This window comes from Thalassospira sp. (assembly GCF_002709775.1).
In the GTDB taxonomy this organism is placed as follows: Bacteria; Pseudomonadota; Alphaproteobacteria; order Rhodospirillales; family Thalassospiraceae; genus Thalassospira.
Map to the genome: position 1 here is coordinate 1 of NZ_PAQR01000035.1, position 46,481 is coordinate 46,481.

Below are 46,481 nucleotides of genomic sequence, written 5' to 3' on the forward strand. Positions count from 1 at the left end.
ACCGTGACCGCCGCCAAAAATCGACCACTCGCCGCCATGGTCACGTTCGCCAGGCGATGCATAAGTCGCAGCAAGCGGGGTGGCGATCATGGTGGTGGCGATCAGGGCGGCGGCAAGTTTAAGCGTGTTTTTGCGTTTCATGGACAACCTCATCAGGTTTGTGGGGGATCAATGTGTTGAGGTCCGTTATCACCTATGATTGTCGCGAAATGATCCCGGAAAACCGGTAAATTGGTCGCAAGATTTGCCAAATGGGCCCTTTGCGACAATCTGATACAAATTGCCATTTCAGCCGGGATGGCCAACGCGTTAAGTTACGTTGAACCAAGACTTTTGATTTCAGGACCGCATATGAGCGACCAGCCCCACATTCTTGTTGTCGATGACCACCGTGATATCCGTGACCTGCTGGGCCGGTATCTGCGCCAGCATGAATATCGCGTGACGCTGGCATCGGACGGGCGCGAGTTGCGCAAACTGATGAATGATGACATCGCACCGGATCTGATTGTGCTCGATCTGATGATGCCCGGAGAAGACGGGCTAAGCCTGTGTCGGTGGCTGCGCGAGAATTATGATGTACCTGTCGTGATGCTGACCGCCCTTGGCGAGGAAACCGATCGCATCATCGGTCTTGAAATGGGGGCGGATGATTATCTGGCCAAGCCGTTTAACCCGCGCGAATTGCTCGCCCGGATCAAGGCGGTGATGCGGCGCGCGCAAAGTCTTCCGGTCGGGCGTAAGGGGCCGCTTCCAGGCGGGCAGGTGCATTTTGATCGCTGGGTGCTTGATCGCACCCGTCATGAATTGCGTGACGCCAGTGATGTGGTCGTGCCGCTCAGTGCAGGCGAATATGGCCTTCTTTGTGCCTTTGTCGAGCATCCCAACATGGTGCTTAACCGTGATCAGTTGCTTGATCTGACGCGCGGGCGCGAAGCCGTCCCGTTTGATCGCAGCATCGATAACCAGGTCAGCCGCCTGCGCAAAAAGATCGAAATCGATGCCAAGAACCCGGCCCTGATCAAGACTGTCTGGGGCGGGGGCTATATGTTTACCTGTGAGGTGGCTGAAAAATGACCAAGCGCCGCCTGATCAAACGCCTGTGGCCCCAAAGCCTGACCGCACAGTTGGTTTGCCTGCTGCTGGGCGCGATCATCCTGACCCATATCGTTCTTGGCGTGATGCTGGCCGAGGAACGCCGGGATGCCGTTACCTCGGAGCGCCGCGTCTATTCGTTGATGCGGGTCGCGGCGATTTCCCGGATCATGAGCACAACGCCCCGCGAAACCTGGCGGGATGTTCTTCGTGTGGCGCAGTCGCCGCAAAGTCGTTTGCGGCTGGTGGATGAAACGGATGTTCCTGTTGCGGACGGGCGAGAATCCGATGGCCTGAGCCATCGTCTCAACGAAGCCCTTTCGATGAAAACAGGCACCCCGGCAAGGGTTGAAATCCTGTCAGAAGATGAATGCTGGACAGAGCGCAAATCGCTGCACCATGCCAAGGAAAATCTCTTGGGAGAAAGGTCGTCAGACGCGTCACGACATGACGACAAACGTGATGATGATGACCATGATGACGATGAACACCATGATCGTAAGGACCGTGATACGCCCTGGTCCTTGCGTTACCTGGAGCGTTTTGACTGCGATACCGCGCCGGTGATGCGTCTTGCCGTGCCGATCATTCCGGTCGGGCCTGACGGTGTGGAGAAAGCAGGCGTGCCCGTGGTCTGGCTGGAAGCAGTGATCGGTGGTGTCATGCCGCCACCCTGGTTTGTGCTCGATAGTTCCTTGCGTGTCTTGCTTTCAACACTGGTGATCGCAATCATTGCCTATTTCCTCGCACGCCGTATTTCGCGGTCATGGGATGTGTTGACCCGTGCGGCCGATCGCGTCGGGCGCGGCGATTATCCCGAACCGGTGCCCGAAACCGGGCCGACTGAAATCAGACGGGCCACCAAGGCCTTTAACCGCATGACTGCGCGCCTCAAACGCTTTGTCGAGGACCGCACACGCATGCTGGCCGCCATTTCCCATGATCTGCGCACGCCGATCACCTCGCTTCGCCTGCGCGCGGAATTTGTCGATGATCCGGAAAACCGTGCGCGCATCATCGAGACGCTCGATGAAATGGAACAGATGGTCGAAGCGGCGATGACCTTTGCGCGCGAAGAAACCGCCAATGAGGAAACCCGCAAGATCGACCTGACCGCCCTTGTTGAATCCGCGGTCGAGGATCTGGCAGAAACCGGTCGCCCGATCACATTCACCGGTGAAGTCGATACACGCGTCTATCCATGCCGGCCGCTGTCGATCAAGCGGGCCTTTGGCAATCTGGTATCCAACGCGCTGAACTTCGGCGATACGGTCGAAGTTGCGGTACGTGATGCCGATGATGGCGGTCTGTGGATCGAAATTGCCGACGATGGTCCGGGCATCCCGGTCGAGCAGCGCGAACAGGTGTTTGAGCCGTTCTTCAGGATTGAAGAGTCACGCAATCGTGATACCGGGGGTATTGGCCTGGGTATGGCCATTGCGCGGACTGCTATTCGGGCCCACGGCGGTGAAATCTATCTTGATGAGTCGCAGAAAGGCGGGCTTTTGGCGCGTATTTACTTGCCACCGGCACAGCCGCAATAGGGGTGTTTTGTGCAGGTCTTGGCGGGGGCGAAAACTCTCCTGACAAAGTGCGTCAGTTTTTTGACAGTTAGCACTTGCAATTTACGTGACCGGTGGTCATTTGTTGCGTGGAATTTCAAGAAATCAAAATCAACAATTGCTAAATTGTGATGCTGTTCTATTTAGGGTCTGGATTTGGACCCGCGGCGGTGCAACAATCAAGCATAGGAACGGACGGAGCGTACCCATGAGCAACAACCAGTCTTCTACGGGGGTGGTAACTGCACTTCCCGGGACAAATAACGCGCAGGCCGCGCGCGGCTTTGTGCGTTCTGTCAATGACTGGCTGATGGAATGCGCGCTTGATGATACCGACATCAGCGAGCTTCTGTCGGGCATGGCCAGCCGTCTGGTCGCATCGGGCATTCCGGTTGACCGCGTCATGGTCGCCTTCAAGACCCTGCATCCGCTATACGAAGGTGTCTCCTATATCTGGACCAAGGAAAATGGCCAGGTTGAACGGACAACCCATATGGGTGGTGACGAAAAGAACCGCGAGTGGGCCGAAAGCCCGATGAAATGGATGCTCGATAACGATGTCAGCTTCATGCGCCGCCACTTGATCGGGCCGAGCGCGGTTGTTGATTTCCCGATCCTTGAAAGTTTCCGTCAGAAACGCGGCACGGATTACTACGCGCTGATGACGCCGTTCGTGACCGATAGCGACAGCACGCTTAACAGCAACCGCATTTTCATGACCTATCTGACGCGTCGGCCAAGTGGGTTCTCGGACGAGGATCTGGCGATCCTTTCCGGCATTCAGCGCCGCTTTGCCGTGTCGTGCAAGATGCGCATCAACCATGAAGAAACCCGCACCATTCTTGAAACCTATCTGGGGACTGATGCCGGGCAGCGTGTGCGCAATGGTCAGATCAAACTTGGCGACAGCACCAAGACCCGTGCGGTTATCTGGTTCTCGGACATGCGAAATTCGACCTCGGTCGCGACACATGTCGGTGATGATGCGTTTCTTGGTGAAATGAACGATTTCTTTGGCGCCACCGCCAGTGCGGTGCTTAAGCATGGCGGGCAGGTTCTGCGCTATATCGGGGATGCAACACTTGCGATCTTCCCGATTGATGAAGATGACACCAATCTTGAAACCGCCTGTCACGCAGCCCTTTATGCCGCGGCCGAGGCACAGCTGAACATTGATGCGCTCAACGCCCGGCGCGAGGCCGAGGGAAAACTGCCGTTTGACTACGGCCTTGGTATGCATGTAGGGGATGTGATTTACGGCAATGTCGGCGTGTCCGAACGTGTCGACTTTACCGTAGTCGGGCAGGCGGCAAACGAAGCCGCCCGGATCGAACAGCTGACCAAACAGCTTGGCAAACGCGTTCTGGTCAGCTCGACCGTCGCGCAGTTCATTTCCTGTCCGACGGCGGAAATGGGCGCCTATGAGCTTCAGGGAACCGGGCTTAGTGTCAAACTGTTCGCGCCTGATTTCTCGGAAGCCTGCCACCGTATCGAGCTGATGCGCGCGGGCTAGCTCGATCTAAGCCAGATTGTCAAAATCCTTCACCACACCACTTGCGGCCTGGCCGACGCTGGTGAAGGTTTTTTGCGCATCCGCGACTGCCTTGGTCGCTGCTTCAATGATTTTGTCGTAGGGGTCCGGCTTGTTTTCTGCGAGCATTTTCTGCATGGCGACACCAGTCGTGGCTGTTGCCATCGACATGATATTGCGCATGTAGTCCGTTGAATCCTGCACGGCATAGGCCGCTGCCTGGGCGACCTTTTGATAGGCAACACCGTTCGCACCGGGAATGGCCCCGTTCAAAACCGCATGGTTGGTTGTGCCGACAGCCTGAACGATCTGCGGGTTAAGGGCGGTGCTAAGCGGGGGTGTGCCGGGTGGATTGTCCGGGGCTGCGGGATCACTGCCCGAAGGGCTGCCGTTCGCATCATCCTGACTGCTGGCGTCTTCACTTTTCTCGCTGGCGGACGCGTCCTTGCCTGATGCGTCACCTCCACCGGCCTCACCACTGGCAGACTTGGCATCGCCGCTGCCTTGTGCTTCATCCTGATCACTGCCTTCAGCTTCGGGATCTTCGTTTGTTTTGTTGTCTTCGTCTGCCATCGGAGACCTCGTTTATGACTGGTCGAAATATCAAATTGGATCAAGTGCCGGGTTTGGTGGTATGTGGTTGGGCGTTAGGTTGACTCGCCGCCACCTTTACCACCACCCATGCCGCCGCCCGAACTGTCGAGGATCATGCGGCACGCGCTGGACGTGACGGCATTGCCGATCTGCTGCAGGCCGCCTTGGGTCTGCATGGCGTTTTGCATTGACAGACTGATGGAATGGGCCATCGTCTGATACACAAGGCCCATGGCCTGTGCCGGCGCCTCACCCAGAACCTTGACGTTGTTCTGGGTCACCGCGTCGGTGATTTGTGAATTTACAGGGGTGTTGTCTGCCATTTCACGCCCTCACGTTTGTGACCATTGCCGGTCTTAAAGACCGACCGGGTCAGGTGCCTAGCGGCGGGTTGCTGCCAAAATTACGAGTAGTGTCAAAAGCGTATCACTGGTATCCGACCGTCCGAGCTTGGCGGTGGCCTGTGCGCCCGCCATCGTGTTGACGGAATAAAGCTGCATCACGCCCTGATTGGTTGCGGCCTGTGAACACATCGATGCCTGCTGCTGTGCCTGCACGGCGTTCTGGAAAAGGATCGATGTCGAATGGGCTGCACTTTGATAGATCGCGCCCATCGCGTTTGCCGGGGCGGAGCCGAGAACACTGACCGCACTCTGGGTGACAGAGTCGGTAATCTGACCGTTCACCGGGGTTGGAATTGCCATGTTATCCTCCGAAAAAGCGATCTTTCTGACCGCACATCTCTAGACGTCGCACGGACGCGATTGTGATCAAATTTGCCGGGCCATCAGCCCGCCTGGGCGGTGATCAGGGCAACAAGCTTTGATGTCGATGTGTTGACGACCTGTTGCATGTTGCCCTGTGTCAGGGTGGCGTTTTCCATCGCAAGGCCCGTGGCATGGGAATGCGACTGCAGGGCCATGGAAACCGCCTGGGCGGGGCTTTCGCCCAGCACCTTGACGTTGGTCTGGGTGACGGCATCGGTGACTTGTGGGTTGACGATATCACTCATCCTTTGACCTCACTGCTTGTCTCACCCTTGTTGGTGTCGGGCTCTGGCGGAAGTCTGGCCGGGCCAAAGAACCGTGGATCCATGTTTTTATACCAAGGTTCCGCTGTCTCGCCGTCGTCGCCAGATCCTTCGCCCCCTGTCTTGTTCTGACCTTGCTGGGATGCGCCCGCATTCAGGTCGGGTTGTTGTTCACGTCCGGTTTCTTGGCCGGCGAATTGGCCGGGCTGGCCATAGTAAAAAAATTTGGTTTGGCTTCCTGAACGGACAGGGTCGCCTTGGCGCATTCCATGGTGGTTGCGAGGCTTGCGACCGCCTGTTGCTGCTGTTCATTGACCATGTTGGCAAACAGGATGCCCTGTGCCTGGGCCTGTGACAGATAGGACTGCATCGCCCCCATCGCCGGGCCATTGGCAATGACCGATGTGTTGGTCTGGGTGACGCTGTCGGTGATCTGTTCGTCGACTTCGTTCGGATTGCTCATCGGGGTGATCCTTATTAACTACGGCGTTTCATCATTTGCAGAATGCTTTGGGTCATGGTCGTCATGCCGATCATGGCATTTTGCTTCTGGGCCGAGACCATGTTCGCCATCAGGATGTTCTGCGATTGCGCCTGTCCCAGCATGGATTGCAGAGCGGCATAGCCGGGGCCAGCGCCCATGGTGGCGACATTGGTCTGTGCGACACTGTCGGTGATCTGGTCGGAAACCTCGCACTGGTGCAGATCATCGCTGTGATCGGCGTGGCTGTGCTGGGATTTCTTGCCGTCTTGCGCAGGTGGTGCCGATGGCATGTCCGTCTCCTTGGTCTGAAGGGATGGGGCTGGCAAAATGGGTGCGTACCGAAATGACGCCGGGCGGTGAAAGTTGTGAAAGAAAAAGCCCGGCAAGCGCATGCATGCCGGGCGGGATTGGCGGCGAAACCATCTTGGATGTTAAGACACGGCCGTACCGGTCGTTGCCTTGAGAGCCGACAACAGCGAAAGCATATTGTCGGGAACGTCGCTGGCGGCGAGCTTCGAGGTCGCAACAGCCCCTGCCATGGTGTTGACAGAGTAGACCTGGATGACGCCCTGATTGGTGGCCGCCTGCGAGGAAATGCCCACCTGATGCTGAGCGCTGACAGCGTTCTCGTAGAGAATGCCATGCGAGTGCGCCAGCGACTGGTAAAGCGAGCCCATGGCCATTGCCGGCGCATCACCCATGACCTCGACATTGGCCTGGGTGACAGCGTCGGTAATCATACCATTGACCGGAGTGTTATCAGCCATTGTGTATCTCCTGATTGCCTAAAGAAGTACCGGTAGGAAAGCGATGCTCGCAACCGGCCCTTTCCGCATGTCCTGCGGTCAGACTTTTGACGGAGGGCTTTGGGGGTTGTGACGCGGGCCGGGCAAAAACTTGGATCTTGGGAACCGGTATCGCCAAACCAAAAACAGGCGGTCGCAAATCCACACGACCGCCTGATTGGAACTTGACCGCCAGACCAAAGGACATGTGTCTTGGGCGTGTCTGTAATTAGCCCGCCGTCGCCCGAAGCGTCGTGAGCAGCGAGAGCATATTGTCGGGAACGTCGCTTTTGGCGATCTTGGCGGTTCCGGCGGCACCAGCCATCGTATCGACGGAATAGATCTGGATGACGCCCTGATTGGTGGCCGCCTGCGAGGTGACGCCGACTTGCTGTTGTGCGCTGACGGCGTTTTCATAAAGAATGCCGGTCGAATGGGCGAGGGACTGGAAGATCGAGCCCATCGCCATTGCCGGCGCGTCACCGAGAACCTTCACGTTCGCCTGGGTAACGGCATCGGTGATCTGACCATTGAGCGGAGTGTTATCAGCCACTGTTTATCTCCTGATTGCTTGGGAAATTCGCAGAAGGAAAACGATGACCTTGGTCAGGCCGTCCGCCTTCCGCATCTAGTGCGTCCAAAGATTTGACGGGGAAGTCGGGCTTCTGTGATGACGCGCTGCGCGAAACTTGACGTGCGGAAAAACAAGCCTGCCGAATAGAAATCGGGCGGTCGCAGATGGATGCGACCGCCCGATTGGTAACTGGCCGTTCGGGCCAAAGATTTTTTGGGAATCAGCCCTTGGTTGCCTGAAGGGCGGTAAGAAGCGACAGCATGTTGTCGGGAACGTCGCTTTTGGCAATCTTGGAGGTCGCAACAGAGTCTGCCATCGTGTCGACCGAATAGATCTGGATGACGCCCTGATTGGTGGCGGCCTGCGAAGTGATGCCGATCTGCTGCTGTGCGCTGACAGCATTTTCATAAAGAATGCCGGTGGAATGTGCGAGGGACTGGAAGATCGAGCCCATTGCCATTGCCGGGGCGTCGCCCAGAACTTTCACGTTAGCCTGGGTGACAGCATCAGTGATCTGACCGTTTACCGGGGTCGGAATCGCCATTGTAAACTCTCCTTCGTTACGCTTTGCGGTGTGCTGCTTGCTGTTGTGTTTCTATCGTGCTTCTGTCGGGGTTTCGCCGTCCCGTTTTCAGTCTATCGACGCTGGGTGTTTGCTGTTGTGACGCGTCTTTTTGGTGCGGTGATTATTTTTTTCATCCCACATCGGGCTTATTGAATGCCCGATGCTCTCAGATGTTCGCGTGCGAGCTGAACCCGCTTGCGCACGGCGCAATTGCTAAGCCCAAGGGCGCTTGCTATCTCGTCATAGGTGCGGTCCTGAACACAGCGCATCAAAAGCGGTTTGCGCAGTTTTTCCTGCATCGCCAGAAGCGCTGTTTCAAGCTGATCAAGCTTTTCACCGGCAAGATAGGATTCCTCGGGACTTGGTGTCACCGGGGCGGTGATGGGGGAGGCCGGTGTATCTGCCGCACCATGGGTTTCTTCGCGGTACTCTGCCTTGCGGCGGTTCTGACGGTGCAAATCAATGCAGGCATTATGGACAATGCGTGACAGCCAGGCGCGATGGTTGCGGATTTCATCCATGGAATCTTCGAACTTGGTTGATGCCTTGACCATCGCTTCGGACAATGCGTCTTGCGCGTCATCCATATTGCCCGACATCAGTTTCAGGCATTGTTTCAAAAGCGTGTCCTGCTGATCGATCCACAGCGGCCAGAAATTTGGTGCGGCCGGACCCAGATCCGCATTTTCCTGCGGTTGGCTTTGCGGTGTGGTTTGTGCCGATGGCGCGTGACTGTCGACGGGTGTAGATGGTGTTTGCGGGGTAACGGGTGCTTGGGGAACCGGCTGTCGCAGGGCCGGGCTATCCGCGCCGGGCACAAGACCACGCAGGATATCAAGCGGGTCGGTTGGTGTGGTGCCTGGGGACCCAAGGGCACCGGCAATGATGTCTTCGGGGCTTGGGCCGCTGCGTGATGGTTCAAGACCGGGAAAGCCTGCCAGCGGATTGAAGTCAGAAGGATAACCGGGCGGTGGGCTATAGGGGGGGTGACCGGTATTGGCAGGTTGTTTGGCGGTGCAAGTCGACGCTTGCGATTGCGCATGTGTTGATGCGGCTGCCATTGATTGCATGATCGAGCGCGCATCAAGCGGTCCGTTTGTCGGACCGGCTGCAGTGCTTGGATCGCAATCCGGGTCATCCGGTACTTCTTGCTCTTCTTGCGCGTCGGTTTCGGCAAGCTTTGCCAGATAATCCTCGGCGATGCGTGCACGTTGTTCCGGTTTGAGCCGTGACCAGATCGAGGTCACCTTGTCATCGTCGCCCAACGCCAGAGAAAGGCTTTGTTCAAGACTTTTTGCAAAGCTGATCTCGGCTTCTGTCAGGGTTGCCTCATCCTGCGGACTGTTCTTTTCATTCTGCACTATGGACCCCTCCGGTTGATTGAATGCAACCATAGGCTGATTAAGTTTCGCGGTAATCATTATGACGCGGCCGCAAAGAAAGTGTGAATAAAAGTTTCAATACATCCTATAGTTGTAATTTCATGCGCAACGGCGCAGCCGTCGCGAAACGGGCTGAGAGTCGGGTTGGGACGCTTGATCGCGCTTTGATGCGCTTGTTGTTATCTTGGACGTTGCGGGTTTAATCCCGCTGTTTTGTTACATCAGCCCTTCTTGCCCGGTACGGATTTTGGCCCGTCCGGGGTGCTGCTTTCAGAAGGCTGGTCTTTATCGGCCGTGCGCGGTGGAAAGGCTTCGGCAAGGGCTGTTTCGACCTTTTCCGACAGGGCCTGCATACGCAAATCAATCTCTTGTGCGATGATTTTGCGGATCTCGTTTGCGATCTCGAACATGACCTGCTGACCGTCATGCGGGTTCGGATCGGATGCCATATGCGGTGCCCCTTGTTGTGGACCTGGTGCCGGTGGCGCGCTCGCCTGCCCGGCAGCGGGTGCGCCGATGGGCGGCTGCGGGGCCTGGGTGCCCGCTTTGACGTTTTCGGCGTGACCGGCAATGGTCTGTTTCTGATCAAGAACCTGCGCGCGGGCCCGTTCGGCGGCCTGTGACATGGCCTGTTGGGTTGCCAGATATTCCTGATTGAACGCCTTTCTGACTGCATCCTTGCGGCCGCTTGCCGTGGCGATATCGTTCTGTGCCTGTCCGGACATCAGGTGCCTCCCTTGCTGCTGCCAGCCCCTCCCGCATTGCCGGTTTTGCCCTTGGTGCTGCAGGTTGGCGACTTGGTCACGGGGGGCTTGGGTTGCGCGCTGGTCGTGCTGTTTGTGTCGTCACTGTCGCCAGTGGATCCGCTATCGGATTTTGCCGCAGGCGATGGTGTTGACGGTTTTGACGGTGTCGGGTTTGCTTCCAGCATGAAGGCGGGCTGAATGAAGCCGTATTTCTTCAGATCCTGTGGATCGGGGTCATTGGGCAGGCCGGTCAGGCTGGTTTCAAGCCGCCCGCGGCTATCGGAGATCATGCTTGCCGCACGGCAGGCCGAATGATCGGTTTGGCTGCTACACGTCAGGATCGCAGTCGGGGTGCTGGTGCGCGCCGCGGTCAAAAGCTGGGCGGTGACATCAAAGCTCGCCTCGGCCTCATAACGGACCAGAACAACCAGACCTGCACCCTTTTTGCCTTCGCTGGGCGGGGTGATCTGCACCCAGAACGGAATGCTGCTATTGGGACCGACCACGACACTGCCGGCCACAATCGGGCTGGGCAGGCTGCCGGTATATTCCAGATGGATTGGCACCGGCGCATGATTGCCAAGGATCAGACAGACTTTCGCCAGATCAGGTGTCGTTTCGCTGGTGACGGTGCCAACGTTTTGTTCCAGATGAAGGGCATGGGCCTCCCCGCCATAAATAGGCACTTCCGACATCAGCGGTGCGCCGCCATCACTTGTCGCACTATCAAACAACAGCGCGCGCAATTGCGAAGGGACCGAGGTCGGTACGGTGACGGACAGTTCCGACTGCGCATCGGGCAATGCCCCGACATGCAGGGACCATTTGCGAAGCGACGCCGGAATGTCCGTTGCCTGCATGCGTGCGGCAATCGCCGTTTGCGCGCTGGTCCGGGTCGGGGACAGCGGATAGTCCTGTTTCATCCTGATCGCCCAGTCCGGCGTGCCATCCGTGGTATCGGACTTGCCTTCAAGCGATGGCATCGCCGTTCTGAACATATCATCGGCGATCACCGGACCCTTCATGTCGGTCACGCTGCCGTCAGTATGGGTGGTGGTCACACCCCACTGCGCATTGGCATCTGCCGCACTTGCGGGCGACGGTTCGCCGTGATCCCCGGTGCTGTGCCAGGGCTCGGAGGTTTCAGACGCTGCAACATAGCTTGGCATCATGACCTGGGGCGCATGTGTCGAACCATTGCCATCCCCATCCAGCAGATAGCGCTGAATAATCTGGAATGCCGTTTCCATCGGTTGGGGTTGGGGGCTCTGACCCCCGCCTTGATCTGGCGGGAAACCCGGCAGGCCAAGGTCACGACACAGGGCTGCCATCATATCGATGGCGGCCTGCTCTGCACTGCCGGCGTCGGGATTTTCGCTTGGCTCTTTCAGATTGTTTTCGGCTTCTGCCGGACCGGCCTCGGACGGGGTTTGTCCGGGTGTTGCATTGCTGTCTGGATCGGTCACGGATTTGCCAGATGGTTTGGCTGGTTTGGGCGCGTCACTATCGGTCATGCCTGCACTCCCCAATGGTGCCTTGCAGCACTCAAAAGGGCTCTGCACAAAGCTGCCCCTGATCTGCAAGAAGTTTTACGTTCCTTGCAAAAAGACGAGGCGGCGAGCGCGATGTGAAAAGTTTTGCGCCCAAATGACCGGGAAATCGCTGGTATTGCGCCGTGCAACGTGACCTGAAACACAAAACCCCGCCGGGGCTGACCCGGCGGGGGTTTGTTAATCAAAATGGTGCTGGTGATAGGATTTGAACCTACGACCTACGCATTACGAATGCGCCGCTCTACCAGCTGAGCTACACCAGCACGATTCATTTTGTGGCGCGGAAAATACGGACAATCACCGCCCTTGGCAAGAGGTTTGTTGTTCTTTTTGCCAACAAATGCCGGACTTTCAGCCATGCCCTGAAATCAGGGCTCGGACGCACAATATCACATTGACCATGCTGTAATTATCCGGCTTAGATGTGCCCGATCAAAATTGTTCAAAATCGACCAAAATTCATGTGCGGGGGCAAATCATGTGTCGTTGGCTAAGCTATATCGGGGATCCGGTTTATCTGGAAAAGCTGGTCTTTGAACCGCGCCATTCGCTGGTCGAGCAAAGCCTGCATGCCGAACAGGCCAAAACACCGACCAATGGTGACGGCTTTGGCCTTGGCTGGTATGACGAACGCCCGACACCGGGGCTGTATCGCGAAATCCTGCCGGCCTGGAATGACCCGAACCTGCGCTCGCTCGCCCATCATATCCGCTCGGGCCTTTTCTTTGCCCATGTGCGTGCCTCCACCGGGACCCACACCAGCCGCACCAACTGCCACCCGTTTTCCCATGGCCAGTATCTGTTCATGCATAACGGCCAGATTGGCGATTACCCGCTGGTGCGCCGATCGCTTGAAATGATGATTGAGGATGAGTTTTACGAAGGCCGGCAGGGCTCCACCGACAGCGAGCTGATCTTTTGCCTGATGCTGACCTTGGGCCTGCGCGAAGACCCGCACCGAGCCATCCGCCGTACGATCGAGGTTGTCGAAAATGAAATGAAGCAGCGCGGCGCGACATCGCCGTTCCGTTTCACCGCCTGTCTGTCAAATGGCAAAAGCATCTGCGCCATCCGCCACGCCAGCGACGACAAGCCGCCATCACTTTACTGGCGTAAACGCGACGACCACGTGATCGTCGTTTCCGAACCGCTTGATGCCGAAAGCGACAGCTGGAAGGCGGTCGCGCCGAACCATACCCTGCATGTCGAAGGCGATCTGACCATCAGCGAAGAAGCGACACTCGCCTGCTGATTACGACACGACAACAATCTGACTACGTGCCTTGACCAGCGCGCGTTGCAGGGCATCCCCCGGCGCGGCATTCAGCAACACGGTCTGAAAATCGCTGGCGTGACCATCACGGCAGAGTGCTTTGCGGCCGACCTTCTTCTCGTCGATCATCAGGATGGCGTGATCGCAGCACGAGACGAGCGCGCGCCTTGCGCGGACTTCATCCATGTTGAAGTCAAGCAAATCCCCTTCGTCGCTCATGCCGCCAACACTGACAATCCCGAAATCGGCGCGCATGCTGCCGAAAAAGTCCGCACTGTCTGCGCCAATGATATCAAGATCGCGGGTGCGCACGGTGCCACCGGCAAGGCGGAGCGTGACATTGGGCGCATTTTGCAGCGCCATCACCACATGCAGATTGTTTGTGAGAACCGTTAAGTTGCGATGCGATGCCAGATGCTGGGCGGCGAGTTCGGCGGTGGTGCCGGTGCCAATCGCAATCGTGCAGCCCTCCGGGATCAGGTCGGCCACCTTGGCGGCGATCGCCATTTTGCCCGTGCGGTTCCAGTCTTCACGTTTTTCATAGGCCGAGTTATCCGGATCGGGTGCCGGGCCGGCAAGACCGTGACGGCGAAACACGCGGCCCTGTTCATGCAGGTCGCGCAGATCGGTGCGGATGGTCTGGACCGAGACATTAAATCGGCGTGCCAGTTCCTCGACCGCCATGAAGCCGGTCGATTTGACAAGGGCAACGATGCGGTCGCGTCGGCGATCAAGGGGCACTGGATCAGGGGTGTTGGACACGGCTTCTCTTTCGTTCGAAAGTAGTTATTTCGCTTGTAGTCGGAGTATAGACAAGCCGAAACACCGCTGCATAGCCCGGTTTTCATGTTGAAACATTTAATTCTTGGTGTTGTCACACAACTGAAATCGAAATCCCGATAGCTTCCGGATCGAAACATTTTCGAACGAAACCTCAAGGGATGCCGATCATGCGTAACGTTCTTCTTGCTGCGGTTGCCTCTGCCGCGATGATGCTGCCGGTTGTGGGTCAGGCTGCTGAAAAGCTGGTTCTTTATACCAGCCAGCCGAACAAGGATGCCCAGACCACTGTTGATGCCTTCATGGCTGCCAATCCGGATGTTGAAGTTGAGTGGGTCCGTGATGGCACCACCAAAATCATGGCCAAGTTGCGTGCCGAAATCGCTGCTGGCGACCCGCGCCCGGACGTTCTTCTGATTGCCGATACCGTAACGCTTGAAGGTCTCAAGCAGGAAGGTCAGCTGCAGGCTTACAAGTCTGGCGAAGCAAGTGCCTATGAAGACGGTCTTTATGACGGTGAAGGCTATTACTATTCAACCAAGCTGATCACGAGCGGCATCGTTTACAACACCGCCGTCAAGGCCCCGAAATCGTGGAAAGACCTTGCTGATCCGGCGGTGAAAAACCAAATCGCAATGCCAAGCCCGCTTTATTCCGGTGCGGCCCTTATTCACCTGTCCACCCTGACCGAGAACAAGGATCTTGGCTGGGATTACTATCAGGCCCTGGCTGCCAACGAAGCCCGTGCCAAGGGTGGCAATGGTGGTACCTTCAAGGCCGTTGCATCGGGTGAAAAGCCTTATGGCGTTGTTGTCGACTTCCTTGCAATTCGTGGCAAGGCCGATGGATCGCCGGTTGATTTCGTCTTCCCGGAAGAAGGTGTCACCTACGTGACCGAGCCGGTCGCGATCATGAAAGACGCCAAGAACGTTGATGCCGCGCACAAGTTCGTTGACTTCGTTCTGTCCGAAGCTGGTCAGGAACTGGTTCTTGATATGGGCTACATCCCGGCACGTAACGGCATGGATCTTCCGGCTGGTTTCCCGGCACGCAGCGACATCAAGCTGATGGACTTCAATCCGGCCATCGCGCTGGAACAGGCCGAAGCCAACAAAGAAAAATTCGCAGACATCTTCGGGGCTGAATAATGCAGGCTACAGGTCGCCTTCGCGGCGTTCTGCCTGGCATAATCGCCAAACCAAATGGCAACCGGTCTTCGGACCGGTTGCTCATCTGGTTGGTGGTGCCGGTATTTATTATTTCGATTTTGCCGATCCTGCGCCTTGGTTTTGAGGGCGTGATGGTTGGCGGTGTGCCTTCGTTTGATTATTTTCGTGACGTGCTGGGCAGTTCATCAACCTGGCGGGCCACGGCAAACAGTCTTTATACGGCGGGTCTGGGAACGATTATTTCCCTTCTGATTGGCGGTGCCTTTGCGTTTTTGGTGGCATTGACCGACATACGCGCCAAAGCCGCACTCGTGTTCTGTTTCATGATCCCGATGATGATCCCGCCACAGATCACAGCCCTTAGCTGGGTGCAATTGACCGGACCCAGCAGTGCGCTTTTAAACGCCATTGGCATGGCCCCGCCAATGGGATCCCCCCAACCGCTTTATTCCGCAGAAGGCATTGCCCTTTTGCTGGGTATTCAGCATGCCTCCATCGTGTTTCTGACGCTTCGCGCCAACTTGCGCATGTTGCCGCGTGAACAGATCGAAGCCGCCCGTCTGGCCGGTGCACGTGGTGGGCGGTTGTGGTGGCAGATCATTTTGCCGCTGACGAGCCCGGGCCTGATTGCCGGCACAGCCATGGCGTTTGTTACCGCCCTTGGCAATTTTGGCATTCCCGCGATGCTTGGAATCCCAGCTGGCTATCAGACCCTGCCGACATTGATTTATCAAAAGCTTGCCGGATTTGGTCCGTCGGTTCTGGGCGAGGTTTCCGTGCTTGCCATGCTGATCGGGGCAATTGCGATTTGCGGTGTGGCACTTCATCACCGCTTGCTGTCCAAACGTGACTATCGCCTGATGGGCATGGTTGGGCGGCCGCTTGATGTCAAACTCGGTGCGCGCCGAAGCGTGATTGAAACAGCGCTTTGGGCGGTTTTGGTTGCCATTCTCGTCATTCCGCTTCTGGCCCTGTTTACAACCGCACTGGTTCCGGCCTTTGGCGTCAAGCTGACCTCCGCCAACGCCACGTTCGAGGCATTCCGTGAGGTCATGTTCGTGCAGCCCTCCACCATTCGCGCATTCCAGAACAGCTTTGTGTTGTCTATCGGGGCGGCGGTGACGCTTGTTCTGATGTGCTTGCCGCTGGCTTATGTGATGGTCCGCCGTCCATCCAACCTGACCAAGCTGATCAACCTCCTGGTCGAGGTGCCCTATGCGCTTCCCGGCGTGGTTCTGGCGATTGCCTGCATCTTGTTGTTCATCCGCATTCCGCTGATTGATGTCAGCCTTTATGGGACGCTTGCGATCATTTTTGTCGCGTACTTGGCGCGTTTCCTTGTGATTGCGCTACGCCCGGTAATGAACAGCTTTACCCAACTTGACCCGGCCCTTGAAGAGGCCGCCCAGGCCTGTGGCGCCGGGCTTTCGCGGCGTTTGCGCGATATTTTGCTGCCGCTGGCAGCCCCCTCGGCGGCTGCAGGGGCGCTTCTGGTTTTCCTGACCGCCTTTAACGAGCTCACCGTTTCGGCCCTTTTGTGGTCGGCCGGGAACGAGACGTTGGGCGTTTTGATTTTCAATCTTGATGACAGTGGCGACACCGTTCTGGCCTCGGCCGTGGCGGTTCTGGTCGTTCTTGTGGTGATCGCGCTGATGAGCTGTTTTCAGCTTGCCGCGCGCCGTTTGCCCAAAGGAGTTGTACCGTGGCAGACATAAATCTTTCGCGCATTACCAAATGCTTTGGCGATTATCGGGCCGTCAATCAGGTCTCGCTTGATATTGCCGATGGTGAATTCGTTGCCCTTCTGGGCCCTTCGGGTTGCGGCAAGACGACGCTTTTGCGGTTGCTTGCCGGGTTCGAAGAACCCGATCACGGTCAGATTTCACTGGGCGGTCAGATCATGGCAAGCCCGGAAAACGGGATCATGATCAGCCCCGAAGACCGCAATCTCGGCATCGTGTTTCAGTCCTATGCCCTTTGGCCGCATATGTCGGTTGCGCGCAATGTCGGCTATCCGCTTGAGGTGCGCGGGCTAAACCGGGCTGATCAGGATCGCAAGATTGCCGAGGCCCTCGATATCGTCGCCCTTGGCCCCTATGCCGATCGCAGCCCGTCCGAGCTTTCCGGTGGGCAGCGTCAGCGTGTTGCCCTGGCACGCTGCCTTGTTATGGAGCCGCGTGCGGTGTTGCTTGATGAGCCGCTGGCGAACCTTGATGTACACCTGCGTGAAACCATGCAGCAGGCGTTTCTGGATTTCCATCGCCGCACCGGCGCGACGATGATTTACGTCACCCATGATCAGTCCGAAGCGATGGCGATGGCCGACCGGATTGCGGTGATGGATAAGGGCCATATTCGCCAGATGGCTGCCCCCGAAACGCTCTATCGTGAACCCGCCGATCTGATGGTGGCGGGCTTTGTCGGGGCAGGGGCGGTATTGCCGGTACAAGGTGTTACGGTCGGAAGTGACGGAAACTGCTCCGTCCAGCTGGGCGACAGCAACATTACCGCCCGCATCTGCCCGAAACTGGCCGATGGTATCACCAATGCCAATGCGGGCCTGTGTCTGCGGCCCGAAGACGTCTGGGTTGCTGATGAAGCGCCCTTGCGCGGTCAGGTCGACGATTGTGTCTATCTTGGTGGGCGGTTCCGCCTGTCGGTCCGGATTGGTGCGGATCATACGGTTCCGGTCTATGCCAACCGCCGCGCCCGGATTGGCGAGCAGGTCGGATTGAAAATATCGGACGGCTGGGTGTTTGACCGCATGGCAGGTGAGGCCGCCTGATGTCAGCCCGTATGCGTGTTCTTTCGGGACTTGGTGAAAAAGGCCCGGCCTGTTTGCGACTGGAATTCTTTAACCGGCGCTGGCTGCTTGATTGCGGTGTCGGTCCGGAAAGCGATCAGGGGTTTGATCCGGCGTGGCTCAATAAAGTTAACGCTGTTTTCATTACCCACGACCATATCGACCATATCGGTGCGGCGGGCGAAATCGTCGATGCCGGTTTGCCGATCTATTGCACCGAAGTCACCGCGCGCTCGCTTCCCAAGGGGGCGAATGTCGTGCCCTTGCCGCCGTTTGGGGAAATTCAGGTTGATGGCGTCACGGTCACGACCGGGCGCACCGGGCATTCCTTTGGCGGGGTGTGGCTCCATTTCGAACTGGGTGGCGGGGTGCTCTATTCCGGCGATTTTTGCCAGGAATCGGATTACTTCCTTTATGACGCGCCGCCGGATGCTGCGACCGTGTTGCTTGATGCGTCCTATGGCATGGAACAACTGACCCAGCAGGTCCGTATTGATGCCTTGCTCACCACCATGACCAAGCTTGATGGGCAAATCCTGTTTCCCGTCCCGCCAAGTGGCCGGGCGGCGGAAATGGCGCTTTTGTTTGAACGCCATGGCCTGACCGACTGGTCAATGGATGATCGATGCTATGGCCAGGTCAAGCAGGTGCTTGATGCCCATGGATCGGATTACGTCGCGGGCGATGCCATCCGCCAGTTGCGCGCGCTTAAGGAAAAGGCAAAGCATTTCAATCCCGATGCACGGTTGTTGTTATGTCATGCGCCATGCGCGACGTTTGGCAAGGCGCGTGAACTGATTGATCAATGGCAGGATGCCGGTCGGATGGGATCAAGCGCGCATGTGATCTTTACCGGCTTCATGCCGATCGAGGCCCGCAAGATGGTCGAAAAGGGCCATGCGCATTTCAGGCGCTGGAACGTCCATCCGTTGGCAAGCCACGTGATCGACCTTGCCAATCAGTGCCATGCCATGCAGGTCGTGCCGCTTTTCACCAGCCGGCCAGAGGATTTTGGACTTGTCGACGGGTTTGACGGGCGGCTACAGCTTGCGGATCGGTTCTATTTGTAATGCATGCGTTGTTTGAAAAGGGTGATGTCCGGTCATGATCTATGCCGCTGAAAAGTTCGATTTTCCCAGCCTGCCGTTTGTTTTCATCCGGCACGGGGAAACCGATGCCAACCGGGCGGGTATCATTGCCGGATCAAACGAGCCGCCACTGAATGATACCGGGCGGGCACAGGCGGTTGCGATTGCGCCGCTTATGGCGATGGCAAAATGGCGGGCGGTTTATGTCAGCCCGCAGGACCGGGCACGGACGACAGCAAATCTGGTGCTGCCCGACTATGATGCCAAGGTGCTGGATGGTCTGCGCGAACGTCATTGGGGCGATCTGGAAGGTCGCCCGATTGCAGAGCTTTGCCCGCGCTTTGACACCCCGCCAAACGGCGAAGGCTTCGATGCCATGTGCCAGCGCGTGTCCTTTGCCATGCAACAGGCCTTGGCCCAGGTTAGCGATGAGCTGACAGTGATCGTTGCCCATTCCGGGGTGGCGCGCTGCATTCTTTACATGACCGGGTTTGAGGCCGATGGCCCGCGCGTGCCCAACGCCACCCCGATCCTGTTTCGCCCGACCAGGGATGGTTGGGACTATGAAAATTTGACCGAGAATTTGATTAAGGAGATTTCTGCGTGACTGAACCCAAAGCCCGTGATGCGCGTGATGCTGCCAGGGACGCTGTGGTATTTGATATGGATGGCACGCTGGCGCATTTTGATGCCGATGCTTTGGGGCATCTGGTTCATGGTGTGGAAAAACAGTGGGATGCGTTCTTTGACGCCATGGACCACGCCAAGCCGATTGAAAATATCGAACGTCTGCTGCGCATTCTGCATGCCTCGGGCCATGCGATCCTGATCTGTTCAGGCCGCCCGGCGGGTTGGCAGCACCGATCAGAAGCCTGGCTGCGTGCCCATGATATCCCGTTTGATGGCATGTATCTGCGCCCGGAAGATGCCGATCACCGCACCGATGAAGAGGTCAAGGAAGACCTGCTGGCCAAGATCATCGAGGATGGTTTCAATCCGTGGCTGGTTGTCGATGACCGCAGGCGCGTTGTCGATAAATGGCGTGATATGGGCCTGACCTGTTTGCAGTGTGCGCCCGGTGAATTTTGATCGTGATTTTTGAGTGTGAATTTTAATCATCACACAAATAAAAAGATCGGCTTCGCGCCGGTCTTTTTTGTCTGATTAATCGAACAGGTGGCGATAATCGCCATACCCCTCGGCATCCAGATCCTCAATCGGGACGAAGCGGAGTGATGCGGAATTGATGCAGTAACGCAAACCGCCGCGATCCTGTGGGCCATCGGGGAAGACATGGCCCAGATGGCTGTCACCGTGTTTGGAACGGACTTCGATCCGGCGCATGCCGTGCGTGTTGTCTTCTTTGGCGACGATATGTTCGGACTGAACCGGCTTTACAAAGCTTGGCCAGCCGCAGCCGCTGTCGAACTTGTCGCGCGATGTAAAAAGCGGCTCGCCCGAGACAATATCAACATAAAGCCCGTCTTCCTTGTGATCCCAGAAATCATTGCGAAACGGCGGTTCGGTGCCGCTTTCCTGGGTCACATGATACTGTTCGGGCGACAGGTCGCGGATGGCATCGGGATCTTTGTGATACTTGCTCATATTTCGTCACTTCGCCTTTCTGGGCCTTTTGGGGCCTTTTTGATTTTCGGGCCGGTGGTTCTTTGTTCCCAAAGATGGTCGGATTATCGCACTTGTCCAGTAGCTTCACGTTGAAGTGAGTTTGGCATGTGTCGTTGATTACCCCTGACACCAGGGGCGTCGTTTGGTTTTGCCATCATAGGGGCGGGCAAGGCCGTTCGCGATCAGCTCAAGATCAAGCGGGCTGCCATCAATCCTGACCGACGCCACCACACGCCCGCCATATCGGCCCCATTCCGGTTCGCAGAATTGCACGGATGTCGCGGCCTTCAGGCGTTGGCGGGCATAGTCGCGGGCCCTTTGGGCGAGTTGCTTTTCGCTTTCGCATTTGCCGCGCACTTCGGGCGTATCGACCCCGCGTACGCGCACCGACATATTGGCGATTTCTTCGGGCAGGCCCGGAATGGCGACATAGATGGTGTCGCCGTCATAGGCATAATTGCCACGATATTCACGCAGCGGCCAGTCATAGCAGGCAGCAACCGCCGGAAGGCTTGCAAGCATTGTCACGGCTGCCGTGCATGCCATGAGGGCACGTTTGGCAAATCGGGATGTGGGGTGGTTCGACGTCATCATGGGGCTGTTTCTTAGAGTTTGAGGCGGGCAAGGATCTGGGCAGCGCGCTGTTCGACCGGGCCTTTGCGAATTTCGACGAGTTCATAGCCGCATTCATGATAGGTCCGGCACAGCACGACATATGTTCTGACGGCCTCGGAAAAGCTTTGTGTTCGCGCAGCATCGGTTTTGTAGATTTCCGACCAGGGCGGCAGGACAAATGCCACCCGGTGATAGCGATAAGTCTTGATCGCACGCATCAGATCAGGGTTTTCCGGAAGGCCGCTAAGCCGTCGATGGGCAAGCGTATCGGGCAGGCCGCGATCACAGAAAACCGTGCGCGGATGGTTTTGAATGCTGTCCTGCCAGGCGCGAATGGATCGGCGATACATCAGACCGGCATAGGCATCATTATCATCCCAAGGCAGGGCGGTGCCGCCACGTTCAATCTGTTCTTCGATGATGGCACGCGCCACCTCGGGGCTGGTGTCAAAGCCCCGGTCATCAAGATGATTGATCAATGTGGTCTTGCCCGTACCGGGACCGCCGGTCAGGACAACAAGGTTGGACGTTATTGGTGTTTGCATTCGTGTTCGTGTCTCCGCAAGCACGCCGTTCTGGTCGGGCTTTGCGGCAAGGGGATGGCAATATTGTTGTTGGTTTTGGGTATTGCGCCGTTAGCGCAAGACCGGCTTTTTACCGGCTTGGTCTGGCAAGTCAACGGCAAAGAAAAGGTGCGGGTGGGTAAGGGTGCCGGGCGCGTGTTTAAGCGCAGCCTTCGATCAAGGTGATCGCATCCGTTCCGGCATGAATGGCAATGACGGTGCCGTTTTCATCAATCTCGAACCGGATGCCGCGCGTTTGGGCGTCATCCTGCCACCAGGTAATGTATTTCCCGGTCGGGCCAAGATATTCGTGCTCTTCCTCGATCAATTTCTGACCGCTAAAGGCGGCATAAACGTCATCACGGGTCGAGCCGATTGAAAGACCGTTTGGCGTGCGCACCATGCTGGTGGCGACGTCATGTTCATCGCCATAAAGCGAAACACGTGCAAGGCTGCCATCAAGGATCATGTAACCCAGCCCGAACGGATCAAGCTCGCGCTGAAGATAGGTGCAGCTTTCATCAGCGCCGGCAATAAAGGCATCAAGCCGCGGGCCGATCACCTTGCGCAGCTCAGTATCGCTCATGCCAATCCGGGCCGGGCCATAGCCCTGTTCCGACAGGACGGCAAGGCGGGTGGTGATGGCATCGGTGATGGCAAGGTCAATGATCGCCGTGCTGCCGTCAAAGCGGATTTTGCCCGGTGTCACGGTCTGATGCAGATGAACCTGTGGCCAGCTGTTGCCGCCAACCCAGTCAATGGGAAACAGAAGGTTGGTTTCAGGTTGCAGGCATAATTGGTCGGCCTTGCTCAGCACATCCTTGTGCCGCGCTTTCACGACCAGCGGGATCTCCATGCAGATGGTCTGCGGGACATCTTCCATCCAGCTGACCGGGATGCCCGGATAATCGCATGTTTCGGGATCGGGGCGCAGTTCGCAATAGGGCGGGACGATATTGTCCATGACGAAATCAAGTCGCATCGGACCTTTGCCCGCCGTGAAGACAAGGGTTTCAAGCGCCTCTTCATCGGGCTCAAGCCATTCGAAATGATTGATCGCCCATGCGGTTGTCGCCCGCATGTCCATAACGGCAAAGGTCGTATGCCCGTCTGGCTCTGACAAATCGTTCAGGTTGTCATTGCTTTCAGTGCCAAGCGCACTGGTCGCCAGCAAGGGCGCACAAGCGACAATCAGGGTACTGAGATATCGAACGCCTATGGGCATGCTTTACCTTTGGTCACAACATGTCTTGTTTTGTCTCAGAAGCTTACGCCAGTTTTCGGGCGGCGCACAGCGCAAACAACAGTGCAAACAATTGCATTGTTAAAGCTCCAGACGCCTTAGCCTAACCCTGCGGTTTTTCGATGCGGGCAAGGATATGGTCCGAGACCAGCTGTGCCGATGGCGAAAGCCGATGGCCGCGCGCGGTAATCAGGCTATAGGGTTTGATTTCAATCGCGCTATCAAATGGCAGTTCGGTAATCAGCCCGCCACTGGTCAGAAGGGTTGTGACTTCCTCCGCCATCGGGGCGATGGCGTTGGTATCGGCCAAGGTCGCCAGCGTCACCAGCAGGGATGCCGAGTTCAAGCTTGAATGCGGCAAGGGCAGGTGACGCGAAATAAACACATCCTCGATCGTGCGGCGCATCAGGTTGCCCGGGGGTGGCAGGATCCATTCAAACTGTGCTAGCCGTGCCAGCGTGATTGGCTTGTTGCCCTCCAGCAGCGGATGGCCGGTGCGGACCATCAGGCGGATTTTCTCACTCCTGATTTCGCGGATGTTAAACAGGCGCGGGTCCATGTCCTCTGGCACGCGGCCAATGACAAAGTCATGGTCACCGGCCAGCAAATCCTTGATCAGCAAATGCGACGGCCCGACCCCGACATGGGCTTCAAGCAGGGAATTGACCGCCTGAACGCTGCGGATCGCGGGCACCACCAGATCAACTGCGGCCGCCGTCACCGCGCCGACAAAGACCGTGCCGCCACCATGTTTGATATCCTCGATCTCGCGTTCGGCTTCGCGGATTTCAATCAGCATGCTGCGCGCCCGCCTGGCAAGGGCCCGCCCGGCATTGGTCATTTCGATTCCGCGCGGACTTCGCACGCACAGCCGGGCTTCAAGAATCGATTCCATTTCAGATAGCAAACGCGATGCAGCCGGTTGTGATGTTTTCAACATTTCGGCCGCCAGGCTGATCTGACCGGTTTCTTCCATCGCGACAATCATGCGCAGGTGACTGAGTTTCAAGCCACGCTGAAACAGGTTCCCCGACCGGAAAAGCAGGGATTTCGCGGAGCTGAGCGGTTGTTGCGGTGATGTTTTGGCCATCTGGGGTCCTCCCGTATGGCGCGATTTTAGTATATCAATTTTGATATGCAAGTTTCGAAATTGTTTATTTGATTGTTATGTAACGCGTCGGAATAATGGCGCCGTGTCCTTTGGGAAAGGGGATGCACATCAATTGAAAACAAAGACACGACGTATGCGGGCCAAGAATGCCTGTCAAAGTCGGGCGTAAATAAAAATGGCTGGTATGCCGTGTCTTTTAGGGAGGATAGCTATGAAACGTCTCAGTGCCGTAATGGCAGGGGTCGCCTTTGGCGCGGCCGCAATGATGAGCCCGATGCTTTCGGGTGGTTACGCCCATGCCGCCGACAAAGGCTATGTCGGGATCGCAATGCCGACCAAATCTTCGTCGCGTTGGATTTCCGATGGTAATTCCATGGTCGAGCAGTTTGAAGCGGCCGGTTACAAGACCGACCTTCAATATGCCGAAGATGATATTCCAAACCAGCTGTCCCAGATCGAGAACATGATCGTCAAAGGCGTTGATGTTCTTGTGATCGCAGCGATTGACGGCACCACGCTTTCGAATGCGCTGGAAAACGCAGCCGCAGCAGGCATCAAGGTATTTGCCTATGATCGCCTGATCGTCGAAAGCCCGAATGTCGATTACTATTCCACCTTCGATAACTTCAAGGTTGGCGTGCAGCAGGCAACCTCGCTGGTTGATGGCCTGATTGCATCGGGCGAACCGCCCTATAACGTTGAACTGTTCGGCGGGTCGCCGGACGATAACAACGCCTATTTCTTCTATAATGGCGCGATGTCGATCCTGCAGCCGCTGATCGATGAAGGCACCATCGTGATCAAGTCCGGCCAGATGGGCATGGACACCGTCGGTACGCTTCGTTGGGACGGTGCCGTTGCACAGGCGCGTATGGATAACCTTCTTTCGGCACATTACACCGACGAAGAAGTTGATGGCGTCCTTTCGCCGTATGATGGTCTGTCGATTGGTATCCTGTCCTCGCTTAAGGGCGTTGGCTATGGTTCCGGCGATACCAAAATGCCGATCGTAACCGGTCAGGATGCGGAACTGCCGTCGGTCAAGTCGATCCTTGCTGACGAACAGTATTCCACCATCTTCAAGGACACCCGCGAGCTGGCCCGTGTCACCGTTTCGATGGTTGACAGCGTTCTTGCAGGCGAAAAGCCGACCATTAACGACACCAGCACCTATAACAACGGTGTCAAAGTTGTTCCTTCCTATCTGCTTGAGCCGATCATGGTCGACAAATCCAACTGGGAAGAAATCCTGGTCGGATCCGGCTATTACAGCAAAGAAGACGTGCAGTAAGCACAACGGCGTAGACGGCCCCGGCGCATTTGCCGGGGTCGCGTTTCCGAGGGACTTTCGGAAAACAAAGACCAAAGCAGATCAAGGCGCGGCTGGCTTGCCAGCGGCAGTGGGAGGACCGGATGGATACCATCCTGGAAATGAAGAACATCACCAAGACCTTTCCGGGTGTGAAAGCGTTGGATGATGTCAGCCTGAAAGTGGAACGTGGTGAAATCCACGCCCTTTGCGGCGAAAACGGTGCCGGAAAATCCACGCTGATGAAGGTGTTAAGCGGGGTGTACCCGCATGGAACCTATGACGGTGACATCCTTTATGATGGCGGGGTACAGGAATTCAAGGATATCCGCGACAGTGAAGATCGCGGGATTATCATCATTCATCAGGAGCTGGCCCTCGTGCCGCTTCTCTCGATTGCCGAGAACATCTTTCTGGGTAACGAAGTTAGTGAAAACGGGGTTGTGAACTGGCCTGCGACCTTTGCGCGCACCGGTGAGTTACTTCAAAAAGTCGGTTTGAAAGAAAACCCGGCGACCCTTGTCACCAATATCGGGGTTGGCAAGCAGCAACTTGTCGAAATTGCCAAGGCGCTTTCAAAAAAGGTGAAGCTGCTGATCCTTGATGAGCCGACGGCAAGTCTTCAGGAAAATGACAGTCAAAAGCTTTTGGACCTGTTGCTGGAATTCAAGGCGCAGGGCATTACCTCGATCCTGATTTCGCACAAACTTAATGAGATCAACCGGGTTGCGGACCGCATCACCGTCATTCGCGATGGCAAGGCGATTTCGACCCTGGATGCACGCGGTGGCACGATCACCGAGGACGACATCGTCAAGGATATGGTCGGGCGTGACATGGCGCATCGTTATCCGGATCGGACGCCAAATATCAGCTCCGAAAAGCTGATGGAGGTCCGCAACTGGTCGGCGACCCATCCGCTGCATCCCGAACGCAAGGTCGTTGATAACGTCAATATCGACGTTGCGGCCGGTGAAGTTGTCGGCATTGCCGGGCTGATGGGGGCGGGGCGTACCGAACTTGCCATGAGCATCTTTGGTCAGTCCTACGGCACCGATATTTCTGGCGAGGTGTTGCTGCGTGGCAAGCCGATTGATGTGTCGACCGTGGAAAAGGCGATTGCATCGGGTTTGGCCTATGTCACCGAAGACCGCAAGGAAATGGGTCTGATCCTTGAAGAAAGTATCACGACCAACATCACGCTCGCCAATCTGCCCGGGGTGTCTGAAAACGGTGTTCTGAACGAAGGGGCAGAGCGATCTGTCGCCGAGGAATACCGTGGCAAGATCAACATCCGCACCCCCAATGTCGCGCAAAAGGTCATGAACCTTTCCGGTGGCAATCAGCAGAAAGTCGTTCTGTCGAAATGGCTGTTTGCCGCCCCCGAAGTGCTCATTCTCGATGAGCCGACGCGCGGCATCGATGTCGGGGCGAAATACGAGATTTATACGATTATCAACCAACTGGCAGCCGACGGTAAGGGGGTCATCATGATCTCGTCGGAAATGCCGGAGCTTCTGGGCATGTGCGATCGCATCTACGTCATGAACGAGGGTGAGATCAAAGGGCAGCTTGCGGCAAAGGACGCAAGCCAGGAAGCAATCATGCGCATGATCCTGAAGGCGTGAGAAACGGACAATGACGGATACTGATACCAAATCAATCGGCTACTATCTGCGCACCCATATCCGGGAATACGGCATGGTTGTTGCGCTGGTTGCCATTCTGGCCTTCTTCCAGGTCCTGACCGACGGCATCATGCTCAAGCCGGTCAACCTGACCAACCTGTTCCTGCAAAACAGCTATATCATCATTATGGCAGTCGGCATGTTGCTGGTGATTGTTGGCGGAAATATCGACCTGTCGGTCGGCTCGGTCGTTGGCTTTATCGGCGCACTTGCCGCGGTGATGATCGTCAATTGGGATTTGCCGACCGCCCTTGTCATTCCGGTCTGCCTGATTGCCGGTGCAATCATTGGTGCAGCACAAGGGTACTGGGTGGCGTATTGGCGCATTCCATCCTTTATCGTGACGCTGGCGGGCATGCTGGTCTTCAAGGGCCTGACGCTGGCCCTTCTGGGCGGGGCATCGGTCGGGCCGTTCCCGGACGGCTTCCAGGCGATGTCTTCGGGCTTTATCCCGGATTTCTTTGGCGGCTTGATCGAGGGGCGCTTTAACCTGTTTTCCATGTCGCTTGGTGTGGCTTTGGCCGCGATCCTTCCGATCCTGGGCTTACGCGCACGTGCCAAACAGGCGAAGTTTGCCGCGGTCGAAGAACCGATGGCGGTGTTTGTGACCAAGCATGCGGTGGCCGGTCTTGCGATCCTGTTTGTCACCTATCTGCTGTCGACCTATCGCGGCTTGCCAAACATTCTGGTGATCATGGCGCTTTTGATCGCGATCTTTACCTTTATCACCAACTCAACGACGCTCGGTCGTCGCATCTATGCGCTGGGTGGCAATGAAAAGGCCGCCAAACTTTCGGGCATCAATACCAAGCGCCTGACCTTCTTTACCTTTGCCAATATGGGCATGCTTGCAGCCCTTGCCGGGCTGGTCTTTGCCGCGCGTTTGAATACGGCAACGCCCAAGGCCGGTCTTGCGTTCGAGCTTGATGTGATTGCCGCTGTCTTCATCGGTGGCGCATCGATGTCTGGCGGGGTTGGCAAGGTGATCGGTGCTGTGGTTGGCGCACTGATCATGGGTGTCATGAATAACGGGATGTCGATTATCGGTGTCGGTATTGACTGGCAGCAGGTGATCAAGGGCCTTGTGCTTTTGGCTGCCGTGATCTTCGACGTCTACAACAAAAACAAGGCGTAACAACATGTTGACGCGGAACGATACGCACCGGACTGAAAACATCCGGTTTGACCTTACTGGGTTTTCCGGGCTGGTTGCCGGTGCGTGTCGTTCAAAGTCCTGTGTGCGGCAGTCCCAAACGCACATAACCGGATCCGTCACGATAATAAGTCAAAAAGGAAAACGGGCATGACGAAGTTCAAACCGGCACCCTGGCCGCGGACATTGCGGTCACAAGAAGGTTGGTTCGGCGGAACCAGCAAGGACAATATCTATCACCGCAGCTGGATGAAGAACCAGGGATTGCCATCGGATCTGTTTGACGGACGTCCGGTGATTGGCATTTGTAATACCTGGTCGGAACTCACGCCCTGTAACGCCCATCTGCGCGATCTGGCCGAACGGGTCAAACACGGCATTTACGAGGCCGGTGGTCTGCCGCTTGAATTCCCGGTTTTCTCGACCGGTGAAAGTACGCTTCGCCCGACCGCGATGATGTTCCGCAACCTTGCCGCCATGGATGTCGAGGAAATGCTGCGCGGGACACCGCTTGATGGCGTTGTCCTGATGGTCGGTTGCGACAAAACCACGCCGTCGCTCCTTATGGGGGCTGCCAGCGTTGATATTCCGGCTATCGTCGTCACCGGCGGCCCGATGCTCAATGGCAAGTGGCGCGGCGAGGATATCGGATCAGGTACCTCGCTCTGGCAACTGGCCGAGGCCCGCAAGGCCGGCAAGATCAGCACCGAGGATTTCCTCGAAGCCGAAATCGCCATGTCGCGCTCGCCCGGATCGTGCAACACCATGGGCACAGCATCGACCATGGCCAGCATGGCAGAAGCCCTTGGTATGGCGCTTTCGGGTAATGCCGCCATTCCGGCGGTGGATAGCCGCCGTCGCGTCATGGCGCATGTCACGGGGCGTCGTATTGTTCAGATGGTCAAGGATGACCTCAAACCGTCTGATGTCATGACCAAGGAAGCCTTTGAAAACGCCATTCGTGTCAATGGTGCCATTGGTGGCTCAACCAATGCAGTGATCCATCTTCTGGCGATTGCCGGGCGTGTTGGCATCGATTTGTCGCTTGATGACTGGGACCGCTTGGGCCGTGATATCCCGACGATCGTCAACCTCCAGCCATCTGGTGATTATTTGATGGAGGAATTCTTCTATTCCGGTGGTCTGCCTGTGGTGATCAAGGCTTTGGGTGAGGCTGGCAAGCTTCATAACGATGCCCTGACCGTATCGGGTGAGACGATGTGGGATCAGGTCAAGGATGTCCGGAACTGGAACGAGGACGTCATTCGCCCGTTCGATAAGGCCCTGACCGCCAGCGGCGGCATTGCCGTGGTCAAGGGCAACCTTGCGCCCAATGGTGCGGTGCTCAAGCCCTCTGCAGCTACTCCGGAACTCCTGACCCATCGTGGCCGGGCGGTGGTGTTTGAAGACATCGATGATTACAAGGCCAAGATCTATGACGAGAATCTTGATATCGATGAAACCTGCATCATGGTTCTGAAAAACTGCGGCCCGAAAGGCTATCCGGGTATGGCCGAAGTTGGCAATATGGGCCTGCCGCCCAAGGTGCTGCGCAAAGGGATCACAGATATGGTCCGTATTTCAGATGCCCGCATGAGTGGTACGGCATACGGCACCGTCGTCCTGCATACCTCGCCCGAGGCCGCCGCAGGCGGGCCACTGGCCGTGGTGCAAAATGGCGACATGATCGAACTTGACGTGCCCAACCGCCGCCTGCATCTCGATATCAGCGACGAAGAACTCGCCCAGCGTCTGGCAGATTGGAAAACCACCGTTCCGGTCCCCGCCAGCGGCTATGCATCTCTCTATTACAAGTCCGTTATCGGTGCTGATCGCGGGGCCGATTTCGACTTCCTCGTCGGCCATCGTGGCAAGGAAATCCCGAAGGATAGCCACTAGGGCACAGCGCAACAGCCCGAAAACAAACAAAAACCGGCTGGTGCAGATGTGCCAGCCGGTTTCTTCGTTCTTGGAGGTTTGAGATTATCCGGTGATCTTCCGGATCGCTGCCTGCATATCCTGATAGGCAGTCACAACCGCATCCGCACCAAGCGATTTGGCTCGTGTATCATCGACTTCCATGGCAACGGCAATTGCATGGATACCGGCTGCGCGGGCGGCATTCACATCATTGGCGTGATCGCCGACCATGATGGCGGTGTCGGTTGATTTATCAAAGCCAAGTTGGTTCAGGACAAAGTCAAGGAAGCGACCATCGGGTTTCTTGACCTCAAAGCTGTTGCCGCCAGCGATGACGCTAAACAGATCCGCGACCCCGAGTTTGGCGAGGATTGCCTTGCAGGGGGCTTCGGGTTTGTTGGACGCCAGCGCAATCGTCCAGCCGTCAGATTTCAGTTCGCGCAAGACGGTTTCAGCATTTTCAAACAGGCGGGTATAGGCATAGTCGGTATCGACGTAGCGGGTGTTGAAGTCGACATTAAGCTCATCAAGCATCGCATCGGTTGGTGTTTCACCGCGCGCAGCAAAGGCGCGCTTGGTCAGCATCCAGGTGCCATCGCCCAGCATTGCCTCGATATCATGGCGTACGAGCGGCGCGTGCCCGTTGGCAGCCAGTAAATCATTCATCGCAAACAGGATGTCATCGACCCCGTCAATCAGGGTGCCATCAAGGTCGAACAGGATGAATTTTGCCATCGGGTGGGGCTCCTTTGGAATGAATGGGTGGCAACGTTGGTGGCGGTTGGGTGGTTTATAGGAACTTAACGGAAACCGTGCCATTAACAATCGGTAACATCTGCTAACAGCCGGTAACAAAACGTGATTCTTTATGGGCTTTTGCTTGAAAAGAATATGTTCTAAGACTTGCTGCGAATTGGATTATTTGCATCACACATTGATGTGATGACGCTTTCAAAGGGGATGCTGCGCAATCGCAGCCAACAGGGTAATAGATGTCGCTTGAGCTAAGTGTTGTTGTTTTGGCCGCCGGGATGGGCACGCGCATGAAAAGCGCACTGCCCAAAGTCATGCACAAAGTGGCGGGCAAACCGATGGTGGGGCATGTCATTGATACCGCAGCTCACCTGAATGCGACAAAGGCCATGGTCGTTGTCGGTCCGGATATGCCCGACCTGATCAAGACCGTGGCCCCGCATCCGACCTTTGAACAAACTGATCGTCTTGGCACAGCCCATGCTGTTCTTGCCGCGCGTGATGGCCTGTCGGGGCTACGCGGCAATGTGTTGGTGCTTTATGCCGACAGTCCGCTTTTCACCGCCGAAACGCTGGCCCGCCTTGTTGCCGCACGTGAAGAAAATGACCATGCCGTCGCGGTTCTGGGCTTCCGCCCGGAAGACCCGACCGGGTATGGCCGTTTGGTCACAGATCAGAACGGCAACTTGACCGCGATTGTCGAGGACAAGGAATGTGATGATGCGCAGCGTCAGATCAATTTCTGCAATTCCGGGGTGATGTGCTTTAAGGCCGAAGACATGATCGCAACACTTGAGGCGATTGATAACGCCAATGCCAAGGGTGAGTATTACCTGACCGATGCGGTGGAAGTCGCACAGAAAAATGGCCAAAGCTGTGTCGCGGTCGAGGTCGATGAGGCAGAGACGCTTGGTGTCAATTCCCGCACACAGCTGGCTGTTGCCGAAGCCATCGTTCAAAACCGCCTGCGCGAAGCAGCCATGGCAGAGGGCGCGACGCTGGTTGATCCGGCATCGGTGTTTTTGAGTTCCGATACCAAGCTTGGCCGTGATGTGATTGTGGAGCCGAATGTGGTCTTTGGGCCGGGTGTTACGGTCGGCGACAATGTCGTGATCAAGGCGTTTAGCCATCTTGAAAGTTGCGTGGTTGGTGAAGGTGCCGATATTGGTCCTTATGCCCGTTTGCGTCCGGGGGCTGAAATTGGTGCCGGTGCGCGGGTTGGCAACTTTGTCGAGATCAAAAAGGCCGTCGTCGAAAACGGGGCCAAGGTCAACCATCTGAGCTATATCGGCGATGCTCGTGTCGGAGCCAAGGCCAATATCGGGGCCGGCACGATCACGTGCAATTATGACGGTTTCCGTAAACAGCATACCGACATCGGGGCAGGGGCCTTTATCGGTTCGAACTCGTCGCTGGTGGCACCCGTCGAAATTGGCGATGGCGCGATTGTCGGGGCGGGCAGCACCGTGACTGGCAAGGTCGAAGCTGATGCACTGACCCTGACCCGGGCCGAACGGATCGAGAAAAAGGGCTGGGCTGCCAAGTTTCGCGAAAAGATGCGCGAACTGACCGGCAAGAAATAGCCTGAAACAAAGATTATCAAATTGCCGCCCGCATTCGGGTGGCCGGAACGACACGCGATATAAAGCAGGAAGAAAACCAATATGTGCGGCATTATCGGGATTATCGGCAAAGACAGCGTCAGCGATCGCATTCTTGAAGGCCTTAAGCGTCTCGAATATCGCGGTTATGACAGTGCCGGGATTGCGACCCTGGTCAATGGCGATATCGAGCGCCGCCGCGCAGAAGGTAAACTGATCAATCTTGCCAATCGTTTGGCGGACCAGCCGCTTGCTGGTGATGTTGGTATTGGCCACACCCGCTGGGCGACCCATGGGGTTCCGACCGAAAACAACGCCCATCCGCATACCGATGGCAAGGTTGCCGTGGTTCATAACGGCATCATCGAAAACTTCCAGGAAATCAAGGCCGAGCTTACTGCCAAGGGGCGGGTATTTGCCACCGATACCGATACCGAGGTGGTCGTGCATCTGGTGTCCGATTTCCTTGATCAGGGCAAAAGCCCACGTGATGCTGTTGCGGCCACCCTGCATCGCATCGAAGGTGCCTTTGCGCTGGTGATCATGATTGCCGGTCAGCATGACGTCATCTTTGGCGCCCGTCGTGGTACGCCGCTTGCCGTTGGTCTGGGCGAGGGCGAGATGTATCTTGGCTCGGATGCCATGGCGCTGTCGCACCTGACCAACAAGCTGATTTACCTTGAAGAAGGCGACTGGGTTGAAATGACCCGCGATAGCGTTCAGGTCCGCGATGAAAATGACGAAGACGTCACCCGCGAAACCAAGCTGTCGGCTGTTTCGGGCGCCATGATGGGCAAGGGCAACTACAATCACTTCATGCAGAAGGAAATCTTCGAGCAGCCAGCGGTGATTGGCGATACCCTGCATGCCTTCATCAATCCGGCGACCCAGACGATCAAACTGCCGGATATGCCGTTTTCCTTTGCCGATGCATCGCGCCTGACGATTGTCGCTTGCGGCACGTCCTACTACGCCGGTCTGGTGGCAAAGCACTGGGTGGAACGCTATGCCGGGCTCGGTGTCGATGTCGATGTCGCATCCGAATTCCGCTATCGCTGCCCGCCGCTGCCAAAGGGCGGTGTTGCCCTGTTCATCTCGCAGTCGGGCGAGACGCTCGATACCCTGGCTGCCCTTCGCTACGCCAAATCCAAGGGCCAGAAGATCGTTTCCATCGTCAACGTGCCAGAAAGCACGATTGCGCGCGAAAGTGACGTGGTGCTTCTGACCTATGCCGGGCCGGAAATCGGGGTGGCGTCGACCAAGGCGTTCACGACGCAGCTAACAGTTCTGGCCTGCCTTGCGGTAACCATCGGTCGTGAAAACGGCACCCTTGCAAAGGACGAGGAAGCCGCAATCGTAACTGCACTCACCGAAGTGCCGAAACATGCTGCCGAAGTGCTTCATCATGACGATGCGCTCAAGCAGCTCGCCCTTGATGTCGCCGATGCGCGCGATGTGCTTTATCTCGGTCGTGGTCTTGGCTATCCGATCGCGATGGAAGGGGCGCTCAAGCTCAAGGAAATTTCCTATATCCACGCCGAAGGGTATGCAGCGGGTGAAATGAAGCACGGCCCGATTGCGCTGATTGATCAGTCTGTGCCGATCATTGTCATTGCGCCATCGGACGAGCTGTTTGAAAAAACTGCCTCAAACATGCAGGAAGCGGCGGCACGTGGTGGCCGGGTGATCTTTATCTCGGATGCGCCGGGGCTTGCCAAGCTTGGCGATATGGCCTCTGCCACTGTTGAGCTGCCGAAGGTCGCCGACTTCGTCGCACCGATCCTTTACACCATCCCGGTACAGATGCTGGCCTATCATGTTGCGGTTCATAAAGGTACGGATGTCGATCAGCCACGTAACCTTGCGAAATCAGTAACTGTCGAATAATCGCCGCGATTATTCAAAATTATCAAAAAATGGCCGGATGCAGATGCATCCGGCCTTTTTGTTTGCGGATTACGGATTTTGGGCGTGAATAACGCGTCCAAATAACACTTCTTTGCAATAAGTTAACCGAAGGTTCGACAGTATTGATCGGGCAATGTAACCTTGATGCAGGCAACGTTGTTCCACGCCATCAACTTTTCGATGAGAGCAGAATGAAAGTTATCGTGACGGGCGGTGCAGGGTTTATCGGATCTGCTGTTTGTCGGCTTATGACCGGTTTGAAGGGCTATGAGGTCCTTAATATCGACAAGCTGACATATGCTGGCGATCTGAGAACGCTGGCGTCGATTTCGTCGCAGGACAATTACCATTTTGCCCATCAGGATATCTGCAACCGGGATGCCATCATTGAGCTTTTTGATGCGTTTCAGCCCGATGCGGTGATGCATCTGGCTGCCGAAAGCCATGTTGATCGTTCTATCGACGGGCCGGGTGATTTCATTCAGACCAATGTGGTCGGCACCTTTACCTTGCTTGAAGTTGCACGCGGCTATTTCGATAAGCTGCCTGCGGACAGGAAATCAAAGTTCCGCTTTCATCACATTTCGACTGATGAGGTCTATGGATCGCTTGGCAGCGAAGGGCTGTTTACCGAAGAAACGGCTTATGCGCCGACCTCACCGTATTCCGCAAGCAAGGCGAGTTCCGATCATCTGGTACTGGCGTGGTATCACACCTATGGGCTGCCTGTTGTGATCAGCAATTGCTCGAACAATTACGGGCCGTTCCAGTTCCCGGAAAAGCTTATTCCGCTGATGTGTCTTAACCTGCTGCATGGCAAGCAGCTTCCCGTTTACGGCGAGGGGCTTAATACCCGCGATTGGCTGCATGTCGAAGACCATGCCGAGGCCTTGGTGAAAATCCTGACGGAAGGCCGGTTGGGCGAGAAATACAATGTCGGCGGCTGTAACGAGCTGACCAATATCGAGGTTGTCAAACGGATCTTTGATACGGTGCACGACATTGTGCCAGGTGTCCCGTTTGAAAGTTTCGATGATGCGGTGACCTATGTGAAAGACCGCCCGGGGCATGATTGGCGATATGCCATTGATCCAACCAAAATGCAGACCGAACTGGGATGGCGGCCGAAATATGATTTCGAAACCGGCCTGAAGCAGACCGTCGAATGGTATGTGAATAACCGCGCATGGTGGGAGCCGATCTTGAAAACCAAATATGCAGGCGAACGTCTGGGCAGTGCCAAGGGGCAAGCTGATGCCTAAAATCCTGGTGTTTGGAAAAACCGGTCAGCTGGCCAGTTGCCTTGCCATGTGCGGGGATGAGTTTCCAAATGCCGAGCTGGTTTTTGTCGGCAGGGATGAATGTGACCTTGAGGACGCCCGCCAGATAGAGCCGGTTATCAATCGCGTGCAACCCGATATCGTGATCAACGCCGCGGCATACACCGCAGTTGATCTGGCCGAGGAACAGCGTGATATCGCATTCAAGGTCAATCGTGATGCTGTGCGCGCGATGGCAGAGGCGTCTGCCAAACGATCCGTCCCGCTGATCCATGTTTCAACGGATTATGTGTTCGATGGCCAGGCATCAAAGCCCTATAGCGAGCAAGACCCGGTCTCGCCGTTGGGTGTGTATGGCGAGAGCAAATATGCGGGCGAAGTTGCCGTCAGAGAAGCCAACGAAAAGCATCTGATTATTCGAACGTCCTGGGTCTTCAGCCCGTTCGGGAAAAATTTCGTCAAGACGATGCTCAACCTGATGGCAGGACGAGACGAAATTCGTGTCGTGAATGACCAGACGGGATGTCCGACCAGTGCCGATGATCTGGCGCGGGCAATCCTCAAGCTCTGCGAAATGGCCGTTGCAACGGATTTCAAGAAGTTTGGCACCTATCATCTGTCGTCCGATCAGCCGCAAACATGGTTTGAATTCGCCAAGCGTATCCAAAAGGTCGCATCACAGGTCTGGGGTGCGGATTGGAAAGGCACGAACTGTCGCATTACACCAGTACCGTCTTCGGAATATCCGACGGTCGCGGAGCGTCCCAAATATTCCGTTATGTCCAGCCAGCGTTTTATCGACGCATTCGCGATACAGTTGCCAACCGTCGAAGAAAGCTTGAGCGCGGTTATTGAGAATCTTCCAAGGGAGAAGTCAGATGCGTAAGGGGATCATACTGGCAGGCAGTACCGGATCGCGTTTGCATCCATCGACACTGGTTGTCTCCAAGCAGCTCCAGCCTGTCTATGACAAGCCGATGATCTACTATCCGCTGACGACGCTGATGCTGGCAGGTATCAAGGATATTCTGATTATCAGCACACCTCGGGATGTGCCGCTGTTCAAGGATCTACTTGGTGATGGCTCGAAGTGGGGCATCAATCTTGAATATGCGGTGCAGCCGGAACCGCGCGGCCTTGCCGATGCATTTATTGTCGGTGCGGACTTTATCGGCAACGACCCGTGCTGTCTGATTTTGGGCGATAACATCTATTTCGGTCATAACCTGACCGATCTGTTGCGAAGTGCTATGGATCAATCCGAGGGCGCAACCGTCTTTGCCTATTACGTTCAGGATCCCGAACGATACGGTGTGGTCGAGTTTGACCGCGATGGTGTCGCACTTGATATCGAGGAAAAGCCGGAGCACCCAAAATCGAACTTCGCGGTGACCGGATTGTATTTCTATGACGCAGACGTGGTCGATATCGCCAAATCAATCAAACCATCAAAGCGCGGCGAGCTTGAGATTACCGATGTGAACAAGGCCTATCTCGAACGTGGCACGCTTAAGGTCGAAAGAATGGGCCGTGGTTATGCCTGGCTTGATACCGGAACACACGCCGCGATGCTGGATGCCGCGAATTTCGTGCGCACGGTGGAAAGTCGCCAAAGCCTGAAAATTGCCTGCCCGGAGGAAATCGCGCTTCGAAAAGGCCTGATTTCGGTCACGCAGTTTGAAACCCTGATGAACGAATTTGGGGCAAGTTCCTACAAGGCGTATCTGCAGACGGTTCTTCGGACCTACGATCTTTTGTGATCGGAATTAAAACACCGGATTTTCGCAATAGCTTGCAAAGCTCATCGCGGTAGCGTCTTTTTCTGAAACAATGACCTCGGCTTCGCTGAAGGGCCAATCAATGGCGAGCTCCGGGTCGTTCCACTTGATTGCGCGTTCGCTTTCCGGTGCGTAGGGGGCCGATACCTTGTAATTGACTTCGGTGTCAGGCTCCAACGTGACAAAGCCGTGTGCGAAGCCGGCAGGCACAAACATCTGGTTCCATTCTTCTGCGCTGACCTCGGCCGCGACCCATTTCCCGAAGGTTTTGGAACCTTTTCGGATATCAACGGCGATATCAAGAATGCGTCCCTTAGGAACCCTGATCAGTTTGTGCTGGGCATAGGGCGGGCACTGGAAGTGCAATCCCCGCAGCACACCGACCGCTTGTGAGAGCGAGTGATTGTCCTGCACAAATTGATGATCAATCCCCGCCTTGGCAAAGGCTTCCATATTGTAGGTTTCCGAGAAAAAGCCCCGTTCATCGCCAAACTTCTTTGGGAAGATCATTTTGATGTCCGGGATTTCCAGGGATTCAATTTGCATCGGTGCCGCCTTGCGCAGGTTGAGCGATTTCACTTGGCTAATGGATAGCAGATGAAACAGCTTATTGCATTTGCGTATTTGCAGTGCGTCGGCGTTACATCGCACCGCTGCGTTCGAATGGCGGGTGATCGGCGAGATATTGCGACAGGCGGTTCATGAAGGGGGTGAATTCGGCGCCGAGGAAATGATAAAGCGCGCCGACCTTGACGGCTTCGAGCTGGACCGGTTCCTGGCCCTTGGCAAATGCACCGTTTGCGATGGCAAGGCGGATGGTTTCGTCTTCGGCAAGGAAGCGGTCGAAGGTGCCCATATTGTAGTGGGATATGACGTCATCGACATCGCGATGGCCGCTTTTGGTCTCGTCCGGGGTATTAGCAAGATATTGTTCCTGCCACGCCAGTCCGATCACGTAACCGGTTGGTCCGTCGGAATGAAGCTTGCTTCCCGGTGCCGCCCAGAGGCTGTTTGAAATCTCAAGTAACGGGACTTCGGACTGAACGAAGGCACGGGAATAATATTGCGCGGCAACCGGAAAACGAAACATCTCGCCATCCACTTGCCCTTCGTTAAACGCGATAAAGCCGCGTTGGCCCGGCATGGTTTCAACCCGGATCGGGCAGCCGAGCTTTTCATAAATATCGGTCATCACTTTTGTGACGACCGTTGCCAGACGGTCATTGCTGACACTGCCCAGTTGTTTCGGGCAGTCGCTTGCTTGCTGGGCATGGACAAGGCCGGGCAGAAAACCTGCCAGCACGCAAAATAACAGGTGCAGTCGTCGTCTGAAAATCATCGTCTTGCGTAAAGCTTTACAGCGCCAAATCAGATACTTGTCTTGATTTTAGATTGGAACGGCAAGGTCCGTCCTCAAGAGTATAACAACCGATATTTGTATTTTTTGCAGGTTTCTTGCACCTGTCATGGCCCGGGAACCTTGATCGCGTCCGTGCGTTAAAAAAATTCACACCGGTTTTTATTGTGAAGTCATTGCCCTACCGCGGCCGGGTGCCCGGCTATACAGCGGGCTAAGTTGTGTCGGGTTTGTCGCATCCCCACATCAGGCAATGATCGCAGAGCAAAAGCCACCAGCCCCCCCCGCACACCGCGCAAGCCTATGACGGTGATTTAGATGTTTTGCTCATAAGTACTATTAAAATAACGCCATAGTGCGATCATTTTTTTTTGAGCAGACTGAATAACAATCAAAAAATGTCGTCAAACCGCAAGACGCACATTCCAACACCCGATAGATCGACGGGTAAATGGCACGCCAACAATACGGTCCCGTCGGTGAACCGAACTTAGAGAGAGCGCCATGAAACTAACCATCAACAATGAGACTTACGACGTCGATGCAGACGGCGACACACCCCTGCTTTGGGTCATTCGTGACAATCTGGGAATGACCGGGACCAAATATGGCTGCGGACTTGCGCAGTGTGGTGCGTGCTCGGTCATGGTCGACGGTGTTGTCACCCGTTCCTGTGTCACGCCGATTGATGCGGTCGAAGGTCAGGAAATTACCACCATCGAAGCCATCGAAAATGATCCGGTTGGCAAGCGCGTCGTCGAAAAATGGGTTGAGCATCAGGTTCCCCAGTGCGGCTATTGCCAGTCCGGTCAGGTAATGGCGGCAACCGCGTTGCTGAAAGAGATTGAAAACCCGACCGAAGACGACGTCGAAGCAGCAATGGTCAATCTGTGCCGTTGCGGCACCTACAACGCCATCCATGCCGCGGTCAAAGACCTTGCGGAAGGAGGTGCGTCGTGAAGAACCTGAAGCTTTCCCCGTCCCAACAGGACCAGTTCCCGACAGGCGAGCCGGTCAATATTTCCCGTCGCCGGTTCCTGCTTGGTGCCGCCGGGGCAACAACGGGCGCGCTTGTTCTTGGTTTCGGCCTGCCCGTCGGCAAGGCGCGCGCGCAAAGCGGTGGTGAAGTCACACCGGGAACCCGTGTTCCGGCATTCCTTGAGATCCGCCCGGACAATACCGTGCGTTTGCAAAGTCCGTTCGTTGAAGGCGGGCAGGGCGTCTTTACCGCCATGGCACAGATCGTTGGCGAAGAACTGGATGCCGATCCCAAAAGCTTTGTTGTCGAAAGTGCACCGGCCGGTCCGGATTATCTGGTGATCAACAACCAGATGCGTATTACCGGCGGCAGCATGTCGGTCCGCACAAGCTATGACACCATGCGCAAGCTTGGTGCATCTGCACGTAACATGTTGCTGCAGGCCGCGGCAATCCGCTTTGATGTGCCGCTCGCACAACTCACCACCGAGCCCGGTTATGTTGTAAACAGCTCAACCGGTCAGAAAGTACCGTTCGGCGATCTGGCCGAAGATGCGCTTGATCTGCCGGTGCCGGATTCTGAGGGCATCAAGCTGCGCGATCCGTCGACCTTCCGCTGGATCGGCAAGCCGGTTGATCGCCTTGATATCCATGACAAGGCGACCGGCAAGGCGATCTTTTCCATCGATTGCGCGGTCGAGGGTATGGTGCATGCCGCCGTTCAGCACGCCCCGCGTCTGGGCCTTGGCGTTGGCAACATCCTGAACGAAACCGATGTCAGTGCGATGAAAGGCGTCATGTCGATCCATCGTTTGCCGGGCGCCGTTGCGGTTGTTGCCGAACGTTGGTGGAATGCCAAGGTCGCGGCAGAGGCCCTTCAGGTTGAGTGGGTCAAACGCGATGAGGATGGCTCGAACATCCGTCATATGCCGGATGATTTTTCGACCGTGGCGTTTTCCGATCACCTTGCCAATCAAACCGGTAACGGCAAAGCGGGCGAAGAAGAAGGCGACGTTGGGTCGGCCATTTCGAATGCCGCAACCACCGTTGAGGCAACCTATCGCAGCCAGTTTGTCCATCACGGGCAGCTTGAGCCGCCTTCGGCATTAGCACGGTTTAACGATGACGGCACCCTTGATGTCTGGATGCCAAACCAGGCACCTGAACAGTTCCAGTCCCAGATCGCCGGAATGACCGGGCTTGAAGCATCGCAGATCAACGTCCACTCACCGATGCTGGGCGGGTTCTTTGGCCGTCACTTCCTGTATCCGGAAGCCAACCCTTATCCGCAGGCCGTTCAACTGGCCAAGGAAGTCGGTCGTCCGGTGAAACTGATCTGGAGCCGCGAGGAAGAATTCCTGCGTGATCCGCTGCGTCCGATGGCCGTGGTCAAGTTCCGTGGCGGGCTTGATGCCGATGGCATGCCGGTTGGCCTTGAAGCCATCAGCGCCACCGAAGGCCCGACCGAAGGCATTTATGGTCACAACCCGGACTCAATCGATCCACTGGCGCTTGAAGGTCTGACGGGCAAGAAATACGCGATTGCCAACCGCCGGATCGCCCAGATCTATGTCAAGACGCCAGCCATGCTGGCCTATTGGCGGTCTGTCGGCCATTCGATGAATGATTTCTTCTATGAGACATTCTTTGATGAGCTGGCCGATCAGGGCGGTCATGACCCGTATGAACTGCGCATGCAGCTTCTTCAGAGCGATGAGCGTTTGAGTAACCTTTTGCGCGCTGTCGGTGATTTGTCTGGTGGCTGGAAACGAGGTCCGTTCACGGCCGAAGACGGCAGCCAACGTGCACGTGGTGTCGGTATGGCATCCCCGTTTGGCAGTGAGTCTGCTGCCATTGCCGAGGTGTCCATGCAAAACGGCGACGTGGTTGTCCATGACGTTTGGGAAGCCATCGATCCGGGCAGCATCGTCAACCCGGCCATTATCGAGGCACAGGTCAAATCGGCCGTCGCGCTTGGCGTATCGCAGATCCTGATGGAAGAAGCCATTTACGAAAATGGCGAGCCGACCGCACGGAACTATGACCTTTATCCGATTCTGCGGCCCGATCAGATGCCGAACGTTCATGTCCGCATCGTTGAAAGCGGTGCGAAGATGGGCGGTATTGGTGAACCCGGCTTGCCGCCGGTTCTGCCGGCGATTGCCAATGCGGTTTCGACCCTTACCGGGCAGCGCGTCCGCAGCATGCCGCTGAGTAACCTGCGCTTCGAAAGCTAGGACCCCGGATGCAGACAGGGCGATGACCACGCGCGTTAGTCCGCGTGTGGTCATCGATCCCGCATTTGAAATCTGCATCCGGCAATAGCCTTAAAATCACTTGCGAACAGAAAACGGGGATTCCGTTGAAAAAGTTGTTTCTGACTGTCTTGGGCGTCGTTGTTGTTGGCGCGGCCGGTACTGCCTGGATCGCGACACATACGCCGTCTTCGCCCTTTGATAATGTAACCGCATCTGCGCCATCAGAAGACCTGATCGCGCGCGGTGAATATGTTGCTCGCCTTGGTGACTGCGTTGCCTGTCATACCACCCCGGACGGCAAGGCTTTTGCCGGCGGGCTTGAAATGGGCACGCCACTTGGCTCGATCTTTACCACCAATATTACCCCGGATCCGGAAACCGGTATTGGCAACTACAGCCTTGCCGATTTCGACCGCGCACTTCGCCATGGCGTTGCAGCCGATGGTCATCGTCTGTATCCGGCGATGCCGTATCCGTCTTATGACAAAATGACGGATGGCGATATCGAAGCGCTTTATGCCTATTTCATGGAAGGCGTCGAACCGGTTTCGCAGGCCAACAAGCCGACCGAAATCGAAGAACCGCTTAACATGCGCTGGCCGCTCGCACTTTGGAATGTCGTCTTCACCGAAGGCGAGGTTTATCAGGCCAAGGCATCCGAAGATGGTATGTGGAACCGGGGTGCCTATCTGGTTCAGGGGCCGGGGCATTGTGGCAGTTGCCATACCCCACGTGGTCCGGCGATGAACGAAGTCGCCCTTGATGAAAGCAGTCCGGAATATCTGTCCGGTGCGCTTCTGGATGGCTGGTACGCGCCAAGTCTTCGTAATGATCCGAATATCGGCCTTGGCCGTTGGAGCGAAGAAGACGTTTACGCCTATCTCAAGAATGGCCGTAACGAACATGGTGTCGTGTTCGGGTCGATGGTCGAGGCGTTTAATAACTCGACCCAGTTCATGAGCGATGATGATCTGATGTCGATTGCCCATTACCTGAAATCATTGCCGGCGGACCCGGATTATGATGGTCCGGTCTGGGCATATGATGAAGCAACCGCAGATGATCTGTCGCGCGATGTTGCTGACAAGGTGCCGGGTGCGCGGACCTATGCTGCGAATTGTGCGTTCTGTCATGGCCGTGATGGTCTGGGTCAGAATGAATGGATCCCGCCGCTTGCCGGTGTGTCTTCCATGCTGGCACCGGAGGCTGAGTCTGCGATTAATGTGACGCTGAACGGCTCCCCACGCGTGATTGCGAATGGTGTGCCGGATTCTTATCGCATGCCGCCATATCGTGAACATCTGTCCGATGCCCAGATGGCCGAGGTGTTGACTTATGCCCGATCGGCATGGGGCAACCACGGTGATGCTGTCAGTGAGGAAGAAGTGGCTGCTCTTCGTAGTCATACTGATCCGGCCAGCATCGATGTGATCATCTTGCAGATGCGCTGATTGGATCGTGCCATGCAAAACGCGATCAGCATCATTGTCATGAAGGAAGCCTGATATGAGCCATCAACTCTCTGAGATGCTGGATGTCTGGTGGGAAGGCCGTGATCAGACGGAATGGGTTCTGGGTACCGTGTACCGGACCGAAGGTTCTGCCTATCGCAAGGCCGGGGCGATGATGCTGATCGACGGGCATGGTCGTCAGCAAGGGTTGCTAAGCGGTGGCTGCCTTGAAGCAGACATCGTGCGCAATGCCCGCAAGGCCATGGTCACCGACAAGGTCGTCATGCTCGAATATGACGGCAATGATGAAGACGATGTCTTCTTCAAGCTTGGCGTTGGCTGTGGCGGCAAGGTCTACATCATGTTGCAGCCCTTGAGTGCCGAGAATGATCTTGGCCTTGGCGATTTGCGCAGTGCCCTGAAAGACCGTCAGACCGGTTATTTCCGCCAGAAAATCGGTGCGGGCGAGGCCCGGTTTGACCGCGACCCCCGGGTTCTGCCAGGCCAACAGACGGCCATCATCAAGCCCGATGAGTTCGGCGATGACTGGTTGGTAACGCCGATCCGGCCGGAACCGCATATCCTGATTGTCGGGGGCGGCATGGATGCCCGCCCGGTGGTCAATATCGCGCGTGAAATGGGCTGGCAGGTCAGCCTGGCCGATCCGCGACCGGCAAATGCCCGGGCAGACCACTTCCCCAATGTCAGCGCGATTGTGCGTGATATTGCGTCCCTTGGGACCTATGCCGATCAGCATCGCGTTGATGCCGTGGTGTTGATGGCGCACAGTGTGTCGATTGACGGGGATGCCTTGCGTGCCCTTGACGGACTTGGGTCCTCGAGCATCCGGCATGTGTCGGCATTGGGGCCGCGTCATCGTTTTGCCAATGTGCTCGATCATGCGGGCCTTAAGGAGCATGAATTGCCATTCCCGGTTTCCAGTCCTGCCGGGCTTGATATTGGCGGACAGCTGCCCGAAAGCATTGCGCTTTCGATCCTGTCGGGCATTCACCGGGTGCTTTACAAGGAAACCACCCTTCATATTGCCAAGGTCGCAGAATGACAAAGTTAGCAGGTCTTCTTCTTGCCGCTGGCGCCAGCGAACGGTTTGGCGGTCGAAAGCAACTGGCAGAAATATCGGGCAAATCATTTGTCCGGCGCGCAACGGACCTGTTGGCAGGCACGTGCGAAGCCGCACCTTTTGTCGTTCTGGGCGCGTATCAGCACGATATTGTTGGCGAGGTTGCCGGTCGTGCTCACATCGTTCCTAACCCGGACTGGGCGCGTGGCATGGGCAGCTCGATTGCGGCTGGCATGCGCGCGATCATGGAACAGGCTTCCTATTGCGACGGTGTGCTGATTGCGGTTTGCGATCAGATCCGCCTTGACGCCGACGACTATCAGAAACTGATCGATGCCTTTGACGGGACGGTCATCGTCGCAACCCGGTATCCCGGTGGTTTGGGTGTGCCTGCAATCTTCCCCAGAAGCTGCTGGGAAGAGCTTTCAGAGCTTGATGGTCCCAAGGGCGCAAAAGAGATGATCAATCGCAAGGGCCAGCACGTTAAAGCGGTGGACTTGCCCGGTGCGCTGATTGATGTCGATACCAAGGATGATTTTGCTGCTGCAATCGCATGAGTGATTTGATCATTCAGCCTGTGGCGAGCGGAATGGGTCGGTTTTGGCAACCAGTTCGGAAAACTTCGTCATGAAGGGGGCGTATTCGGCGCCGAGATAGTGATAAAGCGGCAGGACGGAAACGGTTTCCTCGATCACCGGGGCCGGGGTGCTGCCCAGGATGCCCTTTGCGATCATGTCATCGATATTTGTATCTGCCGCCAGGAAGCGCGTGATGCGGCCATTGGCATAGGCCTCATACAGTTCGGTGTTAAACATCATCGGCTTGTTCGCAACACCGGTTTTGTCCGTGTTAGTTTTGGCGAATTTTTCCTGCCAGGCCACACCAAGGGTAAAGGCAATCGGTGTTTGCGGATCATCGTCGTTCGGGTTGCGCCACAGCCGGTTTGAGATTTCGCGCAAGGGTACGGATGAGCGGACAAAGGCGCGCGCATAGTTCTTTTCAGCGGGAATCGCACGCAGCAATTCACCATCCACCAAGCCTTCATTGAAATGCAACGGGCCGCGACGCCCGGGCAGTTTGACCGCCTGAAGCGGGCAGCCCAGATCGGCATAGACCTTTTGCAGGATCACAATCGCCTTTTGCGACATCGGTTCGTTTTCGACATAGGCGATCTTCTGAGGGCAGAGATAATCCTGCGCGTGCACAGAGTTTGCCGTCACAGCAGCGCACAGCACGAACAGGAAATACCCGCACATTTTCAGGTGCAGCTTCGCGTGGTGATGCACGAATGTTTTGCGCGAGGCGGGTGTCTGGAACGCCATGATAAGTATCTGCAAGTTCTTGCGACGTTGTTTGGAATTGATTGAATTATTTGTGTTTCATACAGCTTAGCGGTGAAAGGAAAAGTTTCCTAGCCCTTTGAAAACGGGCTTTCGTAGTACATGCCTCGCACATCATTGGCTGACGCCATCGCGATCGAAATCAGTGTCGTTTTGTTTGGTTTATTGTGGTCGGGGGCTTGTATGCGGTTCATTAAAATGTTTTGATCCGCTCGCACCGAAAAGGAGCCGGATTTCTTGCTGCGCTGCACAGACGCAAATTGGCAAAAATCGTGACATTTCTGCGTCTTTTTTGATCTCCCTATTGACTTTGGACAGGCACTCCAATAAATGCTGTTAGCACTCGCCGGGGGTGAGTGCTAATACGGGCTCATCCCGGTTAGTCTTAGTTATTAACGAGCCTTAGCTTAAACACGGAGTTGTCTAAAATGAAGTTCCGTCCGCTGCATGATCG

At 56.2% G+C, this 46,481-nt stretch carries 46 protein-coding genes and 1 tRNA gene; 24 read left to right on the forward strand and 23 right to left on the reverse strand.

All coding sequences use genetic code 11. From position 1 onward, the window contains the following. The first annotated feature begins 351 nt into the window (after positions 1 to 351). The 3 genes from CMO10_RS13165 (at position 352) to CMO10_RS13175 (ending at position 4,170) form a co-directional block, all read left to right on the forward strand. Positions 352 to 1,077, forward strand: coding sequence for a response regulator (locus CMO10_RS13165; protein ID WP_297022925.1), 726 nt, complete (start codon positions 352 to 354; stop codon positions 1,075 to 1,077). After that, positions 1,074 to 2,639 (forward strand): ATP-binding protein, encoded by a 1,566-nt coding sequence (locus tag CMO10_RS13170; protein ID WP_297022928.1) that lies wholly within the window; start codon positions 1,074 to 1,076, stop codon positions 2,637 to 2,639. Before CMO10_RS13165 ends, CMO10_RS13170 begins: the two co-directional genes overlap by 4 nt. A gap of 226 nt (positions 2,640 to 2,865) precedes the next feature. Then, entirely contained in the window at positions 2,866 to 4,170 is a 1,305-nt protein-coding gene (locus tag CMO10_RS13175) for an adenylate/guanylate cyclase domain-containing protein (RefSeq protein ID WP_297022931.1), read from the forward strand. A gap of 6 nt (positions 4,171 to 4,176) precedes the next feature. On the opposite strand, the gene CMO10_RS13180 is transcribed toward CMO10_RS13175, so the two are convergent. The 13 genes from CMO10_RS13180 to CMO10_RS13240 all read right to left on the reverse strand — a co-directional run bounded on the left by CMO10_RS13180 (position 4,177) and on the right by CMO10_RS13240 (position 12,164). Further along, complete coding sequence (locus CMO10_RS13180) at positions 4,177 to 4,761, reverse strand: hypothetical protein (RefSeq protein WP_297022934.1); 585 nt, start codon at positions 4,759 to 4,761, stop codon at positions 4,177 to 4,179. A 74-nt stretch (positions 4,762 to 4,835) separates the two neighbouring features. Then, entirely contained in the window at positions 4,836 to 5,105 is a 270-nt protein-coding gene (locus CMO10_RS13185; RefSeq protein ID WP_297022937.1) for a RebB family R body protein, read from the reverse strand. A 57-nt stretch (positions 5,106 to 5,162) separates the two neighbouring features. Beyond that, positions 5,163 to 5,486 carry a RebB family R body protein gene (locus tag CMO10_RS13190; protein ID WP_044827376.1) on the reverse strand — a complete coding sequence of 108 codons (324 nt, stop codon included), beginning with the start codon at positions 5,484 to 5,486 and terminating at the stop codon, positions 5,163 to 5,165. Between the two features lie 83 nt (positions 5,487 to 5,569). Further along, complete coding sequence (locus tag CMO10_RS13195; RefSeq protein WP_044827377.1) at positions 5,570 to 5,794, reverse strand: RebB family R body protein; 225 nt, start codon at positions 5,792 to 5,794, stop codon at positions 5,570 to 5,572. A gap of 172 nt (positions 5,795 to 5,966) precedes the next feature. Continuing rightward, positions 5,967 to 6,275 carry a RebB family R body protein gene (locus CMO10_RS13200; protein WP_297022940.1) on the reverse strand — a complete coding sequence of 103 codons (309 nt, stop codon included), beginning with the start codon at positions 6,273 to 6,275 and terminating at the stop codon, positions 5,967 to 5,969. 14 nt (positions 6,276 to 6,289) lie between these two features. After that, the gene (locus tag CMO10_RS13205) at positions 6,290 to 6,586 is read right to left on the reverse strand and encodes a RebB family R body protein (RefSeq protein ID WP_044827379.1); all 297 of its coding nucleotides are present in this window, start codon (positions 6,584 to 6,586) and stop codon (positions 6,290 to 6,292) included. A 141-nt stretch (positions 6,587 to 6,727) separates the two neighbouring features. Beyond that, positions 6,728 to 7,063, reverse strand: a complete 336-nt coding sequence (locus CMO10_RS13210) for a RebB family R body protein (protein ID WP_044827380.1) — start codon at positions 7,061 to 7,063, stop codon at positions 6,728 to 6,730. Between the two features lie 247 nt (positions 7,064 to 7,310). After that, entirely contained in the window at positions 7,311 to 7,634 is a 324-nt protein-coding gene (locus CMO10_RS13215; protein ID WP_044827381.1) for a RebB family R body protein, read from the reverse strand. Positions 7,635 to 7,875: 241 nt separating this feature from the next. Further along, positions 7,876 to 8,199 carry a RebB family R body protein gene (locus CMO10_RS13220; protein WP_008890488.1) on the reverse strand — a complete coding sequence of 108 codons (324 nt, stop codon included), beginning with the start codon at positions 8,197 to 8,199 and terminating at the stop codon, positions 7,876 to 7,878. A gap of 167 nt (positions 8,200 to 8,366) precedes the next feature. Beyond that, the gene (locus tag CMO10_RS13225; RefSeq protein WP_297022946.1) at positions 8,367 to 9,581 is read right to left on the reverse strand and encodes an RNA polymerase sigma factor; all 1,215 of its coding nucleotides are present in this window, start codon (positions 9,579 to 9,581) and stop codon (positions 8,367 to 8,369) included. A gap of 242 nt (positions 9,582 to 9,823) precedes the next feature. After that, positions 9,824 to 10,327: a hypothetical protein gene (locus tag CMO10_RS13230; RefSeq protein WP_297022948.1), complete on the reverse strand. Its 504-nt coding sequence runs from the start codon at positions 10,325 to 10,327 to the stop codon at positions 9,824 to 9,826. Further along, complete coding sequence (locus tag CMO10_RS13235) at positions 10,327 to 11,862, reverse strand: hypothetical protein (RefSeq protein ID WP_297022950.1); 1,536 nt, start codon at positions 11,860 to 11,862, stop codon at positions 10,327 to 10,329. The genes CMO10_RS13230 and CMO10_RS13235 overlap by 1 nt, the downstream gene beginning before the upstream one ends. 226 nt (positions 11,863 to 12,088) lie before the next feature. Next, positions 12,089 to 12,164 (reverse strand) — tRNA-Thr (locus CMO10_RS13240). A gap of 215 nt (positions 12,165 to 12,379) precedes the next feature. On the opposite strand from CMO10_RS13240, the gene CMO10_RS13245 reads away from it, so the two are divergent. Then, positions 12,380 to 13,153: a class II glutamine amidotransferase gene (locus CMO10_RS13245; protein WP_297022952.1), complete on the forward strand. Its 774-nt coding sequence runs from the start codon at positions 12,380 to 12,382 to the stop codon at positions 13,151 to 13,153. Here CMO10_RS13245 and CMO10_RS13250 read toward each other — a convergent pair whose 3' ends face one another. Then, positions 13,154 to 13,936 carry a DeoR/GlpR family DNA-binding transcription regulator gene (locus tag CMO10_RS13250; protein ID WP_297022954.1) on the reverse strand — a complete coding sequence of 261 codons (783 nt, stop codon included), beginning with the start codon at positions 13,934 to 13,936 and terminating at the stop codon, positions 13,154 to 13,156. It lies immediately after the preceding gene. 188 nt (positions 13,937 to 14,124) lie between these two features. On the opposite strand from CMO10_RS13250, the gene CMO10_RS13255 reads away from it, so the two are divergent. The 6 genes from CMO10_RS13255 to CMO10_RS13280 are packed head-to-tail and all read left to right on the forward strand — an operon-like array spanning position 14,125 to position 20,103. Then, positions 14,125 to 15,102, forward strand: coding sequence for an ABC transporter substrate-binding protein (locus tag CMO10_RS13255; protein WP_297022955.1), 978 nt, complete (start codon positions 14,125 to 14,127; stop codon positions 15,100 to 15,102). After that, on the forward strand, positions 15,102 to 16,838 hold the full coding sequence (locus CMO10_RS13260; RefSeq protein ID WP_297022956.1) for an ABC transporter permease: 1,737 nt from the start codon (positions 15,102 to 15,104) through the stop codon (positions 16,836 to 16,838). Before CMO10_RS13255 ends, CMO10_RS13260 begins: the two co-directional genes overlap by 1 nt. Beyond that, on the forward strand, positions 16,826 to 17,908 hold the full coding sequence (locus tag CMO10_RS13265) for an ABC transporter ATP-binding protein (RefSeq protein WP_297022958.1): 1,083 nt from the start codon (positions 16,826 to 16,828) through the stop codon (positions 17,906 to 17,908). Before CMO10_RS13260 ends, CMO10_RS13265 begins: the two co-directional genes overlap by 13 nt. Next, positions 17,908 to 18,996, forward strand: coding sequence for an MBL fold metallo-hydrolase (locus CMO10_RS13270; RefSeq protein ID WP_297022960.1), 1,089 nt, complete (start codon positions 17,908 to 17,910; stop codon positions 18,994 to 18,996). The genes CMO10_RS13265 and CMO10_RS13270 overlap by 1 nt, the downstream gene beginning before the upstream one ends. A gap of 34 nt (positions 18,997 to 19,030) precedes the next feature. Beyond that, positions 19,031 to 19,621, forward strand: coding sequence for a histidine phosphatase family protein (locus CMO10_RS13275; RefSeq protein ID WP_297022963.1), 591 nt, complete (start codon positions 19,031 to 19,033; stop codon positions 19,619 to 19,621). Further along, on the forward strand, positions 19,618 to 20,103 hold the full coding sequence (locus CMO10_RS13280; RefSeq protein WP_297022966.1) for a phosphatase domain-containing protein: 486 nt from the start codon (positions 19,618 to 19,620) through the stop codon (positions 20,101 to 20,103). The genes CMO10_RS13275 and CMO10_RS13280 overlap by 4 nt, the downstream gene beginning before the upstream one ends. A 75-nt stretch (positions 20,104 to 20,178) precedes the next feature. Here the strand turns inward: CMO10_RS13280 and msrB are convergent, their stop codons facing one another. The 5 genes from msrB to CMO10_RS13305 form a co-directional block, all read right to left on the reverse strand. Then, positions 20,179 to 20,619 carry a peptide-methionine (R)-S-oxide reductase MsrB gene (gene msrB / locus CMO10_RS13285; protein ID WP_297022969.1) on the reverse strand — a complete coding sequence of 147 codons (441 nt, stop codon included), beginning with the start codon at positions 20,617 to 20,619 and terminating at the stop codon, positions 20,179 to 20,181. A gap of 138 nt (positions 20,620 to 20,757) precedes the next feature. Beyond that, positions 20,758 to 21,162: a thermonuclease family protein gene (locus CMO10_RS13290; protein WP_297022971.1), complete on the reverse strand. Its 405-nt coding sequence runs from the start codon at positions 21,160 to 21,162 to the stop codon at positions 20,758 to 20,760. Positions 21,163 to 21,245: 83 nt separating this feature from the next. After that, complete coding sequence (locus CMO10_RS13295; RefSeq protein ID WP_297022973.1) at positions 21,246 to 21,800, reverse strand: AAA family ATPase; 555 nt, start codon at positions 21,798 to 21,800, stop codon at positions 21,246 to 21,248. Between the two features lie 178 nt (positions 21,801 to 21,978). Then, positions 21,979 to 23,043 (reverse strand): hypothetical protein, encoded by a 1,065-nt coding sequence (locus tag CMO10_RS13300; protein ID WP_297022976.1) that lies wholly within the window; start codon positions 23,041 to 23,043, stop codon positions 21,979 to 21,981. A gap of 121 nt (positions 23,044 to 23,164) precedes the next feature. Then, a complete protein-coding gene (locus tag CMO10_RS13305; RefSeq protein ID WP_297022979.1) occupies positions 23,165 to 24,151 on the reverse strand; it encodes a LysR family transcriptional regulator in 987 nt (328 codons plus the stop codon). A 232-nt stretch (positions 24,152 to 24,383) separates the two neighbouring features. Between CMO10_RS13305 and chvE the strand changes: the two genes are divergently transcribed. The 4 genes from chvE (at position 24,384) to araD (ending at position 30,221) form a co-directional block, all read left to right on the forward strand. Beyond that, positions 24,384 to 25,463 (forward strand): multiple monosaccharide ABC transporter substrate-binding protein, encoded by a 1,080-nt coding sequence (gene chvE / locus CMO10_RS13310; protein WP_044827394.1) that lies wholly within the window; start codon positions 24,384 to 24,386, stop codon positions 25,461 to 25,463. A gap of 122 nt (positions 25,464 to 25,585) precedes the next feature. Continuing rightward, positions 25,586 to 27,109, forward strand: coding sequence for a multiple monosaccharide ABC transporter ATP-binding protein (gene mmsA, locus CMO10_RS13315; RefSeq protein ID WP_297022982.1), 1,524 nt, complete (start codon positions 25,586 to 25,588; stop codon positions 27,107 to 27,109). A gap of 10 nt (positions 27,110 to 27,119) precedes the next feature. After that, positions 27,120 to 28,304 (forward strand): multiple monosaccharide ABC transporter permease, encoded by a 1,185-nt coding sequence (gene mmsB, locus CMO10_RS13320; RefSeq protein ID WP_297022983.1) that lies wholly within the window; start codon positions 27,120 to 27,122, stop codon positions 28,302 to 28,304. A 168-nt stretch (positions 28,305 to 28,472) separates the two neighbouring features. Beyond that, a complete protein-coding gene (gene araD / locus CMO10_RS13325) occupies positions 28,473 to 30,221 on the forward strand; it encodes an L-arabinonate dehydratase (protein ID WP_297022985.1) in 1,749 nt (582 codons plus the stop codon). Positions 30,222 to 30,305: 84 nt separating this feature from the next. Here araD and CMO10_RS13330 read toward each other — a convergent pair whose 3' ends face one another. After that, positions 30,306 to 30,977, reverse strand: coding sequence for an HAD family hydrolase (locus CMO10_RS13330; protein WP_297022987.1), 672 nt, complete (start codon positions 30,975 to 30,977; stop codon positions 30,306 to 30,308). A 257-nt stretch (positions 30,978 to 31,234) separates the two neighbouring features. On the opposite strand from CMO10_RS13330, the gene glmU reads away from it, so the two are divergent. From glmU to rfbA, 5 genes are all read left to right on the forward strand, one after another. Continuing rightward, on the forward strand, positions 31,235 to 32,578 hold the full coding sequence (gene glmU, locus CMO10_RS13335) for a bifunctional UDP-N-acetylglucosamine diphosphorylase/glucosamine-1-phosphate N-acetyltransferase GlmU (protein ID WP_297022989.1): 1,344 nt from the start codon (positions 31,235 to 31,237) through the stop codon (positions 32,576 to 32,578). Positions 32,579 to 32,659: 81 nt separating this feature from the next. After that, positions 32,660 to 34,483, forward strand: coding sequence for a glutamine--fructose-6-phosphate transaminase (isomerizing) (glmS, locus tag CMO10_RS13340; RefSeq protein WP_297022992.1), 1,824 nt, complete (start codon positions 32,660 to 32,662; stop codon positions 34,481 to 34,483). Positions 34,484 to 34,695: 212 nt separating this feature from the next. Further along, positions 34,696 to 35,766: a dTDP-glucose 4,6-dehydratase gene (gene rfbB, locus CMO10_RS13345; protein ID WP_297022995.1), complete on the forward strand. Its 1,071-nt coding sequence runs from the start codon at positions 34,696 to 34,698 to the stop codon at positions 35,764 to 35,766. After that, complete coding sequence (gene rfbD / locus CMO10_RS13350; protein WP_297022997.1) at positions 35,759 to 36,670, forward strand: dTDP-4-dehydrorhamnose reductase; 912 nt, start codon at positions 35,759 to 35,761, stop codon at positions 36,668 to 36,670. Before rfbB ends, rfbD begins: the two co-directional genes overlap by 8 nt. Next, positions 36,663 to 37,544, forward strand: a complete 882-nt coding sequence (gene rfbA, locus CMO10_RS13355) for a glucose-1-phosphate thymidylyltransferase RfbA (RefSeq protein ID WP_297023000.1) — start codon at positions 36,663 to 36,665, stop codon at positions 37,542 to 37,544. Before rfbD ends, rfbA begins: the two co-directional genes overlap by 8 nt. 6 nt (positions 37,545 to 37,550) lie before the next feature. On the opposite strand, the gene rfbC is transcribed toward rfbA, so the two are convergent. Together rfbC and CMO10_RS13365 are read right to left on the reverse strand one after the other, a co-directional pair. Further along, positions 37,551 to 38,108 carry a dTDP-4-dehydrorhamnose 3,5-epimerase gene (gene rfbC / locus CMO10_RS13360; RefSeq protein ID WP_297023002.1) on the reverse strand — a complete coding sequence of 186 codons (558 nt, stop codon included), beginning with the start codon at positions 38,106 to 38,108 and terminating at the stop codon, positions 37,551 to 37,553. Positions 38,109 to 38,202: 94 nt separating this feature from the next. After that, positions 38,203 to 38,865, reverse strand: a complete 663-nt coding sequence (locus tag CMO10_RS13365) for a hypothetical protein (protein ID WP_297023005.1) — start codon at positions 38,863 to 38,865, stop codon at positions 38,203 to 38,205. A 558-nt stretch (positions 38,866 to 39,423) separates the two neighbouring features. Here CMO10_RS13365 and CMO10_RS13370 point away from each other — a divergent pair. From CMO10_RS13370 to CMO10_RS13390, 5 genes are all read left to right on the forward strand, one after another. After that, positions 39,424 to 39,879, forward strand: coding sequence for a (2Fe-2S)-binding protein (locus CMO10_RS13370; RefSeq protein ID WP_297023007.1), 456 nt, complete (start codon positions 39,424 to 39,426; stop codon positions 39,877 to 39,879). Next, the gene (locus CMO10_RS13375; protein ID WP_297023008.1) at positions 39,876 to 42,134 is read left to right on the forward strand and encodes a xanthine dehydrogenase family protein molybdopterin-binding subunit; all 2,259 of its coding nucleotides are present in this window, start codon (positions 39,876 to 39,878) and stop codon (positions 42,132 to 42,134) included. Before CMO10_RS13370 ends, CMO10_RS13375 begins: the two co-directional genes overlap by 4 nt. Positions 42,135 to 42,259: 125 nt before the next feature. Continuing rightward, positions 42,260 to 43,606 (forward strand): c-type cytochrome, encoded by a 1,347-nt coding sequence (locus CMO10_RS13380; RefSeq protein WP_297023011.1) that lies wholly within the window; start codon positions 42,260 to 42,262, stop codon positions 43,604 to 43,606. 55 nt (positions 43,607 to 43,661) lie between these two features. Next, positions 43,662 to 44,669 carry an XdhC family protein gene (locus CMO10_RS13385; protein WP_297023013.1) on the forward strand — a complete coding sequence of 336 codons (1,008 nt, stop codon included), beginning with the start codon at positions 43,662 to 43,664 and terminating at the stop codon, positions 44,667 to 44,669. After that, positions 44,666 to 45,244, forward strand: a complete 579-nt coding sequence (locus tag CMO10_RS13390) for a nucleotidyltransferase family protein (protein WP_297023015.1) — start codon at positions 44,666 to 44,668, stop codon at positions 45,242 to 45,244. The genes CMO10_RS13385 and CMO10_RS13390 overlap by 4 nt, the downstream gene beginning before the upstream one ends. A 9-nt stretch (positions 45,245 to 45,253) precedes the next feature. On the opposite strand, the gene CMO10_RS13395 is transcribed toward CMO10_RS13390, so the two are convergent. After that, positions 45,254 to 46,009: a hypothetical protein gene (locus CMO10_RS13395; protein WP_297023018.1), complete on the reverse strand. Its 756-nt coding sequence runs from the start codon at positions 46,007 to 46,009 to the stop codon at positions 45,254 to 45,256. Positions 46,010 to 46,481: the final 472 nt, after the last annotated feature.

Excerpts from the sequence above, each read along its gene's own strand:
- CMO10_RS13165 (WP_297022925.1), top strand. The coding sequence starts at position 352 with ATGAGCGACCAGCCCCACATTCTTGTTGTCGATGACCACCGTGATATC.
- CMO10_RS13170 (WP_297022928.1), top strand. The coding sequence starts at position 1,074 with ATGACCAAGCGCCGCCTGATCAAACGCCTGTGGCCCCAAAGCCTGACC.
- CMO10_RS13175 (WP_297022931.1), top strand. The coding sequence starts at position 2,866 with ATGAGCAACAACCAGTCTTCTACGGGGGTGGTAACTGCACTTCCCGGG.
- CMO10_RS13180 (WP_297022934.1), bottom strand. The coding sequence starts at position 4,761 with ATGGCAGACGAAGACAACAAAACAAACGAAGATCCCGAAGCTGAAGGC.
- CMO10_RS13185 (WP_297022937.1), bottom strand. The coding sequence starts at position 5,105 with ATGGCAGACAACACCCCTGTAAATTCACAAATCACCGACGCGGTGACC.
- CMO10_RS13190 (WP_044827376.1), bottom strand. The coding sequence starts at position 5,486 with ATGGCAATTCCAACCCCGGTGAACGGTCAGATTACCGACTCTGTCACC.
- CMO10_RS13195 (WP_044827377.1), bottom strand. The coding sequence starts at position 5,794 with ATGAGTGATATCGTCAACCCACAAGTCACCGATGCCGTCACCCAGACC.
- CMO10_RS13200 (WP_297022940.1), bottom strand. The coding sequence starts at position 6,275 with ATGAGCAATCCGAACGAAGTCGACGAACAGATCACCGACAGCGTCACC.
- CMO10_RS13205 (WP_044827379.1), bottom strand. The coding sequence starts at position 6,586 with ATGCCATCGGCACCACCTGCGCAAGACGGCAAGAAATCCCAGCACAGC.
- CMO10_RS13210 (WP_044827380.1), bottom strand. The coding sequence starts at position 7,063 with ATGGCTGATAACACTCCGGTCAATGGTATGATTACCGACGCTGTCACC.
- CMO10_RS13220 (WP_008890488.1), bottom strand. The coding sequence starts at position 8,199 with ATGGCGATTCCGACCCCGGTAAACGGTCAGATCACTGATGCTGTCACC.
- CMO10_RS13230 (WP_297022948.1), bottom strand. The coding sequence starts at position 10,327 with ATGTCCGGACAGGCACAGAACGATATCGCCACGGCAAGCGGCCGCAAG.
- CMO10_RS13235 (WP_297022950.1), bottom strand. The coding sequence starts at position 11,862 with ATGACCGATAGTGACGCGCCCAAACCAGCCAAACCATCTGGCAAATCC.
- CMO10_RS13245 (WP_297022952.1), top strand. The coding sequence starts at position 12,380 with ATGTGTCGTTGGCTAAGCTATATCGGGGATCCGGTTTATCTGGAAAAG.
- CMO10_RS13255 (WP_297022955.1), top strand. The coding sequence starts at position 14,125 with ATGCGTAACGTTCTTCTTGCTGCGGTTGCCTCTGCCGCGATGATGCTG.
- CMO10_RS13260 (WP_297022956.1), top strand. The coding sequence starts at position 15,102 with ATGCAGGCTACAGGTCGCCTTCGCGGCGTTCTGCCTGGCATAATCGCC.
- CMO10_RS13270 (WP_297022960.1), top strand. The coding sequence starts at position 17,908 with ATGTCAGCCCGTATGCGTGTTCTTTCGGGACTTGGTGAAAAAGGCCCG.
- CMO10_RS13275 (WP_297022963.1), top strand. The coding sequence starts at position 19,031 with ATGATCTATGCCGCTGAAAAGTTCGATTTTCCCAGCCTGCCGTTTGTT.
- msrB (WP_297022969.1), bottom strand. The coding sequence starts at position 20,619 with ATGAGCAAGTATCACAAAGATCCCGATGCCATCCGCGACCTGTCGCCC.
- CMO10_RS13290 (WP_297022971.1), bottom strand. The coding sequence starts at position 21,162 with ATGCTTGCAAGCCTTCCGGCGGTTGCTGCCTGCTATGACTGGCCGCTG.
- CMO10_RS13295 (WP_297022973.1), bottom strand. The coding sequence starts at position 21,800 with ATGCAAACACCAATAACGTCCAACCTTGTTGTCCTGACCGGCGGTCCC.
- CMO10_RS13300 (WP_297022976.1), bottom strand. The coding sequence starts at position 23,043 with ATGCCCATAGGCGTTCGATATCTCAGTACCCTGATTGTCGCTTGTGCG.
- CMO10_RS13305 (WP_297022979.1), bottom strand. The coding sequence starts at position 24,151 with ATGGCCAAAACATCACCGCAACAACCGCTCAGCTCCGCGAAATCCCTG.
- chvE (WP_044827394.1), top strand. The coding sequence starts at position 24,384 with ATGAAACGTCTCAGTGCCGTAATGGCAGGGGTCGCCTTTGGCGCGGCC.
- mmsA (WP_297022982.1), top strand. The coding sequence starts at position 25,586 with ATGGATACCATCCTGGAAATGAAGAACATCACCAAGACCTTTCCGGGT.
- mmsB (WP_297022983.1), top strand. The coding sequence starts at position 27,120 with ATGACGGATACTGATACCAAATCAATCGGCTACTATCTGCGCACCCAT.
- araD (WP_297022985.1), top strand. The coding sequence starts at position 28,473 with ATGACGAAGTTCAAACCGGCACCCTGGCCGCGGACATTGCGGTCACAA.
- CMO10_RS13330 (WP_297022987.1), bottom strand. The coding sequence starts at position 30,977 with ATGGCAAAATTCATCCTGTTCGACCTTGATGGCACCCTGATTGACGGG.
- glmU (WP_297022989.1), top strand. The coding sequence starts at position 31,235 with ATGTCGCTTGAGCTAAGTGTTGTTGTTTTGGCCGCCGGGATGGGCACG.
- glmS (WP_297022992.1), top strand. The coding sequence starts at position 32,660 with ATGTGCGGCATTATCGGGATTATCGGCAAAGACAGCGTCAGCGATCGC.
- rfbB (WP_297022995.1), top strand. The coding sequence starts at position 34,696 with ATGAAAGTTATCGTGACGGGCGGTGCAGGGTTTATCGGATCTGCTGTT.
- rfbD (WP_297022997.1), top strand. The coding sequence starts at position 35,759 with ATGCCTAAAATCCTGGTGTTTGGAAAAACCGGTCAGCTGGCCAGTTGC.
- rfbA (WP_297023000.1), top strand. The coding sequence starts at position 36,663 with ATGCGTAAGGGGATCATACTGGCAGGCAGTACCGGATCGCGTTTGCAT.
- rfbC (WP_297023002.1), bottom strand. The coding sequence starts at position 38,108 with ATGCAAATTGAATCCCTGGAAATCCCGGACATCAAAATGATCTTCCCA.
- CMO10_RS13370 (WP_297023007.1), top strand. The coding sequence starts at position 39,424 with ATGAAACTAACCATCAACAATGAGACTTACGACGTCGATGCAGACGGC.
- CMO10_RS13385 (WP_297023013.1), top strand. The coding sequence starts at position 43,662 with ATGAGCCATCAACTCTCTGAGATGCTGGATGTCTGGTGGGAAGGCCGT.
- CMO10_RS13390 (WP_297023015.1), top strand. The coding sequence starts at position 44,666 with ATGACAAAGTTAGCAGGTCTTCTTCTTGCCGCTGGCGCCAGCGAACGG.
- CMO10_RS13395 (WP_297023018.1), bottom strand. The coding sequence starts at position 46,009 with ATGGCGTTCCAGACACCCGCCTCGCGCAAAACATTCGTGCATCACCAC.